The sequence below is a fragment of the Frigoribacterium sp. CF331 genome (assembly GCF_057787905.1).
Genome location: NZ_CM173545.1, coordinates 512,446 through 568,673, shown reverse-complemented (window position 1 = coordinate 568,673; position 56,228 = coordinate 512,446). Strand labels below are relative to the sequence as shown.

Annotated in this window: 51 protein-coding genes and 1 tRNA gene (2 of these 52 only partly in view); 33 read left to right on the top strand and 19 right to left on the bottom strand. The window is 72.7% G+C overall.

Translation table 11 applies throughout. From position 1 onward, the window contains the following. Together rph and AC3CCI_RS02620 are read left to right on the top strand one after the other, a co-directional pair. A protein-coding gene (gene rph / locus AC3CCI_RS02625; RefSeq protein WP_488628019.1) for a ribonuclease PH crosses the window boundary here: on the top strand, positions 1-16 show its final stretch. Its footprint begins 731 nt before the window's first position; the window shows 16 of its 747 coding nt (coding positions 732-747); the start codon falls outside the window, past its left edge; the stop codon is at positions 14-16. Next, entirely contained in the window at positions 13-639 is a 627-nt protein-coding gene (locus AC3CCI_RS02620; RefSeq protein WP_488628018.1) for a non-canonical purine NTP pyrophosphatase, read from the top strand. Before rph ends, AC3CCI_RS02620 begins: the two co-directional genes overlap by 4 nt. A 52-nt stretch (positions 640-691) precedes the next feature. Here AC3CCI_RS02620 and AC3CCI_RS02615 read toward each other — a convergent pair whose 3' ends face one another. The 3 genes from AC3CCI_RS02615 to AC3CCI_RS02605 all read right to left on the bottom strand — a co-directional run bounded on the left by AC3CCI_RS02615 (position 692) and on the right by AC3CCI_RS02605 (position 2,840). Beyond that, complete coding sequence (locus tag AC3CCI_RS02615; RefSeq protein WP_488628017.1) at positions 692-1,399, bottom strand: DedA family protein; 708 nt, start codon at positions 1,397-1,399, stop codon at positions 692-694. A gap of 52 nt (positions 1,400-1,451) precedes the next feature. Beyond that, positions 1,452-1,533 (bottom strand) — tRNA-Leu (locus tag AC3CCI_RS02610). Between the two features lie 56 nt (positions 1,534-1,589). Continuing rightward, a complete protein-coding gene (locus tag AC3CCI_RS02605; RefSeq protein WP_488628016.1) occupies positions 1,590-2,840 on the bottom strand; it encodes an MFS transporter in 1,251 nt (416 codons plus the stop codon). Positions 2,841-2,879: 39 nt separating this feature from the next. On the opposite strand from AC3CCI_RS02605, the gene mnmA reads away from it, so the two are divergent. The 10 genes from mnmA (at position 2,880) to AC3CCI_RS02555 (ending at position 14,560) form a co-directional block, all read left to right on the top strand. Then, the gene (gene mnmA, locus AC3CCI_RS02600; protein WP_488628015.1) at positions 2,880-4,025 is read left to right on the top strand and encodes a tRNA 2-thiouridine(34) synthase MnmA; all 1,146 of its coding nucleotides are present in this window, start codon (positions 2,880-2,882) and stop codon (positions 4,023-4,025) included. Positions 4,026-4,036: 11 nt separating this feature from the next. Then, complete coding sequence (ligA, locus tag AC3CCI_RS02595) at positions 4,037-6,385, top strand: NAD-dependent DNA ligase LigA (RefSeq protein WP_488628014.1); 2,349 nt, start codon at positions 4,037-4,039, stop codon at positions 6,383-6,385. 105 nt (positions 6,386-6,490) lie between these two features. Then, on the top strand, positions 6,491-7,948 hold the full coding sequence (locus AC3CCI_RS02590) for an alpha/beta hydrolase (protein ID WP_488628013.1): 1,458 nt from the start codon (positions 6,491-6,493) through the stop codon (positions 7,946-7,948). 122 nt (positions 7,949-8,070) lie between these two features. After that, positions 8,071-8,370, top strand: a complete 300-nt coding sequence (gene gatC, locus AC3CCI_RS02585; protein WP_354593490.1) for an Asp-tRNA(Asn)/Glu-tRNA(Gln) amidotransferase subunit GatC — start codon at positions 8,071-8,073, stop codon at positions 8,368-8,370. A 2-nt stretch (positions 8,371-8,372) separates the two neighbouring features. Next, entirely contained in the window at positions 8,373-9,923 is a 1,551-nt protein-coding gene (gatA, locus tag AC3CCI_RS02580; protein ID WP_354593489.1) for an Asp-tRNA(Asn)/Glu-tRNA(Gln) amidotransferase subunit GatA, read from the top strand. Beyond that, a complete protein-coding gene (gatB, locus tag AC3CCI_RS02575; protein WP_488628012.1) occupies positions 9,923-11,422 on the top strand; it encodes an Asp-tRNA(Asn)/Glu-tRNA(Gln) amidotransferase subunit GatB in 1,500 nt (499 codons plus the stop codon). The genes gatA and gatB overlap by 1 nt, the downstream gene beginning before the upstream one ends. Before the next feature lie 37 nt (positions 11,423-11,459). Beyond that, positions 11,460-12,233 carry a hypothetical protein gene (locus AC3CCI_RS02570; RefSeq protein WP_488628011.1) on the top strand — a complete coding sequence of 258 codons (774 nt, stop codon included), beginning with the start codon at positions 11,460-11,462 and terminating at the stop codon, positions 12,231-12,233. Beyond that, the gene (locus AC3CCI_RS02565) at positions 12,226-13,062 is read left to right on the top strand and encodes a DUF3097 domain-containing protein (RefSeq protein ID WP_488628010.1); all 837 of its coding nucleotides are present in this window, start codon (positions 12,226-12,228) and stop codon (positions 13,060-13,062) included. Before AC3CCI_RS02570 ends, AC3CCI_RS02565 begins: the two co-directional genes overlap by 8 nt. Positions 13,063-13,194: 132 nt before the next feature. After that, positions 13,195-14,082, top strand: coding sequence for a hypothetical protein (locus AC3CCI_RS02560; protein WP_488628009.1), 888 nt, complete (start codon positions 13,195-13,197; stop codon positions 14,080-14,082). Between the two features lie 52 nt (positions 14,083-14,134). Then, positions 14,135-14,560 (top strand): DUF3054 domain-containing protein, encoded by a 426-nt coding sequence (locus AC3CCI_RS02555; RefSeq protein ID WP_488628008.1) that lies wholly within the window; start codon positions 14,135-14,137, stop codon positions 14,558-14,560. A 22-nt stretch (positions 14,561-14,582) separates the two neighbouring features. Here AC3CCI_RS02555 and AC3CCI_RS02550 read toward each other — a convergent pair whose 3' ends face one another. The 7 genes from AC3CCI_RS02550 to AC3CCI_RS02520 all read right to left on the bottom strand — a co-directional run bounded on the left by AC3CCI_RS02550 (position 14,583) and on the right by AC3CCI_RS02520 (position 21,011). Further along, the gene (locus AC3CCI_RS02550; RefSeq protein ID WP_354593483.1) at positions 14,583-14,906 is read right to left on the bottom strand and encodes a DUF7882 family protein; all 324 of its coding nucleotides are present in this window, start codon (positions 14,904-14,906) and stop codon (positions 14,583-14,585) included. A gap of 68 nt (positions 14,907-14,974) precedes the next feature. After that, positions 14,975-16,477, bottom strand: a complete 1,503-nt coding sequence (locus AC3CCI_RS02545; RefSeq protein WP_488628007.1) for an AMP-binding protein — start codon at positions 16,475-16,477, stop codon at positions 14,975-14,977. Then, the gene (locus tag AC3CCI_RS02540) at positions 16,434-17,582 is read right to left on the bottom strand and encodes an MSMEG_0565 family glycosyltransferase (RefSeq protein ID WP_488628006.1); all 1,149 of its coding nucleotides are present in this window, start codon (positions 17,580-17,582) and stop codon (positions 16,434-16,436) included. The genes AC3CCI_RS02545 and AC3CCI_RS02540 overlap by 44 nt, the downstream gene beginning before the upstream one ends. Before the next feature lie 26 nt (positions 17,583-17,608). Next, positions 17,609-18,457: a carbon-nitrogen hydrolase family protein gene (locus AC3CCI_RS02535; RefSeq protein ID WP_354593480.1), complete on the bottom strand. Its 849-nt coding sequence runs from the start codon at positions 18,455-18,457 to the stop codon at positions 17,609-17,611. Between the two features lie 28 nt (positions 18,458-18,485). After that, entirely contained in the window at positions 18,486-19,751 is a 1,266-nt protein-coding gene (locus AC3CCI_RS02530) for an MSMEG_0569 family flavin-dependent oxidoreductase (RefSeq protein ID WP_488628005.1), read from the bottom strand. Between the two features lie 32 nt (positions 19,752-19,783). Next, on the bottom strand, positions 19,784-20,119 hold the full coding sequence (locus AC3CCI_RS02525; RefSeq protein WP_488628650.1) for an MSMEG_0570 family nitrogen starvation response protein: 336 nt from the start codon (positions 20,117-20,119) through the stop codon (positions 19,784-19,786). A 1-nt stretch (position 20,120) separates the two neighbouring features. Then, complete coding sequence (locus AC3CCI_RS02520) at positions 20,121-21,011, bottom strand: carbon-nitrogen hydrolase family protein (protein ID WP_354593478.1); 891 nt, start codon at positions 21,009-21,011, stop codon at positions 20,121-20,123. 258 nt (positions 21,012-21,269) lie between these two features. On the opposite strand from AC3CCI_RS02520, the gene AC3CCI_RS02515 reads away from it, so the two are divergent. The 8 genes from AC3CCI_RS02515 to AC3CCI_RS02480 all read left to right on the top strand — a co-directional run bounded on the left by AC3CCI_RS02515 (position 21,270) and on the right by AC3CCI_RS02480 (position 29,274). Continuing rightward, complete coding sequence (locus AC3CCI_RS02515) at positions 21,270-21,800, top strand: MSMEG_0572/Sll0783 family nitrogen starvation response protein (protein WP_354593477.1); 531 nt, start codon at positions 21,270-21,272, stop codon at positions 21,798-21,800. Positions 21,801-21,812: 12 nt separating this feature from the next. Next, on the top strand, positions 21,813-22,886 hold the full coding sequence (locus tag AC3CCI_RS02510) for an MSMEG_0568 family radical SAM protein (RefSeq protein ID WP_354593476.1): 1,074 nt from the start codon (positions 21,813-21,815) through the stop codon (positions 22,884-22,886). A gap of 1 nt (position 22,887) precedes the next feature. Then, positions 22,888-24,342 (top strand): MSMEG_0567/sll0787 family protein, encoded by a 1,455-nt coding sequence (locus tag AC3CCI_RS02505; protein ID WP_488628004.1) that lies wholly within the window; start codon positions 22,888-22,890, stop codon positions 24,340-24,342. A 142-nt stretch (positions 24,343-24,484) separates the two neighbouring features. After that, positions 24,485-25,201, top strand: a complete 717-nt coding sequence (locus tag AC3CCI_RS02500; RefSeq protein WP_488628003.1) for a DedA family protein — start codon at positions 24,485-24,487, stop codon at positions 25,199-25,201. Positions 25,202-25,310: 109 nt separating this feature from the next. Further along, positions 25,311-26,171 (top strand): hypothetical protein, encoded by an 861-nt coding sequence (locus tag AC3CCI_RS02495; protein WP_488628002.1) that lies wholly within the window; start codon positions 25,311-25,313, stop codon positions 26,169-26,171. A 124-nt stretch (positions 26,172-26,295) separates the two neighbouring features. Continuing rightward, positions 26,296-27,306, top strand: a complete 1,011-nt coding sequence (locus tag AC3CCI_RS02490; RefSeq protein ID WP_354593472.1) for an SDR family oxidoreductase — start codon at positions 26,296-26,298, stop codon at positions 27,304-27,306. Continuing rightward, positions 27,303-28,766, top strand: coding sequence for a phytoene desaturase family protein (locus AC3CCI_RS02485; RefSeq protein ID WP_488628001.1), 1,464 nt, complete (start codon positions 27,303-27,305; stop codon positions 28,764-28,766). Before AC3CCI_RS02490 ends, AC3CCI_RS02485 begins: the two co-directional genes overlap by 4 nt. Positions 28,767-28,818: 52 nt before the next feature. Further along, positions 28,819-29,274, top strand: coding sequence for an SRPBCC family protein (locus AC3CCI_RS02480; protein ID WP_488628000.1), 456 nt, complete (start codon positions 28,819-28,821; stop codon positions 29,272-29,274). A gap of 77 nt (positions 29,275-29,351) precedes the next feature. On the opposite strand, the gene AC3CCI_RS02475 is transcribed toward AC3CCI_RS02480, so the two are convergent. Then, positions 29,352-31,034: a long-chain-fatty-acid--CoA ligase gene (locus AC3CCI_RS02475; protein ID WP_488627999.1), complete on the bottom strand. Its 1,683-nt coding sequence runs from the start codon at positions 31,032-31,034 to the stop codon at positions 29,352-29,354. Positions 31,035-31,157: 123 nt separating this feature from the next. On the opposite strand from AC3CCI_RS02475, the gene AC3CCI_RS02470 reads away from it, so the two are divergent. The 3 genes from AC3CCI_RS02470 to lepB all read left to right on the top strand — a co-directional run bounded on the left by AC3CCI_RS02470 (position 31,158) and on the right by lepB (position 33,776). Then, positions 31,158-31,976 (top strand): SDR family oxidoreductase, encoded by an 819-nt coding sequence (locus AC3CCI_RS02470; protein ID WP_354593468.1) that lies wholly within the window; start codon positions 31,158-31,160, stop codon positions 31,974-31,976. A 130-nt stretch (positions 31,977-32,106) separates the two neighbouring features. After that, positions 32,107-33,024, top strand: a complete 918-nt coding sequence (locus AC3CCI_RS02465; protein WP_488627998.1) for an oxygenase MpaB family protein — start codon at positions 32,107-32,109, stop codon at positions 33,022-33,024. 116 nt (positions 33,025-33,140) lie between these two features. After that, on the top strand, positions 33,141-33,776 hold the full coding sequence (gene lepB / locus AC3CCI_RS02460; RefSeq protein WP_488627997.1) for a signal peptidase I: 636 nt from the start codon (positions 33,141-33,143) through the stop codon (positions 33,774-33,776). A gap of 79 nt (positions 33,777-33,855) precedes the next feature. Here lepB and AC3CCI_RS02455 read toward each other — a convergent pair whose 3' ends face one another. Beyond that, positions 33,856-35,550 carry a long-chain-fatty-acid--CoA ligase gene (locus AC3CCI_RS02455; RefSeq protein WP_488627996.1) on the bottom strand — a complete coding sequence of 565 codons (1,695 nt, stop codon included), beginning with the start codon at positions 35,548-35,550 and terminating at the stop codon, positions 33,856-33,858. Positions 35,551-35,637: 87 nt separating this feature from the next. Further along, complete coding sequence (locus tag AC3CCI_RS02450) at positions 35,638-36,195, bottom strand: TIGR03086 family metal-binding protein (protein WP_354593464.1); 558 nt, start codon at positions 36,193-36,195, stop codon at positions 35,638-35,640. Positions 36,196-36,341: 146 nt separating this feature from the next. On the opposite strand from AC3CCI_RS02450, the gene AC3CCI_RS02445 reads away from it, so the two are divergent. Continuing rightward, entirely contained in the window at positions 36,342-36,638 is a 297-nt protein-coding gene (locus AC3CCI_RS02445; protein ID WP_488627995.1) for a DUF6412 domain-containing protein, read from the top strand. A 77-nt stretch (positions 36,639-36,715) separates the two neighbouring features. Beyond that, positions 36,716-37,468 (top strand): membrane protein insertase YidC, encoded by a 753-nt coding sequence (gene yidC, locus AC3CCI_RS02440; protein ID WP_488627994.1) that lies wholly within the window; start codon positions 36,716-36,718, stop codon positions 37,466-37,468. Positions 37,469-37,558: 90 nt separating this feature from the next. Here the strand turns inward: yidC and AC3CCI_RS02435 are convergent, their stop codons facing one another. After that, on the bottom strand, positions 37,559-38,110 hold the full coding sequence (locus AC3CCI_RS02435) for a YceI family protein (RefSeq protein WP_354593461.1): 552 nt from the start codon (positions 38,108-38,110) through the stop codon (positions 37,559-37,561). Positions 38,111-38,245: 135 nt separating this feature from the next. Further along, complete coding sequence (locus AC3CCI_RS02430; RefSeq protein WP_488627993.1) at positions 38,246-39,250, bottom strand: aldo/keto reductase family protein; 1,005 nt, start codon at positions 39,248-39,250, stop codon at positions 38,246-38,248. Between the two features lie 184 nt (positions 39,251-39,434). Between AC3CCI_RS02430 and AC3CCI_RS02425 the strand changes: the two genes are divergently transcribed. From AC3CCI_RS02425 to AC3CCI_RS02390, 8 genes are all read left to right on the top strand, one after another. Then, a complete protein-coding gene (locus AC3CCI_RS02425; protein ID WP_488627992.1) occupies positions 39,435-40,916 on the top strand; it encodes a glycosyltransferase in 1,482 nt (493 codons plus the stop codon). 85 nt (positions 40,917-41,001) lie between these two features. Beyond that, positions 41,002-41,613, top strand: coding sequence for a GtrA family protein (locus tag AC3CCI_RS02420; protein ID WP_354593458.1), 612 nt, complete (start codon positions 41,002-41,004; stop codon positions 41,611-41,613). Positions 41,614-41,628: 15 nt separating this feature from the next. Beyond that, the gene (locus AC3CCI_RS02415; RefSeq protein WP_235491532.1) at positions 41,629-43,119 is read left to right on the top strand and encodes a glycosyltransferase; all 1,491 of its coding nucleotides are present in this window, start codon (positions 41,629-41,631) and stop codon (positions 43,117-43,119) included. Then, positions 43,116-45,122, top strand: coding sequence for a hypothetical protein (locus tag AC3CCI_RS02410; protein ID WP_488627991.1), 2,007 nt, complete (start codon positions 43,116-43,118; stop codon positions 45,120-45,122). Before AC3CCI_RS02415 ends, AC3CCI_RS02410 begins: the two co-directional genes overlap by 4 nt. A 95-nt stretch (positions 45,123-45,217) precedes the next feature. Then, positions 45,218-46,087: a DUF4397 domain-containing protein gene (locus tag AC3CCI_RS02405; protein ID WP_354593456.1), complete on the top strand. Its 870-nt coding sequence runs from the start codon at positions 45,218-45,220 to the stop codon at positions 46,085-46,087. Between the two features lie 139 nt (positions 46,088-46,226). Then, complete coding sequence (locus tag AC3CCI_RS02400; protein ID WP_354593455.1) at positions 46,227-47,402, top strand: glycosyl hydrolase family 8; 1,176 nt, start codon at positions 46,227-46,229, stop codon at positions 47,400-47,402. After that, positions 47,399-48,070: a class F sortase gene (locus AC3CCI_RS02395; RefSeq protein ID WP_488627990.1), complete on the top strand. Its 672-nt coding sequence runs from the start codon at positions 47,399-47,401 to the stop codon at positions 48,068-48,070. The genes AC3CCI_RS02400 and AC3CCI_RS02395 overlap by 4 nt, the downstream gene beginning before the upstream one ends. Before the next feature lie 100 nt (positions 48,071-48,170). Further along, entirely contained in the window at positions 48,171-48,977 is an 807-nt protein-coding gene (locus AC3CCI_RS02390) for a polyprenol monophosphomannose synthase (protein ID WP_354593453.1), read from the top strand. A 72-nt stretch (positions 48,978-49,049) separates the two neighbouring features. Here the strand turns inward: AC3CCI_RS02390 and treZ are convergent, their stop codons facing one another. The 4 genes from treZ to AC3CCI_RS02370 form a co-directional block, all read right to left on the bottom strand. Further along, complete coding sequence (treZ, locus tag AC3CCI_RS02385; RefSeq protein WP_488627989.1) at positions 49,050-50,822, bottom strand: malto-oligosyltrehalose trehalohydrolase; 1,773 nt, start codon at positions 50,820-50,822, stop codon at positions 49,050-49,052. A gap of 139 nt (positions 50,823-50,961) precedes the next feature. Next, a complete protein-coding gene (treY, locus tag AC3CCI_RS02380; RefSeq protein ID WP_488628649.1) occupies positions 50,962-53,337 on the bottom strand; it encodes a malto-oligosyltrehalose synthase in 2,376 nt (791 codons plus the stop codon). Between the two features lie 17 nt (positions 53,338-53,354). After that, the gene (glgX, locus tag AC3CCI_RS02375; protein ID WP_354593451.1) at positions 53,355-55,553 is read right to left on the bottom strand and encodes a glycogen debranching protein GlgX; all 2,199 of its coding nucleotides are present in this window, start codon (positions 55,551-55,553) and stop codon (positions 53,355-53,357) included. 118 nt (positions 55,554-55,671) lie between these two features. Then, positions 55,672-56,228 carry the end of a S8 family serine peptidase gene (locus tag AC3CCI_RS02370; protein ID WP_488627988.1) on the bottom strand. The gene runs 1,024 nt beyond the window's last position, so only the last 557 of its 1,581 coding nucleotides appear in the window; its start codon lies off the right edge, out of view; it ends in the stop codon at positions 55,672-55,674.

Below are 56,228 nucleotides of genomic sequence, written 5' to 3'. Positions count from 1 at the left end.
GGCCCTCGGCCGATGACCCGGGTCGTCATCGCGACGCACAACCAGGGCAAGGTCGCCGAGCTGCGGTCGCTGCTCGCCGAGACGGCCCCGGGCGTCGAGCTCGTCGCCTACGACGGCCCCGAGCCGGTCGAGGACGGCGAGACGTTCGCGGCCAACGCGCTGATCAAGGCCCGCGCGGCCGCACGGCACACGGGCCTGCCGGCGCTGGCGGACGACAGCGGCATCTCGGCGGCGGCCCTCGGCGGGGCCCCGGGCATCCACTCGGCCCGTTACGCCGGCACGCGCGACGCGGACGACAACATCGACAAGCTGCTCGCCGAACTCGACGGGGCCGGCGACCGGTCGGCGTGGTTCTCGTGCGTCGCGGCCCTCGTCGTGCCCCCGCCCGCCGGCGCCGAGGGCCCCGACGGTCGGCCCGAGGCGAGCGGGTGGGACGAACACGTCGAGCACGGCGAATGGCACGGCGAGATCCTGGAGGCGCGGGTCGGCTCGAACGGTCACGGGTACGACCCCGTGTTCCGGCCCGAGGGCGAGCGCCGCAGCGCGGCCGAGCTCACGACCGACGAGAAGAACGCGGTCAGCCACCGTTCGCGGGCGTTCCGGGCGATCGCGCCCCGGGTGGCCGCGCTCGCGGACTGAGGCGACCCGCGCCTCCTGCGGGCCGTGGCGTCGGGTCGACGGGGCGGGAGGGTCAGGCGTCGTGGGGGGCGGACGAGACGTGGGGCGTCTCGACCTCGCCCGACTGCTCGGCCTTCTTGGCCTGGTGCACCCCGTGGAGGTAGTGGATCGCGATCGGGATCACCGTCGCCAGGACGGCACCGAGCAGGATGAGGTCGATGTACGAGCTGACGAAGTCGGCGACGGGCGGGATGTGCCCGATGCCGAAGCCCGCCAGGGTGATGCCCATGCCCCAGACGACGGCACCGATGGCGTTGAAGAGCGAGTACCGCCGGTAGCTCATGTGCCCGACCCCGGCCATGATCGGGGCGAAGGTGCGGACGACGGGCACGAAGCGGGCGATGATGACCGCCATCGGGCCGAAGCGCTCGAAGAACGCGTTCGTGCGGTTGACGTTGGCGACGCTGAAGAGCCCGCTCTGCTTCCGTTCGAAGATGCGGGGCCCGACCTTGTGGCCGATCAGGTAGCCGAGCTCGCCACCGGCGAACGCGGCGATGCTGATGAGGATCGCGATCAGCCAGATCGGCATGCCGAGGGCACCGGGGTTCGTGGCCGCGAGGATGCCCGTGATGATCAGTAGCGTGTCGCCCGGGAACAGGAAGCCGACGAGCAGACCCGTCTCGGCGAACACGAGCAGGCAGACGCCGAGGACGGCCCAGGGGCCGAAGGCCGAGAGCAGGTACTCGGGGTTCAGCCAGGGGATGGAGACGAGGGGCAGCATCGGGTGTTCTCCGGTCGTGGTCGCCGGCGTGCCGGGGCCCTCTGATGGGTCGTGCGGGAGAAGGGACTTGAACCCTCACGCTCGAAAGCACAGGAACCTAAATCCTGCGTGTCTGCCAATTCCACCACTCCCGCGGCAGGACCGAGTGTACCGACGCCGGCCCCGGGCCGGAACGACGGACGTGGAGGCGCTAGCGCTTCGCGCGGGGGACGTGCGGTGAGTACCGCGGCACGTAGCGCACGAGGATCGCGGCACCGACGAGGCCGAGGACGCCCATCACCCCGCTGGCGATCGAGATCGACACGAGCGCCGTCACGCCCGAGATGAGCAGGGGCGCCGCCGCGCTGCCCGCGTCGCCCGTGAACCGCCAGGCGCCGAGGAAGGGGGCGGGGTCGCCCTCGTCGGCCAGGTCGGCGCCGAGCGTCATGAGGATGCCGCTGCCGACGCCGTTGGCGAGCGACATGAGGATCGCCACCGCGACGAACCAGCCGACCTTCGCGTCGAGGTCGTGCGTGACCGACAGGGCGAGGTACGACAGGCCCAGCCCGACCATGCAGGGCACGGCGCTCCAGAGGCGTCCGAAGCGGTCCATGATCTGGCCGCTCGTGTAGAACAGCGCGAAGTCGACCGCCCCCGCGATGCCGATGATGATCGCGGTCTCGGAGGCGCCGAGGCCGATGCTGACGGCCCAGAGCGGCAGCATCACCTGGCGACCGGACCGCATGGCGCCGATCAGGGCCGCGCCGCTGCCGAGCTTGACCAGGACGCCGCGGTGACGCCAGAGGGTGCCGAAGAGCCCCTGCGCCTCCTTCGCGACGAGCTCGGCGCCGTCGTCGGTGCCCCGGCCCGGTCGGACGCCGAACGCGGCCGACGGGTCGCGCAGCACCAGCAGGGCGATCGCGGCGCCGAGGCAGCCGACGATGTGGACGACGAAGGCCGACTGGACCGACCCCGTCAGCTCGATGACCCCCGCCGACAGGAACGGGCCGACGAAGTAGCCGAGCCGGAACACGCCGCCGAGGCTCGACAGGGCCCTGGCGCGGATCTCGATCGGGACGAAGCTCGTCATGAAGGCGTGCCGCGCCAGGGCGAACACGGCCGTCGCGAGGCCGATGACGAGGACGCCGACCGCGAGGACGATCTCGTTCGGCGCCAGCATGCAGGTGACGAGGCCGCCGATGCTGACCAGCGAGGCGCCGATCATCGCGGTGCGCTCGCCGATGCGGCTGACCAGCCAGCCGCTCGGGATGTCGCCGATCAGCTCGCCGACCAGGATGAGCGCGGCGACGAAGCCGGCGAACGGCAACGACGCCCCGAGCTCGCTCGCCACGACGGGGATGATCGGGATGATCGCGCCCTCGCCGATGGCGAACAGGGCGGCGGGCAGGAACGCCGCGAGGGCCACCGACCGCATGCTGAAGGCGGGGGAGGAAGAAGACATGTCGCTCGCCACCCTAGGCCCGCTGCGTACACTTGTCGGATGAAGGTCTTGGCAGCGATGAGTGGTGGCGTCGACTCGGCGGTCGCCGCAGCGAGGGCGGTCGAGGCCGGCCACGACGTGGTGGGGGTCCACCTGGCCCTCAGCCGGATGCCCGGCACGCTCCGCACGGGCAGCCGTGGCTGCTGCACCGTCGAGGACTCGATGGACGCCCAGCGCGCGGCCAACAAGATCGGCATCCCGTACTACGTGTGGGACTTCTCCGAGCGCTTCAAGCTCGACGTCGTCGACGACTTCGTCGCCGAGTACAGCGCCGGTCGCACGCCCAACCCGTGCATGCGCTGCAACGAGCGCATCAAGTTCGCGGCACTGCTCGAGAAGGCCCTCGCGCTCGGCTTCGACGCGGTGTGCACCGGGCACTACGCGACCATCGTCACGGACGACCAGGGCCACCGTGAACTGCACCGCGCCTCCGCGTGGGCCAAGGACCAGTCGTACGTGCTGGGCGTGCTCACCGCCGAGCAGCTCGCCCACTCGATGTTCCCCCTCGGGGCGACGCCGTCCAAGGCCGAGGTGCGGGCCGAGGCGGCCGAGCGCGGCTTCAGCGTGGCGTCGAAGCCCGACAGCCACGACATCTGCTTCATCCCGGACGGCGACACCCGGGGCTGGCTGGCCGAGCGCGTCGGCGCCGAGACGGGCGAGATCCTCGACCGCAGCGGCACCGTCGTCGGATCGCACGAGGGCGCCCACGCGTTCACCGTCGGCCAGCGCAAGGGGTTGAACATCGGGTTCCCGTCGGACGACGGCAAGCCGCGCTTCGTGCTCGAGGTGCGGCCCGTCGACAACACCGTCGTCGTCGGGCCGAAGGAGGCCCTCGACATCGCCGAGATCGCCGGCGGTTCGTACACCTGGGCGGGGCGGGCACCCGCCGATCCCACGACGGCGTTCGACTGCGACGTGCAGATCCGCGCCCACGCCGACCCGGTGCCCGCGGTCGCGCGGGTGTCGGTGGTCGAGGGTAGGAAAGAACTCGTGATCACACCTCGCGAACCCCTCAACGGCGTCGCCCCCGGGCAGACCGCCGTCGTCTACGTCGGCACCCGGGTGCTCGGCCAGTGCACCATCGACCGCACGGTCTCGGCCGTGCCGGTCCCCGCCGCTCCGGTTCGTGCCGGCGCGTCCGTCTGAGCCGACCGACGATGAGCGACACCGGAACCGAGGGCGCACCCGAGGCGGCGGTCGAGGTCGACGGCGTGCCCGTCGACCTGGCCGAGGCCCGCGACGAGGCCGAACGGCTGACCACCCGAATCCTCGAGCTGCGCGACCAGTACTACGAGGGCAACGGCTCGACCGTCGCCGACGCGGACTACGACGCCCTCGTCCGGCGCCTCGACGCCCTCGAGCGCACCCACCCCGAGCTGCAGAAGCCCGACAGCCCGACGCAGACCGTCGGCGGGCGGGCCGAGACGACGCAGTTCGCACCGGTCGAGCACGCCGAGCGCATGCTCAGCCTCGACAACGTGTTCAGCGACGACGAGCTCGCCGAGTGGGCCGGCAAGGTGCAGCGCGACGCGGGGGCCGAACGCGTGCGGTTCCTCACCGAGCTCAAGATCGACGGCCTGGCGATCAACCTCCGCTACGAAGACGGGGTGCTCGTCACGGCCGCCACCCGCGGCGACGGCGTCGTCGGTGAGGACGTCACCGGCAACGTGCTCGCCATGGGCACGATCCCCGAGCGGCTCGAGGGCACGGGCCACCCGCCGCTGGTCGAGGTCCGCGGTGAGATCTTCTTCCCGGTGAGCGAGTTCGACGAGCTCAACGCGCAGCAGCGCGAGGCAGGCGAACGCGTCTTCGCGAACCCCCGCAACGCCGCGGCCGGCTCGCTCCGTCAGAAGGAAGAGGGCAAGACGCCCGCCAAGCGTGACCTGATGCACGCGCGCCTCCGGCGGTTGCGCATGCTCGTGCACGGCATCGGCGCCTGGCCGGTGCGCGAGCTCGAGCGCGCCACCGAGGTGCGCTCGCAGTCCGAGGTCTACGACCTGCTGGGCCGGTGGGGCCTGCCGATCTCGACCCACCACCGCGTCTTCGACACGATCGGCGAGGTCGAGGCGTTCATCCACGACTACGGCGTCCGACGCTCGTCCGTCGAGCACCAGATCGACGGCATCGTGGTCAAGGTCGACGACCTGGCCCTGCACGAAGAACTCGGGGCCACGAGCCGGGCGCCGCGGTGGGCGACGGCGTTCAAGTACCCGCCGGAAGAGGTCAACACGACGCTGCTCGACATCGTCGTCAGCGTCGGTCGCACCGGGCGCGCCACGCCGTTCGCGGTGATGGAGAAGGTCGAGGTCGCCGGCAGCGAGGTGCGTCAGGCGACCCTGCACAACCAGCAGGTGGTCAAGGCCAAGGGCGTGCTGATCGGTGACACCGTCGTGCTGCGGAAGGCGGGCGACGTCATCCCCGAGGTCCTCGGCCCGGTCATCGAGCTGCGCGACGGTACCGAGCGCGAGTTCGTGATGCCCTCCGACTGTCCCGAGTGCGGCACTCCGCTGAAGCCCGCGAAAGAGGGCGACGTCGACCTGCGCTGCCCGAACGCCGAGAGCTGCCCCGCCCAGGTGCGCGGCCGCGTCGAACACATCGCCTCGCGAGGCTCGCTCGACGTCGAGGGGTTGGGCGAGGTCGCCGCGGCGGCCCTGACGCAACCCGTCGAGCCGGCCTCGCCGCCCCTCCGCACCGAGGCCGGCCTCTTCGGCCTCACCATGGCCGACATCTTCCCCGTGCGCGTCGTCGTGCGTGACGCCGAGACGGGCATGCAGAAGATCGAGGCCGACGGCCGGCCCAAGCTCGTGACGCCCTTCCGCCGGAAGCGTGCGAAGCGCGACGGCGACTTCGACCCGTCCTCGCCGGAGTTCTCGGGCGACGAGACCTCGGTGCCCTCGAAGACGGCGATCGAGATGCTCGCCAACCTCGAGAAGGCGAAGACCAGCCCGCTCTGGCGCATCCTCGTCGGGCTGAGCATCCGGCACGTCGGTCCGGTGGCCGCCCGGGCGCTCGCGAACCACTTCGGTTCGATCGACGCCATGCGGGCCGCCTCGCGGGACGACCTCGCGGCGGTCGACGGCGTGGGCGGCATCATCGCCGACGCCCTGCTCGCCTGGTTCGACGTCGACTGGCACGTCGAGATCATCGACCGCTGGGCGGCGGCGGGGGTCCAGTTCACGACCCCCGGCCACCCCGGCCCGGGTGCGGCCGAGGCCGCCGGCGGCGTGCTCTCGGGCGTGACCGTCGTCGCGACCGGCAGCCTCGAGGGCTTCACCCGAGAGGGCGCGCTCGAGGCGATCGTCGAGGCCGGCGGCAAGGCCGCGAGCAGCGTCAGCAAGAAGACCGACTTCGTGGCGGCCGGACCGGGCGCGGGGTCGAAGCTGACGAAAGCCGAACAACTCGGGGTACGGATCATCGACGCGGGTCAGTTCGCTGTCCTCCTTAAGGAGGGCCCGGCTGCTCTGGCTGACCCCCAGATGGGGGACGCCGACTCGTCGGATTCGTGATTTCCCTGGTCAGAGGGCACTTCTCCTTCCTAAGATGTGAGGACGTGTCGTTCTCGGGCTGTAGGGGGCCGGGGTACAGGCACGTGACGAGGGGGAAGACCCGACGTGCTGTTGCTCGCCGCAGCCATGCTCTCTGCCTCGGTGCACCTCGCCGGGGTGGCCGAGGCTCCGACCGTGCCCGCCGCACCGGTCTCGACGGACGTCCGTGTCGCGTCGGCGGTGCTCGTCGAGGCGCCCGTGCGGGTCGTCCCCGGGCCGGCGCCGGTGCGGGACGCGCCGGCCGAGCCCGAACTCGACGGGTGCCGGGCGCCCGAGGCGACCACCTTCTCGGCCGCGGCTTGCCTCGACCAGCTGGCCGGCGCCTCCTCGGCCGGGGTCGAACGGTACGCGTCGTCCCTCGACGACGACGGTGACGACGCGGCGTCGCTCGTGGCGGCCGTCGGCCGGCAGGTCTCGGCCCGGACCACGGCGACCTGGTGGGCCGGTCTCGACGACGGGCGGCGGACGCTGCTCGCGCAGGCCGCTCCCGGCGTCGTCGGCAACCTCGAGGGCGTGCCCTACGCGGTCCGCGACACCGCCAACCGCCAGTTCTTGCGTCACGCGACCGTCGCCGTCACGGCACGCCTCGGTTCCGACGTCGAGGAGCCGGACGACGCGCGCCGCCTCGCGATGCTGCAGCAGGTGCGGGCGACGCTCGACGGCGCCACGCACGACGTGCCCTTCGCCGGGACGTCCGACCGGCACCTGGTGGCCCTCGACACGGCGCTGCCGGGACGGGCGGCCGTCACCGTCGGCGACCTCGACACCGCCGACGACGTGAGCGTCCTCGTCCCGGGCATGCTCTTCACCGTGTCGGACCAGCTCGTGGACTGGACCAACACGGCGGGGGCCCTGCACGACGAGCAGGCCACCTGGGCGACGTTGCTCGGACGCGACGGCCCCGGGCCGGTGCCGACCGTGGCGGTCGTGGCGTGGATGGGCTACCAGACGCCCGACCTGACGAACTTCTACGACCTGCGCCTCGCCCAGCGGGGCGCGGCGCACCTCGAGGACGCCCTCGCCGGCTTGGACGCGACGCGTGCGGGCCATGCGCCGCGCGTGTCGGTGATGGCGCACTCGTACGGCTCGACGACGGCGACGATCGCCCTGTCGTCGGGACGGGTCTCGGTCGACTCGCTCGTGCTGCTGGGCTCGCCCGGCAGCGTCGTGCCCGACGCGGGGGGCCTCGCGGTGCGCGGCGACGACGTGTACGCCGCGGCCGGCAGCTTCGACCCCGTGGCCGGCAGCGGCTTCTTCGGCGCCGACCCGGCGACCGCGGCCTTCGGGGCGGTGGTGCTGCACCTGGGCGGCGGGGCCGACACCGTCACGGGACGCGCCCTCGCCGCGGCTCTCGGCCACAACGACTACTTCCGCGCCGGGACCGAGTCGATGCGCAGCCTCGCCCTGATCGGGTTGGGGCACGGCGACCTCGTCGACGGCCGTGCGGGCGACCCCGGCCAGGGTGGCCCCGAGGCGCCGACCCTGGCGTTGGTCCGGCCGCAGGACGTCTACTTCAGGGACTGACGGACCACGGGGCCGACGGCGCCGACGAGCGGTGCGCGCTGGCCCCGGGCACCGGTGCCGCCCCGTAGAATCGTCCGGTACCCCCGCCGCGGCACCCCCGCACGAGCACGTGAGAGAGAAGCATGTCCGAAATCACGCGTGAGCAGGTGCAGCACCTCGCCGGTCTCGCCCGCATCGCCCTCACCGAGGCCGAGATCGACACGATGACGAGCGAGCTCGGCCACATCGTCGACAGCGTCGCGAAGGTCCGAGAGGTCGCGACCGACGACGTCCCGGCGACCAGCCACCCGATCCCGCTCGTGAACGTGTTCCGGCCCGACGTCGTGGGCGAGACGCTCACGGCCGAACAGGCGCTGTCCGGCGCCCCCGACCACGACGGCTCGCGCTTCCGGGTGAGCGCGATCCTGGGAGAAGAGCAGTAGCCATGACCGACACCACCTCGCTCGTCCACCTGTCCGCCGCCGACCTGTCGACGCGCCTCGCGGCCGGCGACGTGTCGTCGGTCGACGTCACGCGCGCCCACCTCGACCGCATCGAGGCGGTCGACGGCGACGTCCACGCCTTCCTCCACGTCAGCGCCGCCGCCCTCGACACCGCCGCCGACGTCGACCGTCGACGCGCCGCGGGCGAGCCGCTGGGGCCGCTCGCCGGCGTCCCGATCGCCATCAAGGACGTCCTGTGCACGATCGACATGCCGTCGACCTCGGGCAGCAAGATCCTCGAGGGGTGGGTGCCGCCCTACGACGCGACCGTCGTCGCGAAGCTGCGCGCGGCCGATCTCGTGCCGCTCGGCAAGACCAACATGGACGAGTTCGCGATGGGCTCGTCGACCGAGTTCTCGGCGTACGGGCCGACGCACAACCCGTGGTCGCTCGACCGCATCCCCGGCGGGTCGGGCGGTGGGTCCGCGGCCGCCGTCGCCGCCTTCGAGGCACCCCTAGCGCTCGGCAGCGACACCGGTGGCTCGATCCGGCAGCCGGGTGCGGTCACGGGCACGGTGGGGGTCAAGCCGACCTACGGCTCGGTCAGCCGCTACGGCGCGATCGCGCTGGCGAGCTCGCTCGACCAGGTCGGCCCGGTCAGCCGCACCGTGCTCGACAGCGCGATGCTGCACGACGTCATCACGGGGCACGACCCCCGCGACTCGACCTCGCTGCGCGACGCCTGGCCGTCGTTCACCGAGGCGGCTCGGACGGGCCTGGCCGGCGGTGCCCTGCAGGGCGTCCGGGTGGGCGTCGTCCGCGAACTGAACGGCGAGGGCTTCCAGGCCGGCGTCAAGACCCGCTTCGCCGAGGCGCTCGAGCTGATGAGCGCCGCCGGCGCCGAGATCGTCGACATCTCGGCCCCGAGCTTCGAGCACGCGATCAGCGCCTACTACCTGATCCTCCCGGCCGAGGCCTCGAGCAACCTCGCCAAGTTCGACTCGGTGCGCTTCGGCCTGCGGGTCGTCCCCGAGGGCGGCGGCACCGTCGAGGACGTCATGGCCGCGACGCGCGAGGCCGGGTTCGGCCCCGAGGTCAAGCGCCGCATCATCCTCGGCACCTACGCCCTCAGCGCGGGGTACTACGACGCCTACTACGGCAGCGCCCAGAAGGTGCGGACCCTCGTGCAGCGCGACTTCGCGGCCGCCTTCGAGCAGGTCGACGTGCTGGTCTCGCCGTCCGCCCCCACGACGGCGTTCCCGCTCGGCGAGAAGATCGACGACCCGCTCGCGATGTACCTCAACGACATCACGACGATCCCCGCCAACCTCGCCGGCATCCCCGGCATCACCGTGCCGATGGGCCTCGCCGACGAAGACGGCCTGCCGACGGGCCTGCAGTTCATGGCGCCCGCCCGCGGCGACGCCCGCCTGTACACCTACGGCGCCGCCCTCGAGCAGCTGCTCGAGCAGGGCTGGGGCCACACGCTCATCTCGCGGGCGCCCGACCTGAGCGCCTCCGAGCAGACCGCCGCCACCGAGGGAGTCATCTGATGGCCAAGGCAGACCTGATGGACTACGACGAGGCCCTCGAGAAGTACGAGGTCGTCCTCGGCTTCGAGGTGCACGTCGAACTCGCGACCAAGACCAAGATGTTCTCGGACGCCCCGAACTTCTTCGGCGGCGAGCCCAACACCAACGTCACGCCGGTCGACCTGGGCCTGCCCGGCTCCCTGCCGGTGGTCAACGAACAGGCCGTGCGCTACTCGATCAGCCTCGGGCTGGCCCTGGGCTGCTCGATCGCCGAGAGCTCGCGGTTCGCACGCAAGAACTACTTCTACCCCGACAACCCCAAGAACTACCAGGTCAGCCAGTTCGACGAGCCGATCGCGTTCGAGGGCGAGGTCGAGGTCGAACTGCCGGACGGGACGATCTTCGCGATCCCGATCGAGCGTGCCCACATGGAAGAGGACGCGGGCAAGCTGACGCACGTCGGCGGGTCGACCGGGCGCATCCAGGGCGCCGACCACTCGCTCGTCGACTACAACCGTGCGGGCATCCCGCTCGTCGAGATCGTCACCAAGCCGATCATCGGCGCCGGCGCCAAGGGCCCCGAGCTCGGCGCGGCCTACGTGTCGACCATCCGCGACATCGTGCGGGCCCTGGGCGTCAGCGAGGCCCGCATGGAGCGCGGCAACCTGCGTTGCGACGCGAACGTCTCCCTGCGCCCGCACGGGCAAGAGAAGCTCGGCACCCGCACCGAGACCAAGAACGTCAACTCGTTCCGCTCGGTCGAGCGGGCGGTCCGCCACGAGATCCAGCGTCAGGCCGCCATCCTCGCGGCGGGCGGCACCATCACGCAAGAGACGCGCCACTGGCACGAGGACACCGGCCGGACCTCGGCGGGTCGGCCCAAGAGCGACGCGGACGACTACCGGTACTTCCCCGAGCCCGACCTGCTGCCCGTCGTCCCGCCCCGCGAGCTCGTCGAAGAACTGCGCCTGGCCCTGCCCGAGGCGCCGGTCGCCCAGCGCCGCCGGCTCAAGGCCGAGTGGGGCTTCGCCGACCTCGAGTTCCAGGACGTCGTCAACTCGGGGCTGCTGACCGAACTCGTCGAGACCGTCGGCGCCGGTGCCTCACCCCAGGCGGCGCGCAAGTGGTGGACCGGCGAGATCGCTCGCCTCGCCAACGCGCAGGGCGTCGAGGCGTCCAGCCTCGTGTCGCCGCTGCACGTGAGCGAGCTCATCGCCCTGGTCGAGGGCGGCGAGCTGACCGACCGGCTGGCCCGTCAGGTGCTCGAGGGCGTCGTCGCGGGCGAGGGCAGCCCGTCCGAGGTCGTCGAGGCCCGCGGCCTGAAGGTCGTCTCCGACGACGATGCGCTGATCGCCGCCATCGACGAGGCCCTGGCCGGCCAACCCGACGTGCTCGCGAAGATCCGTGACGGCAAGGTGCAGGCCGCCGGTGCCGTCATCGGTGCCGTGATGAAGGCCATGAAGGGCCAGGCGGACGCCGCACGCGTCCGCGAGCTGGTCCTCGAGCGGGCGCAGGCCTGACCGAGGTGACCACGGCCGCGGCAGGGCGTGGCGCACGATGAACCTCGTCGCGCGCCTCCGCCCCGCCCTGCCCGTGGCCGTCGCCCTGGCGGGCGTCCTCGCGGCCCTCGCCGTCGCCTCGCGCCTGCTGCCGCGCCGGGTGGTCCTGGTCCACCTCAGCGAGACGGGTGGGACGGCGTTCGCCGCGAGTCGCAGCGACCTCGGCCTGCTGGGACTGCTGCTCGTGGTCGGCATCGTGCTCGTCTGGCTCGTCGCGGCGGCCTTCCTCGCCGTGACGCCGGCCCGCCACCTGCTCGTGCCGCACGCCGCCTTCTGGAAGCAGCCCGCGAACCGGGCCGAGATGAGGCGCCGGTACGCGCGGTACCTCGCCGTGGCGACCAGCGCCTCTTTGTGGTTCGTGGCGGTGCTGTTCGTGCTGGCGATCGTGTCCCAAGAGGGCCCGCTCGCCGTGTGGTGGCTGCCCGCGGTGATCTCGACGGCCTACGTGCTGTTCGTCCTGGTCGGCCTGGTCTGGGTCCCCACGGCCGGGTTCACGCCGTCGTCGTCGGCGGGGGCCACCGCGCAGGCGCCTGCTCGCACGTCGGGCGGGACCGCCACGACGCCCGGCCCGCGGTCGAGGCCCGGTCCGGGGACGACGCCCGGTGCTCGTCCGGCGTCCGGGGCCTCACGACCGGCAGCCGTGCCCCCGGTGGCGAGCTCCACCCCGCGTCGAGGGCCCGGCGGGCCGACCGCGCCGTCCGGCGACGGTCCCCGCCAGGGTCCGCCCCGCCCCTACCAACCCCGACCCCGCTCAGGAGGCCCCCGTGGATGACGACCGGTACGGTGCCGACGTGCTCGCCGGTGACTGGAAGCGTTCGTCCAAGCCGGCTCCGACGCCGACCGACGCCGTGCGCGACCTCGTGGTCGAGGAGGCGCGGTCGGGCTTCACGGGCGCCATCGTGCGGGTCGAGGCCGGCACGGTCGAGCTCGAGGACTGGAAGGGCCGTGTCCGGGCCTTCCCGCTGACCGGTTCGTTCCTCATCGACGGTGCCGCCGTCGCCCTGCGGGTGCCGAGGGCGGCGCCGCAGGGGCGGGCGCGGACCGCGTCGGGGTCGTTCGCCGTCGAGGGTGCGAAGGCCCGGGTCGCCCGACAGAGCCGCATCTTCGTCGAGGGCCGTCACGACGCCGAGCTCGTCGAGAAGGTCTGGGGCTCCGACCTGCGCGTCGAGGGCGTCGTCGTCGAGTACCTCGAGGGCGTCGACCACCTGGCCGACGTGCTGCGCGACTTCCGGCCGGGGCCCGAGCGGCGCGTCGGCGTGCTCGTCGACCACCTCGTGCCGGGCTCGAAGGAGAGCCGCGTGGCGGAGGGCATCGCCCGCAGTCCGCTCGGGCCTCACGTGCTCGTGGTCGGGCACCCGTTCGTCGACGTCTGGCAGGCCGTCAAGCCGGCCCGTCTCGGCGTCGACGCCTGGCCCGTCGTGCCCCGCACGGTCGAGTGGAAGCACGGCGTCTGCGAGGCGATGGGCTGGCCGCACGACGACCAGGCCGACATCGCGCGGGCCTGGCAGCACATCCTGTCGCGGGTGCGCAGCTACGCCGACCTCGAGCCGTCGGTGCTGGGGCGGGTCGAAGAACTGATCGACTTCGTCACGTCGGGCTGACCCGGGTCTCGCCGGGGCGTCGTCCGCGGCGAGGACGACCCGTGCGCCCTCGGGCCCCGAGAACGCCTCCGTCGCCGCGAATCGCCCGGGCGTGTCGGCACGGCGGCCCGGTTTCGCCCTAGATTCGACCTCATGGCCGAGCAGATCGAGGGACGTGTCAGCTCGGCCGTGGACGCGTGGCTGCGGTGGCTGCCGCGGTGGCACGTCGGCACCGCCCGCGGGCGGACCCGACCGTGCCGGGTGTGCCTCGGCTCGCCCGTCGCCACCGCCGCCGGCTTCGACCACGACGTGCCGCACGCGGTCCAGCACGCGCTGCTGAACCGCCTGCGGCAGATCGTCGACGACGACGTCGACGAGTACACGGCCCGCAACCTGCCGCTGGTCACCCGCGAGCTGCGGCTCGCCGAGGCCCAGGAGGCGCGGGGCTACCGACCCGACCAGGGTCTCGATCCCGAGTTCCAGGGTCTCGACCTCGACCCCGAGCCCGAACCGGGCCAGCCGTTCCTCTTCACGCTCGCCGGCCTCGCGGGGGCACCCTCGGACGACGGCGTGGTCCCGCCCGACCCGATCGTCGCCGGCGCGGAGGGCCCTCGGGCGACGTCCCGGTCCGACCACGCCGACGCCGAGGCGCCGTTCGACCCGGACGACCTGGACGGCTGGCTCCTGCCCCCGGACTCTCCGGCGTCGCCCGTGACGCCCGAGTCGGGTTCGATCGCACCCGGACCGGCCGCCGACGAGCCCTCGGGGCGTCCGGGGGAGCGGGCCGACGCCGGGTCCGACGCACGGCCGAAGGCCGAGCCCGCGGCCGAGACCGAGTACTCGGACGAGGCCAAGGCCGCCCTGCGACGCGAGCTGACCCTGGCCGGCGACCACGCCGAAGCCGTCGGCACCAGTCTGTGCCTGGCCCTCGTCGAGCACCGTCCGCGCATCGCCGAGGCCATCGACCGTCTGGTGGTCCCACAGGTCGACGAACTCCTGGCAGAGTTGTCGCGCGCACTCGAGCAGCCGCGGTCCCGCTGAGGCGGGCGTCCGCCGGGCGGCCCCGGGTGCCGACGCCCCGAGAGGACCCGACATGACCCGCCAGACCCCGAGCCCCGCTCCGAGCCCTGGTCCGGCCCGCCGAGCGCCGGCCGCCCCGGCCTGGTGGCCGGTCGTCGTCGACCTCGTCGTCGTGCTGGCCTTCGTCGTGATCGGGCGTCGCAGTCACGCGGAGGGGCTCGACCTGCCCGGCCTGCTCGGCACGCTGTGGCCGTTCGTCGTCGGCGCGGTCGTCGGCTGGGCGAGCGTGACCGGCGTCCGCTGGCCGCTGGCCGACCTGCGCTCGGGTGCGGTCGTCTGGGTGTCGACCGCGGTGATCGGGGTGCTGCTGCGGGTGGTCGCAGGTCAAGGGGTGCAGCTCAGCTTCGTGATCGTCACGATCGTGGTGCTCGGTGTCTTCGTCGTGGGCTGGCGGGCCGTCGTCGCCCTGGTGCGACGGATGCGGGCACGTCGGGGCTGAGCCCGCCCCGGACCCGGGCGGATCAGCGGCGCTTGGCGCTGTTGTCGAGGCTGGGTTCGTCGGTCAGCACGAGGCCGGACGAGCTGTTCGACGAGGCCGTCAGCTCGGTGAGCCAGTCCCGGTTGATCGAGGGCACGCGTCCGCCCGAGTACTTGAAGTAGAGCGGGATGCCCGCGTCGAGCCAGATGCTGCTGCGGCCGTCACCGACCTTCTGCGTGTCGCGCCACGAGAAGAAGAACGACTCACGACGACGCAGCTTGGTGGCGATGACGATCTGGAGGTGTTCGAGCACGCGGTCCTCGAACTCGACCTCGATGCCCGACGTGCCGTAGATGAGCGATCCCATGGGGGTCCTGTTTCGTGTGGGTGTCCGATGCCGACGACGAGGCCGACTCAGGTCAATGTACCGTGCGATCAGGCATTCCCCGACCCGGGGTGTGGCGACGGGTCCTCGCCGGGTGGGACGGCCGTCGCCAGGGCGGCCCACGCCCGGCGTCGAGTCTTGCCGGTGTCGCCGCGCACGGGGTCGTGGACCACGCGCACCGAGGCCGGCCGTCGCGACGCGTCGAGTCGGTCGCGGGCCCAGGCCACGACGTCGTCGGGGTCGACGGCGGCCCCGTCGACGTCGACCACGGCCTCGATGCGCTGTCCGAGGTCGTCGTCCGCGACCCCGAACGCGACGGCGCTGCGGACGGCCGGATGCGACTCCAGCACCCGCTCCACCTCGGCCGGGTGCACGTTGACGCCTCCGCGGAGGATGACGTCGTCGGCCCGGTCCACGACGACGAGGTACCCGTCGGCGTCCAGGTGGCCGAGGTCGCCGAGGGTGTCCCACCCGTCCGCCGTGCGCGCCGAGCGGCCCCCGAGGTAGCGGTAGGTGGGGTCGCCCCCGCGGTGCAGCCAGACGTGGCCGACCTCACCCGGCGGCAGGTCGACGCCCGCGGGCGACCGCACGGCCACCCGCGTGCCGTCGGTCGGCCGACCGACGCTGCCCGGGTGCTCGAGCCAGTCGTCGCCGCGGATGGTCAGCACGCCGTTCGACTCGCTGCCGGCGTAGACCTCGACCACCCGTTCGGGCCCGACCCACTCGAGGAAGCGCCGCTTGAGCCCGGGGGCGCACGGGGCGCCGAGGTGGACGACGGTCTCGAGGGACGACAGGTCGGCCGCGGACCGTTCCGCCTCGGGCAGGCGAAGCAGTCGGTGCATCATGGTCGGCACGAGCATCGTCCAGGTGACGCGGTGGTCGGCGATCGCCCGGAGCACGCGCCGCTCGTCGAAGCGGGGCAGCAGCACGAGCTCGTGACCCGTCAGCAGGCCGCGGAAGGCGTACGTGAAGACGGCCGAATGGGTCAGGGGCCCGGTGACGAGCTGCACCTGCTCGCGGGGCAGGAACGACGTCACGGGCAGGTCGGGATCGAGCAGGGCCGGCGCGGTGGCCAGGACGATCTTGGGGCGGCCGGTCGAGCCCGACGAGGCCGGCGCCTTCCAGCTCGTGGCCCAGGCGTCGGGCAGGGGCGCCGCCGGGTCGGCGTCGACGACCGGCGGGGGCGTCCAGGCCTCCGGCAGCCAAGGGACGTCGGCCGACGCCGACCGGACGCCGACCACGAGGGCCGGGCGTGCCAGCGACTCCAGCTCGGCCCGTTCGTCGTCGTCGAGCCCGCCGGGGACCGGGTGCGGCGTGGCGCCGCACTTCCAGACGGCCGCGCAGACGACGATCATCTCGAGCGTGTTCGGCAACGAGACCGTCACGAGCGAGTCCCGTCGCACGCCGAGGTCCAGGTAGGCGCGGGCCAGGACCCGGGAGGCGCGGTCCAGTTCGCCCGCCGTCAGCGTCCCCGTGTCGTCGCGGGCCACCACGCGGTCCGGGTCGGCGTCAGCGAGACCCGTGACGATGCGCGAGATCGACTGCCTGACCATGGTCGCCCTCCTCTCCGACGGCGGCGTAGAAGCGTTCGTGCAGCCGGGCGACGTCGTCCCAGTCGTGCGACGCGGCGAGGGTGCGACCGGCACCGGCCGGGGGACCGGAGCCGTCCAGGGCCGCGACCAGCGCCTCCTCGATCGACGGGACGTCGGTCGCGTAGGCGACCGTGCCGCCGAAGACCTCGCGCAGGACGGGCAGGTCGCGGGCGACGACGGGCACGCCCGCCGCGAGGGCCTCCATCGCGGCGAGTCCGAAGCCCTCCTTCGTCGACACGAAGGCGAGCGCCCCGGCCGCCGCGACGAGCGAGGGCAGCTCGTCGTCGTCGACCACCCCGAGCAGCACCGGGTCGAGGCCGAGCTCGGCGACGCGGGCGTCGACGGCGGCCCGGTACTCCCGGTAGTCGAACAGGGTCTCGCCGCCACCGAAGACGAGGCGGACGTCGGGCCGGCCACGTCGCAACCGGGCGTACGCCTCGACGAGGTCGAGGCTGCCCTTGCGGGGTTCGATGCCCCCGAGGGCCAGCACGTACCGGCCGAGTCGTCCGTGCCACCGTTCGCGGGCGGCTGCTCCCGCGGGCCCCGAGGCGGCGGCGAAGCGGGCCGAGTCGACGCCGTTGGGGATCACCGTGGGAGTCAGCCCCCACCCGGCCTCGACGTCGGCGGCGACGGCGGTCGAGACGCAGAGGCGGGCGAGGGGCCGGCGGACGGCCTCGTCGTGGCAACGCACGAGCTGGGGTGTCGTGAACTCGTCGAGGTGGTGGATCGTCCGGACGCACGGGCCGACGGCGTTCGCCGAGATGCAGTCCTGGGCGTGCACCACGTCGTACGGCTCGTCCTCGCGAGCGCGGGCGAAGGCGGCACGCATGGTCTCGATCGACCGCTGGATGCGGTCGCCGACCGACTCGTCGTCGCGTGCCTCGAACGGCACGACCCTGATCGAGACCGCGGCGTCGACCCGGCGGAAGAACGCCTGGTCACCGCCTCGCCCGAGGGTCCACACCGTCACGTCGTGGCCCCGTCGGGCGAGGGCCTCGGACAGCGCGAGCGCGTGCACGACGCCGCCCCGCGGTTTCGTCGAGTAGGTGACCTGGGCGATGCGCACGGAGCTCCTCGGGGTCGTGGGCCGGATCAGCGGGGGTCGACGGCGTACGTGCTCGGTGCGCGCTGCCGCAGGTGGTCCATCGTCCGGCGGGCCCGGGAGACGTCGCCGGTCACGTCGGCCGTGGCGACGGCGAGACCGCCCTTCGCCCACGTCTTGGCGACGATCTCGCCGGCCGGGTCGACGACCTTGGCCTGGCCGAGGAACCGCAGGCCGCCCAGCACCCCCGTCTGGTTCGACGAGACGAGGTAGAGCTGGTTCTCGGCTGCCCGGGCGCAGTCGTACAGGTCGAACAGGTGGGCCTGCCGGTCGTTGCGCAGGCGGTCGGAGCGATCGGTGACGCTGGCCGGCCACGCGCTGAGGCAGGCGAGGATCTCGGCACCGCCGAGGGCGAGGGTCCGCGACGACTCGGGGAAGGTCTTGTCGAAGTCGATCATCATGCCCAGCCGACCGACGGGGGTGTCGAAGGGCTCGAAGGAGGACCCCGCGCGGTAGGCCTCCGACTCGCCGAGCGGCAGGTGCACCTTGCGGTGCGTGCCGAGGACGCGGCCACCCTGGACGCACACGGCGCTGTTGTAGCGCACCTCCGCGCCGTCGGCGAGCTCCCGTTCCGCGACGCCGAAGCAGACGGTCATGTCCCCGGCCAGTTCGGCCACGGCACGGACCTCGGGCCCGTCCATCTCGACCGCGGGCGGCAACGCCTCGGGCCCGGGGTGCACGAGGTCGAGCAGGTACCCGCCGACGGTCGCGTCGGGCAGCACGAGCAGGTCGACGCCGCGCTCGCGGGCCTGTCCGATCATGCCGGGCAGCTTCGCGAGGGTGCGCTCGACGTCGCGACCGAAGTGGGCGGCGACGGCACCCATCGTGATCTCGGCCATGGGCACAGGCTAGCCCGGCACCGCCGGGTCACCGGACGACGGCGTCCTCGGGCACCGCACCGTCGAGCACGGGTGGGTGTCCCGCCCGTGCGGCGATGCCGTCGGCCACGTGCTCGGCGTCCCGGGCGATCGCCTCGAACCGGCCGGAACCCCAGGTGTGGAGCCAGGGCAGCCCGAGGAAGTACAACCCCGGCGACGTGGTCGTCCCCCGCTGGTGGGTGGGGTGACCGGCTCCGTCGAAGACCCCGACCTGCACCCACGAGTAGTCGCTGCGGAACCCTGCCGACCACACGATGCTCGTGATGCCCGACCCGCGCAGGTCGAGTTCGGTGACCTCGGCCTCGGGCCGCCAGACGGGCACGTACCGCGGTTCCGTCGGAGCGTCGACGCCGGTCCGGTCGATGTGGCGGTCGATGTCGTCCTTGATGGACTCCATCACCGAGTCGGCGTGGTCGAGCGAGGCCTCGGCCGTGGGGCTGAAGGTCAGGCTCGTGCCGTCCGCCCCGGTGAGCCGGCCGTAGAGCCGCATGCCCTGGAGGGCGAAGGCGCGCAGGTCGATGTCGCGGCCGCCGTCACGGCCGGTCATGTAGTGGTTCGTCGACTCGCGCTTCGTCAGCCCGCCGACCTGGGCGTGCACCGGCACGTCGTAGACGCCCATGTCGCTCAGCCAGGCGATGCAGTCGCGGCCGCGGTAGGACCGGGCGCAGCGCGGGGCCGAGCCCAGGGCGAGGTGGACGCGACGGCCGGCGAGGTGCAGGTCCTCGGCGATCTGGGCGCCCGACTGGCCGGAGCCCACCACGAGCACGTCGCCGTCGGGCAGGGCGTCGGGTGACCGGTAGTCGGCGGAGTGCAGCTGGACGACGTCCGCCGAGACCCCGGCGGCCACGGCGGGCAGCACGGGGCGGTGGTACCCGCCGGTGGCGACGACGACCTGGTCGGCGAACAGGGTGCCCTGGTCGGTCACCACCTCGTAGCCGCCCGAGACCGCGTCGCGCAACCGCGTCACGAGCACGCCCTCGACGACGGGGGCGTGGGACTCGTCGGCGTACCGACGGAGCCAGGCGTGCACCTCGTCGCGGCGCATGAACCCGTGCGGGTCGTCGCCGTCGTACGCCTGGCCGGGCAGCACGCACTGCCAGTTCGGCGTCACCAGGGTGAAGGCGTCCCAACGGCGGTCGAGCCAGTCGTGCGCGACCGTGTCGCGCTCGAGCACGACGTGGTCGACGCCCCGCCGGGTGAGGTGCCAGCTGACCGACAGGCCCGCCTGTCCGCCGCCGACGACGGCCACGGACACGTGCGTCCCGTCGACGACGCGGCGCGGCGCCGTCACGAGGCGGCCCCCGTCGAGGCGTCGGACGCAGGAGGCGCGGGCGCGGTCGCGAGCGTCGGCAGCGGTGGGTGCATCTCGAGGACCCGCACCGCGCCTCCTCGGTGCGTCGCCGCCGTGGCGACGATCTCGGCCTCCTGCTGCATCGCGGACGTGCAGGCGAAGCCGTAGGCGGCGGAGACCCGCTCGCTCGCGAGCCGGAGGGCCGTCGTCGAGCGGTCGACGAACTCGGCGAGCGGGTACTCGGCGCCGGTGACGAGGTGGTCGTGCACCACGAGGCTGGGCGAGTAGCACGAGGTCTCGCTGCCGTCGGGCCAGCGCACCCGGAACGTCATCTCAGGCACGGGTCAGGCTCCTCTCGGGTGCGGCTTCGGCCTCGCCGGTGCGGTAGGCGTCGGGACGGCGGTCGCGCAGGTGGAACATGCCGCCGCGCATCGCCCGGAAGGTGCCCTCGACGTCGATCTCGGCGACGGCGAGGCCCGCGTCGAGCAGGGTCGTGGCCAGCACGTTGCCCCCGGGGTCGACGACCTTGGCGTTGCCGACGTAGCGGAGCGAGCCGAAGGTGCCGGCCTGGTTCGAGGCGATCCAGAAGACCTGGTTGTCGAGGGCGCGGGCCTGGTCGAACAGGTTGAACCGGTACGTCCAGCGGTCGTCCTGGAGGTTCTCGGCGGTGGCCGTGCGCGCGACCGGCCAGGCCGACATGCTGACGATGATCTCGGCGCCGTCCATCGCCGACGAACGGGCTGCCTCGGGGAAGGCCTTGTCGTAGCAGATTTGCAGGCCGAGGCGGCCGACCGGGGTGTCGAAGGCCTCGTAGACGTCACCCGCCGAGTACGACATGGCCTCGCCCAGCGGCTGGTGCACCTTGCGGTACGAGCCGTAGATGCGTGAGCCGTCGAGGCAGACGGCGGCGTTGTAGCGCGTCTCGCCGTCGTCGGCCAGCTCGCAGAAGCCGATGCAGACGACCATGTCGCCGACGATCTGCTGCACGCGGCGCAGCTCGGGGCCGTCGAGGGCGATCGCCGGGGGCAGCGACCGCGAGGTGGTCTTCAGGGTGTCGCCGTGGTTGCCGAGCGACGAGAGGTACCCGCCGATCGCGGCCTCGGGGAAGGCGAGCAGCTGGACGCCGGCCTCACGGGCCTCGCGGACGAGGCTCTCGATGAGCGCGAAGTTCTGGTCGAGGTCTCGGGTGAAGTTCGCCGAGACGGCCGCGACGGTCGTTGCCATCGTGTCTCCTTGCGGTGCGTCGGTGGGACGGGGTGCGCAGGGGCCTGCGGTGCATCAAGTGAACGTCAGGACGTGTTTCGGATTGGTTACCGCCGGAATAAGAGATCGTTTCGCCGACCGGGGTCGCAATAGAGAGGTGCGCCGAGCCGCGCCGAAACAAAACGACGATCTTTCGTAATCCATCGGCAACACGACGACCGAAGACTCGTGCCAGATCGACCGGCAGTTCCTCATCCGACCCCGCAAGGAGCCCGCACCATGAGCGACATCGACTTCGACCAACAGATCCTCGACAACATCGAGACCAGCCGCGACGAGATCGCGCACCCGTCGCTGCCGAAGGGCAGCACCCTCTACGGATCGACGAAGATCTTCCCCGACTACACCGCCACGAAGGACGAGTACTACTTCCAGCTCGTCCACGGCATCGCCCACGAGTCGTCGGTGAGCTTCGTCGCCGTGCTCCAGGCGACCAGGGCCCTGCGGAAGGGCTTCACGAGCGTGCTGTACTTCTACGGCCCCGGCTCGATGAACTGCATCGCGAACCGGGGGTTCCCCACGACCGGCGCGGACGGGTTCCCCGGCGAGAACAACATCAACAACGCCCTCGAGACCTTCATCGCCGAGGGGGGCACCGTCTTCTGCTGCCGCTTCGGCCTGGCCCTGCACGGCAACCGCGAAGAGGACCTCATCGCCGGGGTCATCCCCTGTCACCCGCTCGACGTGCAGGACGCCGTGATCCACTACGCCCGCAAGGGCGCCATCATCAACAGCACCTACATGGTCTGAGCCGGTGCGCCCGTGACCATCACCAACGCCGGCGCCCTCTCGACCCGGGTCGACGTCGCCATCCGCGGCATCCGCGTCGCCGCGCCGGTGAACCGACAGGGAGGCGCGGGGCCGAGCGACGACGGACACGTCCTGTTCCAGGGGCTGCAGTCCGCGATCCCGCAGAACCAGGACAGCCCGTACCTCGTCGACGACGGCAGGCTGCTGCTGGACGGCGAGGACACCGGCATCGAGGTGTCCCCGGTCGACCGACCGCGGTTCTACGACCTCGCGACCGCCGACGGGGTGTCGTACGAGAAGATCGCGCGCCTCCACGGGGCCAAGGTGCTGGCGACCACCGTGGTGCAGACCTGCGTGCGGTACGACGAGGCCGAGCGCTGCCGCTTCTGCTCGATCGAGGAGTCGCTGAACTCGGGGTCGACCGTCGCCGTCAAGACCCCGGCGATGATCGCCGAGGTGGCCGAGGCCGCCTGGCGGCTCGACGGCGTCGAGCAGATGGTGATGACCACGGGCACGTCGAAGGGTCGCGACCGGGGGGCCACGCACCTCGCCCGCTGCGTCCGGGCGATCAAGGCCGCCGTGCCCGGGCTCGAGATCCAGGTGCAGTGCGAACCGCCCGGGAACCTCTCGACGATCACCGACCTGTACGAGGCCGGTGCCCGCTCGATCGGCATCCACGTCGAGTCGATGGACGACGCGGTGCGGCAGCGCTGGATGCCCGGCAAGTCGCGGGTGTCGCTCGACGAGTACCGTGCCGCCTGGCGCGAAGCCGTCCGCGTGTTCGGACGCAACCAGGTGTCGACGTACCTGCTCGTCGGCCTCGGCGAGGACCCCGACGAGATGGTCGCCGGGGCGCAGGAGCTGATCGAGATGGGCGTCTACCCGTTCGTCGTGCCGTTCCGCCCGTTGCGCGGCACGCTCGCGACCGACGTCGACGGGGCCACGGCACCGCACGGCTCCGTGCTGCACGACGTCACGTTCCGCGTCTCGCAGGCCCTCATCGCCGCCGGCATGAAGGGCTCGGACCAGACCGCCGGCTGCGCGGCGTGCGGAGCCTGCTCGGCGTTGCAGACGGCGGGCGGCTGACGTGGCGCTGCTCGACGTGCCCGCCCTGATGGGACCCCGGGTCGTGGCCCCGGCCGCGGAGTTCCTCGTGGTGCAGGCCGACGTGCGCGACCTCGACGCCTACCGGGCGCTGCGCCGCGCCGCGTTCGTCGACGAACAGGGCCTCTTCCCCGGCACCGACCGCGACGACCTCGACGACGATCCACGAACCGTCGTGCTCGTCGCCCGGGCGGGCACCGAGGTCGTCGGCGGCGTCCGCCTGGCGCCGGTGGGCGCCCGTGACATCGGATGGTGGACGGGTTCGCGACTCGTCGTGGCGCCCGCGGCCCGCAGCGGACCCGGCGTCGGGTCGGCCCTCGTCCGGGCCGCGTCGGCACTCGCCGAGCAGCTCGGCGTCATCCGCTTCGACGCCACCGTCCAGGAGCGGTCGTCGGTGCTGTTCCGCCGACTCGGGTGGCAGGTGACGGGTCGGTGCGTGACGGGCGGGGTCGACCACCTGCGCATGCGCTGGCCGATCGACCGGTACCGACGCCTCGTCGACGCGACGAAGTCGATGCTCGAGACGGTGCTCGAACCGCAGACCGCCTGGGCCTCGTCACCCACCGGTGCCCTCGGGGGGAGCGGCTGGGTCGGCGACGACGGGGCACCCGTCCCCGGCACCGACGTCATCGCCGCCTGCGACGCGATCCTCCCGTCGATGGTCGAACGCGATCCCGAGTGGGCCGGCTGGTGCGGCGTGCTCGTCAACGTCAACGACCTCAGCGCGATGGGCGCGACCCCCGTCGGCCTGCTGGACGCGGTCGGCGGCCGTGACGCGGCGTTCGTCCGTCGCGTGCTGGCCGGACTGCGCCGCGGGGCCGAGGCCTGGGGCGTCCCGCTGCTCGGCGGCCACACGCAGGTGGGGGTGCCGGCCGCGCTCGGCGTGACCGCGCTCGGGCGGACCGACCACCCCGTGCCGGGTGGCGGGGGCCGCTACGGCGACGCCCTGAGCCTCACGGTCGACGTGTCCGGTTCGTGGCGCGACGGGCACCACGGCACCCAGTGGAATTCCACCGAGGGGCGTCGTGGCCCCGAGCTCCGCGACCTCGCCGGCACCGTCGCCCGGGCGAGGCCCGCCGCGGCCAAGGACGTCAGCATGGCGGGCATCGTGGGCACGGTCGGCATGCTCGCCGAGGCGAGCGGCTACGGGGCGGTCGTCGACGTCGCCTCGGTGCCGACACCGGGAGGCGCGGGTGGGGAGGCCGCCGACGTCACCATGGGTGACTGGCTGGGTTGCTTCCCGGGGTTCGGCATGCTCACCGCCGACCGGCCGGGCACCTCGCGTATGCACTCGCCGCACGCGGTGACGGCGGAGGTCGGCTCCCTCTCGCTCGAACGCGGAGTCCGGCTGCGCTGGCCCGACGGGGTCACCACGACCGCCGTGGGAGGTGCGGTCACGGGGCTCGGTCCGGCCGGTCCCGCCGTCCCCGCCGACTGACGTCGGGCCGACCCGTCCAGGCTGCGGGGGAGGAGTGTCCGGCGCCGGCGGGGCGTTGTGGGCGGACGTGCAGGCTGCCGAGCCATACTCGGCACTGCCGATCCGCTGCGCCCCCGAGCGCCCGACCGACCACCTGGGACCCATGACCTCGACAGCCCCCGTCCTCCGCGCCTCCTCGTCCTCGAGCCAGGACGTCGTCGCCGACCTCGACGGCCTCGTCGGGTTCGCCGCCCGCGTCATCGACGCCCTGGGCGAGTGGGGCGTCGCCCTGCTGACGTTCGTCGAGACGGTGTTCCCCCCGATCCCGAGCGAGGTCATCCTGCCGTTGGCCGGGTTCCTCGCGGGGGCCGGGTCGATGGACATCGTGCTGCTCGTCGTGCTGAGCACCCTCGGCGCGTACCTCGGCGCCCTCGTGCTCTACGGCCTCGGCGCGGGGCTCGGCCTCGACCGCAGCATCCGATGGCTGGCCAAGCTGCCGCTCGTCGACCGTCACGACTTCGAGAAGGCGGCCGGCTGGTTCGAGCGGCACGGGCGGTCGGCGGTGTTCTTCGGCCGGTTCATCCCGGGGGTGCGCAGCCTCATCTCGCTGCCCGCGGGCGCCGAGCGCATGCCCCTGCTCGTCTTCTCCCTGTTCACGATCATCGGCAGCGGCATCTGGAACGGCCTGCTGATCGGCCTGGGTGCGGCACTTGGCACCCAGTACGAGCTCATCGACCGGTACGCGAAGTACCTCGACTACGCGGTCTACGCGGCGATCGCGGGCGTCGTGGTGTTCCTCGTCGTGCGGTCGGTGCGTCGCCGACGGGCCGGCGTCGACGACGCGTCCCGTGACGCGGTCGATCAGGACGTTCGCGGCTGACGCCCCGGCCGCGTCCAGGCGGCGGGTCGGGTCGGTCCGTAGCGTGGGCCCCAGACCGACGTCGCACCACGCGTGCGTCCCCGAGCACACGAACCGACAGGACACCGCCATGGGATTCCTCGACCGACTCCTCGGCCGCGAGCCGAAGCAGGGCCAGCCGCAGCAAGGCCAGCAGCAGGCCTACCCGCAGGGCTACCAGTACGGGCAGCAGAGCTACGAGCAGCCCGCCGCCCCGCAGCAGGGTCAGGCACCGCAGGGCTACGCCCAGCAGCAGGGCTACGGCCAGGCCCAGGGCTACGCCCAGCAGCAGGGCTACGGCCAGCAGCCCACGGGAGCGCCCGCCGGCGGGCCCGCTCGCAGCGACGACGAGATCGCCGTCGAGCGCTACCGCTACCTGCTCAAGACCGCCCCGCCCGAGACGATCGAGCAGGTGCACGCCGAGGCGTTCGCGAAGCTCAGCCCCGAGCAACGCCGCCTCGTCTTCGACCAGCTGACGGCCGAGTCGAGCCCCGGCGAGGCGCCACGCGGCGACGACGCCGGCTCGCTCGCCCAGGCCGCGACCCGGTCCGAGCTGCGCCGACCGGGCAGCCTCGAGCGCACCCTCGGCGGAGGCCCGAACGGCCAGCAGCAGGCGGGCCAGAACGGTCAGCCGATGCGTCAGGGCCCCGGCATGGGGTCGATCATCGGCGGGTCGATCCTCGGCACCGTCGCCGGCTACGTCATCGGGTCCACCCTGATGAGCGCGTTCCTGCCCGACGCCGGCGCGACGGCCGACGGAGGCGCGGGTGACGACGCCGGCGCCGACCAGGGTGCCGACGGCGACGGGGGAGCGGACGGCGGTGCCGACGCCGGCACCGAGACGGCGAGCGACGGCGGCGGCGACTTCGGCGCCGACACCGGCGGCGACTTCGGCGGCGGCGACTTCGGTGGGGGCTTCGGCGACTTCGGCGGCGGCGACTTCGACATCTGAGACCCACCGTCCCCCGCGGTGACGGCGGCGTCCCCGACCTGGACGTCGGCCCGGGCCGGGCCCCTCGTCGCGGACTAGCGTCGAGGGTCCGCCCACCACCCGCCGTCAGGCCCCAGGGAGCACCATGACCAGCACCAGAGTCGCCGTCGTCACCGGAGGATCGGCCGGCCTCGGCCGGGCCACCGTCCGAGAGCTCGCCTCGCGGGGTTGGGACGTCGCGGTCCTGGCGCGGGGCCAGGACGGCCTCGACGGTGCCGTCCGCGACGTCGAGGCCGCCGGGCGCCGTGCCCTGGGCATCTCGACCGACGTGGCCGACCGGGCACAGGTCGAGTCGGCCGCCGACCGGGTCGAGGCCGAGCTCGGCCCCATCGACCTGTGGGTCAACGACGCCATGGTCGGCGTGTTCGGGGAGTTCCTCGAGACCGACCCCGACGACTTCGAGCGCGCCACGGCCGTCAACTACTTCGGTTTCGTCAACGGCACGCGTGCGGCCCTCTCGCGCATGGTGCCCCGCGACCGCGGCCACGTGATCCAGGTCGGCTCGGCCCTCGCGCACCGTGGCATCCCGCTGCAGGCGTCGTACTGCGGGGCGAAGCACGCCGTGCAGGGCTTCACCGAGTCGGTGACCACCGAGCTGATCCACGCGAAGAGCGCGGTGCGCATCAGCACGGTGGACATGCCGGCCCTCAACACGATCCAGTTCAACTGGGTGCGGTCGCGTCTGCCCGAGCACCCCCAGCCCGTCCCGCCGATCTTCGAGCCCGAGGTCGGGGCGCACGCCATCGCCGACGTGGCCGACAAGCCGCGTCGTCGCACCTGGCTCGGCGAGCCCACCGTCATGACGGTGCTCGGCAACCGGTTCGTCGCGAACGTCCTCGACGTCTACCTCGCGAAGAGCGGGTACTCGGGTCAGCAGGCGCCCGACAAGACCGAGCCCATGCTGCCCGACAACCTCTACGAACCCACGGCCGGCGACCAGGGGGCCCGCGGCATCTTCAGCGACCGCGCCCGCAGCATGAGCCCCCAGGTCTGGTACACCCGTCACCGTGCCCTCACCGTGGGCGCCGGGCTCGGCGCCGCCGTGGCTGCCACCGCCGCCGTCGTGGGCCGGGTGACACGGGGCGGTCGCGCGTGAGCGCCGCGCCCGAGGTCGACGCCGTCGTCGTCGGCGCGGGCCCGAACGGGCTCGCGGCGGCCGTCGTGCTCGCCCGGGCGGGCCTGCGCGTCGAGGTCGTCGAGCGGGCCGACACCATCGGCGGCGGCGCCCGCACCCAGGAGGCCACGCTGCCGGGCTTCCGTCACGACATCTGCTCGGCGGTGCACCCCATGGCGCTCGCGTCGGGCTTCTTCCAGCGCTTCCAGCTCGACCGGCGCATCGAGCTGAGGGTGCCCGAGATCTCGTACGCGCACCCGCTCGACGGCGGTCGGGCCGGCATCGCCTACCGTGACCTCGAGCGGACGGCCGACGGGCTCGGCGCCGACGGGGCCGCGTGGACGCGCCTCCTGAGGGGGCTCGTCGAGCGTGAGCCGCGCATGGCGAAGTTCACGATGCGCGAGCTCGTCCGCGTGCCCGACGACCCGGTGACCCTCGCCCGCTTCGGGCTCGCCGCGCTGTCGCAGAGCGGGCCGTGGTGGAACGCGGACTTCTCGGGCGACGAGGCCCCCGCCATGCTCGCCGGGGTCATGGCCCACGCCATCCGCCCGATGCCCAGCCTGTCGACCGCGGCCGCCGGGCTCGTCCTGGCCGTGCACGCCCACGCACGCGGCTGGCCGGTGCCCACGGGTGGCAGCCAGGCGATCGTCGACGCGATGGCGGACGACGTCCGAGCCCACGGAGGCACGATCACGACGGGCGTGGACGTCACGTCGATCGACGAGCTGCCCCGTGCCCGTGCCACGATCTTCGACACGAGCGCCCGGGCCCTGGCCGACATCGCCGGCAGCCGTCTGCCCGCCGGGTACGAACGGGCGCTGCGGCGCTTCCGGTACGGCAACGCCGCGGCCAAGGTCGACTTCGCCCTGTCGGGTCCCGTGCCCTGGGCGAACGACGAGGCCCGCCGCAGCCCCACCCTGCACCTCGGGGGCACGAGGGCCGAGATCGCCTCGGGCGAGCACGACGTCGCGTCGGGCCGTCACGCCCGCACGCCCTACGTCCTCGTGGCCCAGGCCGGCGTGGTCGACGGCACGAGGGCACCCGAGGGGCAGCAGGCCCTCTGGGCCTACACCCACGTGCCCCGTGGTTCGACGGTCGACCAGACCGAGACCGTCATCGCGGGCATCGAGCGCTTCGCCCCGGGGTTCCGCGACACCATCCTCGCGACGCACAGCCGGACGGCCGTCGAGCTCGAACGGCACGACCCGAACTACGTCGGCGGCGACATCGCCTCGGGGGCGCCGAGCGTGTGGCAGCTCGCCGCCCGGCCGACGCTGTCCCGCGAGCCGTGGCGGACGCCCACCCCCGGCATCTACCTGTGCTCGTCGTCGACGCCCCCCGGTCCGTCGGTGCACGGCCTCGGCGGGGCCTACGCCGCGCGCAGTGCGCTGAAGCACGAGTTCGGCATCGACCGTCTGCCCCACCTGGGCGTCGACGCCTGATCGTGGGCGCGCGCTGCGCGCGGATCGACCCGTTCACTGCCAGGATCGACGGATGAGCACGACGCACCGATTCATCGAGGCTTCTCCCCACGACGTCTTCGACGTGCTGAGCGACGGCTGGCTGTTCCCGAGCTGGGTCGTCGGTTCCGCGCGCATCCGCGAGGTCGACCTGACCTGGCCGAGCGTCGAGGCGACCATCCACCACTCCTTCGGCGTCTGGCCGCTCGTCATCGACGACGTGACGACGATCCTCGAGTGGGACCCCCCGGTCCGTGCCGTGTTCCACGCGAAGGGCTGGCCGATGGGCGAGGCCCGGGTCGAGATCGACGTCCGCAACCGCATGGGCGGGTGCTTCGTCACGATGGTCGAGTACGCCGTCGCCGGCCCCGGCCGCCTCGTCCCGAAGCCCCTGCTCGATCCTCCGTTGCACTGGCGCAACAAGGAGGCGCTGCAACGCCTGGCCTGGTTGGCCGAGGGGCGCGTGACCGACCGCGTCTCGCCCAGCTGACCCGCGCCTCCCGGACCTTCGTCCGCCGGCCGCACCCGCGCCTCGGCCCGCACGGCGGGGGAGGCGCGGGTGCGGTGTCAGCGCTCGGCGAGCGAGTCGCGCACCTTGCGCCGCAGCACCTTGCCGATCAGCGACTTGGGCAGGTCGTCGACCACGACGATGCGGCGCGGCACCTTGTAGGGCGTGAGGTGCCCGCGCGCGAAGGTGCGGAGGGCCGCGACGTCGACGTGGGCGCCGGGCTTGGTGACGATCGCGGCGGCCACCTGCTCGCCGCCCGGGGTCGGCAGCCCGACGACGGCCGCCTCGGCGACGCCCTCGAACCGGGTCAGCACCTCTTCGACCTCGGAGGGCGAGACGTTGAACCCGCCGGTGATGATGAGCTCCTTGATGCGGTCGACGATGCGCACGAAGCCGTCGTCGTCGATCGTCACGATGTCGCCGGTGCGGAACCAGTCGCCGTCGACGAAGACCTCGCCCGACTCCTTCGGCTTGCGGTAGTAGCCGCTGAAGACCTGCGGGCCCCGCACGATCAGCTCACCGCGGTCGCCCGCGGGCACGTCGACCGTGGGGTTCTCGGGGTCGACGACGCGGACCTCGGTGCCCGGCAGGGGCAGGCCGACCGTGCCGGCGCGTCGCGTGGGCCCCACGGGGTTGGCCATCAGCACGGGCGAGCACTCGGAGAGCCCGTAGCCCTCGACGAGCCACCCACCGGACTCGGCCTCCCACGGCTCGACGACGTCGGCCGAGAGCGGCATCGCGCCCGAGATCGCGACGTCGACGCCCTTCAGCGAGACGCCGGCGTCGTCCGCGGCCTTCTGGAGGCGGGCGTAGATCGGCGGCACGGCGGGCAGGAAGGTCGGGGGGTGCTTCTTCATCACCTTGAGCACGAGGGCCGGGTCGAAGGCCGGGAACAGCACGAGGCGCGCGCCCATGCTCATCGCGAAGGTCAGACAGAGCGTCAGGCCGTAGGCGTGGAACATCGGCAGCACCGCGTAGACCACGCAGGTGCCGCGCTCGATGGTGGGCACCCAGGCCTGTGCCTGGGCGGCGTTGGAGAGCAGGTTGTGGTGCGTCAGCTGGGCGCCCTTCGGCGTGCCGGTCGTGCCGCTCGTGTACTGGATGACCGCGAGGTCGTCGGTGGTCGGTCGCGGGTGCTTCGCCTTGATGCGGGACGAGCCCACGACCTTCTCCCACGGGGTGGTGCCCGACACCGTGGTCGTCAGGCGCTCGCGCGATTCGCGGGCCTTCTTGACCGGCAGGGCGAGGGCGACCCGCGTGGTGAGGGGCATGGCCCGGGTGACGTCGACCGAGACGAGGTGCTCGACGGCGACGTCGGCCGGGAACGCCTGGATCGTCTCGACCACCTTGTTCCAGGCGATGGCGACCTTCGCGCCGTGGTCCTCGAACTGGTGGCGCAGCTCGCGGGGCGTGTAGAGCGGGTTGTGCTCGACGACGATCGCGCCGAGACGGAGCACCGCGTAGAAGGCGACGACGTGCTGCGGGCCGTTCGGCAGCACGATGGCGACGGTGTCGCCGTGCCCGACGCCGAGCTTGCGCAGGCCCTCGGCGGCCCGGGCGATCTGGTCCACGAGCTCGGAGTAGGTCGTGGTCGACCCGAAGAACTCGAGCGCCACCGCCTTCGGGTAGCGCGCCGCCGAGGCCTCGACCAGGTCGAGCAGCGAGCCGTCGACCGGTTCGAGGTCGTGCGGCACGCCGGGTGCGTAGGAGTCGAGCCAGGGACGAGCGCTGTCGGTGGTCACCGGCCCACTCTATCGACCCGCCGGGCGTACCCCGTCGGCTCGGTGCGCGCTGGCAACCTGACCCAGGCCGGGAGGCGCGGCGCAGCATGGTCATCGACATCACGAAGAGAGGAACGACACATCGTGAGCAAGGTCTGGTTCATCACCGGTGCATCCAAGGGCTTCGGCCGCGAGTGGGCCGAGGCGGCCCTCGAACGCGGCGACAAGGTCGCGGGCACCGCACGCAAGATCGACGACGTCACCCCGCTGGTGGAGGCGTACGGCGACGCCTTCCTGCCCGTCCAGCTCGACGTGAACGACCGCGAGGCCGACGTCGCGGCCGTCCAGCAGGCTGCCGAGCACTTCGGTCGCCTCGACGTCGTCGTCAACAACGCGGGCTTCGGCCACTTCGGCATGATCGAGGAGATCACCGAGGACGAGGCCCGCGCCCAGCTCGAGACGAACCTGTTCGGCGCCCTCTGGGTGTCGCAGGCCGCGCTGCCGATCATGCGCGAGCAGGGTTCGGGGCACATCGTCCAGGTCTCGAGCATCGGCGGCATCAGCGCCTTCCCGACGGTCGGCATCTACCACGCGTCGAAGTGGGCCCTCGAGGGCTTCAGCCAGTCGATGGCGCAAGAGGTCGCCGGCTTCGGCATCAAGGTGACCCTGGTCGAGCCCGGTGGGTTCTCGACCGACTGGTCGGGGCCGTCCGCCTCTCGCAGCGACGAGCTCGAGGCCTACGCCGAGGTGCGCGAGGCCGCGTCGAAGCGTCCGTCGGCCGCCGACCCGGGAGACCCGAAGGCCACCCGCGCGGCGATCCTCAAGGTCGTCGACGCCGACGAGCCGCCGCTGCGCATCTTCTTCGGCAAGGCTCCGCTCGAGATCGCGACGAAGGACTACGAGTCGCGTCTGAAGACGTGGAACGAGTGGCAGCCCGTCTCGGTCGAGGCGCACGGGAACTGACGCCCGTCGTCGCCACGCACGCCGCGCCTCCTGCCCCCGCTCCGGGGTGCGGGAGGCGCGGCGTCCGTCTGCCGGGACGGCCCGCCCCGCCTGCCGCGAGCGTCCAGCTTCGGCGGCGCATGATCGAGGCATGCCCGCACTGACCGAACCGCTCCGCGCCCGCCTGCAGTACACCTTCAACGGGCAGTACACGGGCACGCCCGCGTGGGTCACCGACCTCGAGAAGGGCGACGATGAGGGGTTCTTCCTGCCCGGCTCGGCGGTCTGGGCCGTGCACGGCGCCATGTCGACGATCCCGGCCGGCGTCCGCGCCCTGCTCGTGCAGGCCCTGCACCCGGGGGCGCTCGCCGGCGTGCACGACCACTCGCGCTTCCGCGAGGACCCGCTCGGGCGCCTGGCCGGCACGATCCGCTGGATCTACACCGTCTCGTACGGCAGCCGTGAGGCCGCCACCCACGCGTCGAACTGGGTCTCGCGCCTGCACACGAAGGTGGTCGGCAGCTACGAGGACCGGAACGGCGTGAGCCACGACTACGCGGCGAACGACCCCGAGCTGCTCAGCTGGGTGCACATGGCGTTCGCCGACTCGTTCCTGGCCGCCTACCTCGAGTGGGGTCGCGAGCCCGTCCCCGGCGGGCCCGACGCGTACGTCCGCGAGTGGGCGACGGCGGGCGAGTTGATGGGCGTGCCGAACCCGCCGCGCACCGTCGCAGAGATGCAGCAGCAGCTGATGGACTTCGACCGCCGGGGCGTGCTCGAACGGACGGCCCGCACCGACGACGTCGTGAGGTTCATCAAGCGGCCGCCGCTCTTCCCCGCCCTGAAGGTCGGCTACCCGGTGCTGTTCAACGGCGCGGTCGGCACGCTGCAGCCGCGCTTCCGCGAGCTGCTCGGCCTGCGGACACCGCACGTCGGGCCGGTCGACCTGCCGACCCGGGCGCCCGCCCAGGCCATGCTCGCGGGCGTCGGGGGAGTCCTCGGCAAGCGCCCGGTCGCCGAGGAGCACGCCCTCGCCCGACTCGACCGCATCGGCTGGTCGGCCTCCTGAGCCCGGCCCGGCGGGCCGTGCGTCCCTGGGCGCCGACCGGCGGGGTCGCGTGGCGGTGTCGCACGGCCCCCTGACCGGGGAGGGCGGGGGCGGACGGCCGCTGGCAGGATGAGCCGGTGACCGGAGCCCACCCCCTCGCCGACGCGACCGACGCCGGTGACTCGACCCGCGCCTCCTCGGCCCGCGCGACGAGACGGTGGCTGCTCGAGCTGCTGGCGATCGTGCTCGTGGGGCTGCTGCTGTCGTGGGGCGTCCGGTCGTTCCTGGTGCGCAGCTTCTCGATCCCCTCGGGGTCGATGGAACGGACGCTGATGATCGGCGACCGCATCCTCGTGAACGAGCTCGCCCCGCGCTTCCTGCCGCTGCACCGGGGCGACGTGGTCGTCTTCGAGGACCCGGGCGGGTGGCTCGGCTACGGCGACGCCGCCGGGCAGGACCTCGTCAAGCGCGTCGTCGGGCTGCCGGGCGACCACGTCAGCTGCTGCGACGCCGACGGGCACGTGCTGGTGAACGGCGAACCGCTCGACGAGCCCTACCTCACGCTCGTCGACGGCGGCCCGCGGGCCTCGGCCACCGACTTCGACGTGACCGTGCCCGAGGGGGCGCTGTGGGTGCTCGGCGACAACCGCGACCGGTCGGCCGACTCGCGTGCGCACCAGACCGGGCCCTACGAGGGGTTCGTCCCCGTGGACGACGTCATCGGCCGCGCCTTCGTCGTCGCGTGGCCGGTCGACCGGTGGCAGCGGCTCTGACGCGGCCGACCCACCCGCCCCGCCGAGCAGCCCGCCCGACCAGCCCGCACCGCCGACCGTCCGGCCCGCCGGAGCGGGCTCAGCCGGCAGCGATGAGACGGTCGCGCACCTCGCGGCGCAGCACCTTGCCGATCAGCGACTTCGGCAACTCGTCGAGCCGCACGACCCGACGCGGCACCTTGTAGGCGGCGAGCTGGCCGCGGGAGGCGTCGCGGATCGCCTCGGCGTCGAACGTCGCCCCCGGTTCGAGGACGACGGCCGCCACGACGTCCTCGCCACCGCCCGGGCGGGGCAGGCCGACCACGGCGACCTCGGCCACGCCGGGTGCGTTCCGGACGGCCTCCTCGACCTCGGACGGTGCGACGTTGAAGCCTCCGGTGACGATGAGCTCCTTGATGCGGTCGACGATCGTGACGTAGCCGTCGGTGCTCATGGTGACGATGTCGCCGGTGCGGAACCAGCCCCCCTCGAGGAAGGCCTCGGCGGTCTCGTCGGGACGGTTCCAGTAGCCGCGGAAGACCTGGGGCCCCCGCAGCAGGAGCTCGCCCGCGGCTCCGGCGACGACCGGGCGGCTCGGGTCGGGGTCGTCGCGGTCGACGACCATCGCCTCGGTCGAGGGGAACGGCACGCCCACCGTGCCGACGCGTCGGGTCGGGCCGATCGGGTTGCCGAGGGCGACGGGCGAGGTCTCGGTCAGCCCGAAGCCCTCGACGAGCAGACCGCCCGTGACGCCCTCCCAGGCCTGGACGACCGCGGTGGGCAGGTTCATGGCACCCGAGATGGCGAACCGGGCGCTCGACAGGTCGACGCCGCGCTCGCGCGCCGCGTCGGCCAGGCGCTGGTAGATGGGCGGCACGGCCGGCAGGAAGGTCGGCGGGTGCTTCTTCGCCGCCTTGAGCACGAGGTCGACGTCGAACTTCGGGAACAGCACCAGGCGCGCCCCGATGCTCATCGCGAAGGTGAGGCAGAGGGTCAGGCCGTAGGCGTGGAAGAACGGCAGGACGCCGTAGACGGTCTCGTCGCCGTCCACCAGGCCGGGCACCCAGGCCCGCCCCTGGGCGGCGTTGCTGCGCAGGTTGCGGTGCGTCAGGATCGCCCCCTTGGGCGAGCCGGTCGTCCCGCTCGTGTACTGCAGCAGGGCGATGTCGTCGACGTCGGGCCGGGGGTGCTTCTTGCGCAACGGGCGGTTCGACAGCAGGCCCTGCCACGTGACGTCGCCCTCTGCGCCGTCGGTGAGGGCGGCCCGGCTCTTCTTCGCCGCGGGCACCGGCAGCTTGAGGGCCAGGCGCGTGCCGAGCGGCATGCCCTTCGTCACGTCGACCGACACGACGGTCGAGAACCCGATGTCGGCGGGCAGGGCGCGCAGGCGGTCGACCAGCTTGTCCCACGCGATGGCGATCGTGGCGCCGTGGTCCTCGAAGAGGTGCCGCAGCTCACGGTCGGTGTAGAGCGGGTTGTGCTCGACCACGACGGCGCCGAGGCGCAGCACCGCGTAGAACGCCACGACGTGCTGCGGGCTGTTGGGCAGGATCAAGGCGACCCGGTCGCCGCGACCCACGCCGAGCCTCCTGAGGCCCTCGGCCGCCCGGGCGACCTGGTCGCCCAGGTCGCGGTAGCTGGTCTCGCGTCCGAAGAACTCGAGCGCCGGCTTCTGCCGGTACGTCGACACGGCGTCGTCGATCAGGTCGACGAGGCTGCCCGTGACGGGCTCGATGTCGGCGGGGACGTCGGGGGCGTAGCTGTGCAGCCACGGGCGGGCGATCGGGTCGGTCATGGCACCACTGTGGCAGGGCCGGGTGATGAACCCCCGGGAGGCGCGGGTGGCGTGGTCGACGGGACGCGCGCCGGGGTGCCGGTCGGCTCAGCGGGCGTCGCGCCCGGTGAGCGCGAGCAACCGGACGCGCAGCGGGGCGTCGTCGTCGACGGGGACCGGCGACGCGAACAGCCCGGAGGCCTCGAGGGCGTCCTTCTGCGGTGCGAAGACGCCCCAGACGGCCTCGACGAGGTCGTCGTCGAGCTCTTCGTCGGTGCCGACGGCGCGCGCGAGGTCCCACGTGTGGATGGTCACGTCGGCGACCTGCTCGGCGAGGTACTCGTGGGCCGGCACGACGTCGGCGCTCAGCCGGACCTCGGCGTCGGGGTCGGCCCCACGCCAGGCGGCGGTGGCGGCACCCGACCAGCGGTGCCACGCCTCGACGAGGTCGTCGCCGAGCGGCTCGATCGAGTTCTCGGCCTCGGCGGGGTCGCCGCCCTCGAGCAGCAGGGGCACCCACTGCTGCCCGCGCGTGACGTGGCGCACGAGGTCGCGCACCGTCCACTCGGTGTCGGGCGTGGGGGCGTCCCAGTCGGCCACGGCCTCGACCCGGCGGGCGAACTCGTCGTGGGCGGTCTTCTGCAGGGTGATCCAGTCGACGGTCATCGGGGGTCCTCTCGGGTGGGGCGGTGTCATCGGGCGACAACCACGGGCCGCGCCGGGTTGTTCCTCGGGCCGGTGCGCTCGCCGTGGTCGTCCCGAGGCGCCCCGCCGCCCTCGTGGAGGGGGGTGACGCGGGGTAGTGTCAGGACATGACCCTCGGCCTCTCGATGCTCGCACCGCTCGTGGCGTTCGTCGAGGCCGTCCTTTCGTCCGGCGGGGCCCCGCTGTCCGCGGTCGTGCTCGTCGGCCTGCTCGGCGCCGCGACCGCCGTGGTCGCGCTGGGCGTCGCCCGTGTCGTGTCGACCCTCTGCGGGCTGGCGGCGGCGGTGCCCGAGGTGACGCTCCGCGAAGGGGCCGACACGCGCCTCCTCGTCTGGCGCCGCGACCCCGACGCCCGCGGGCACGTGCGGTCACGAGCGCCGGGGCGGGCCGTCCCGGCCGCCTGAGCGCCTCCGCGCCCGCGTCGTCCCGACGCCCTCGGCGGCCAGAAGACACCCACCGTCTCTCTGACCGAGGAGTCCGCATGGACCTGTCCACCCTCCACCCGATCGCCGTCGTCCTCGACGGCCTGCAGTCGCTCGTCACCACCCTCGGCGTTCTCGTCGAGCCCGTCGCAGGGGCGTCCGCCGCCGCCCTCGGCGTCGTGCTGTTCACCCTGCTCGTGCGTCTCGTGCTCGTGCCGGTCGGCGTCTCTCAGGTGCGCGCCGAGATCGCCCGACGCCGCCTGGCCCCGGCGATCGCCGACCTGAACCGGCGCATCGCCGACCCCGAGGCGCGGTCCAGGGCGCTCATGGCGCTCTACGCCTCCGAGAAGGTCTCGCCGTTGGCCGGGTGCCTGCCGACGCTCGCGCAGGCGCCCGTCCTCACTGCGGTGTACTCGCTCTTCGCGCACTCCGAGATCGCCGGTCACGCGAACGCCCTGCTGTCGCACACCCTCGGGGGCGCGGCCCTCGGCGCCAACCTCGTCGTCACCCTCGGGACGGGCCTCACGGCGATCTGGCCGTACCTCGTCCTGCTCGTGCTGCTCGCGATCGTCGTCGAGCTGAGCCGGCGCGCCACCCTGCGCTTCACGGGCGCCGGGGCGAGCCCGTCGGCGGGTCGGGGGCGAGGGCAGGAGGCGCCGGCCGGCACGGCGGGCATGGTGCGCTGGTTGCCGTTCGTCAGCGTGGCCTTCGCCGCGTTCGCGCCGCTGGCCGCCGGCCTCTACCTCGTGACGAGCGCGGCGTGGACGCTGGGGGAGCGGGCCGTGCTGCGCCGGGTGCTCGCGACGGACTGATCGGCGGGCGGGCCCGGCCCGTGACCCGCCGCACGCGGAAGGGCCCGCCCTCGCCGTGCGAGAGCGGGCCCTTCCCGGTGCCGTGGCTGCCTACGCGGCGAGCGTGAACTGGATCTCGAGCGTGACGGTGACGTCGTTGCCGAGGGTGAACCCGCCGGCCTCGAGGGCGGCGTTCCAGGTGACGCCGAACTCGGTGCGGTCGATCTTGGTGGTGGCCGAGAAGCCGAGCTTGGTCTGGCCGTAGCCGTCGACGACGAGGCCGCCGAACTCGCTCTTCAGGGTGACCGGCTTGGTGACGCCGCGGAGGGTCAGGTCGCCGTGCACGAGGAACGAGTCGTCGCCCTTCTCCTCGATGCTGGTCGACACGAAGGTCATCTTGGGGTGCTCTTCGGCGAGGAAGAAGTCGCCGGTCTGCAGGTGACCGTCGCGGTCTTTCTGGTTGGTGTTGACCGACGCCACGTCGATCGACGCGGTGACCTTCGAGGCGGTGTGGTCCTCGGCGGTGACGAGCGAGGCGTCGAACGACTCGAACGAGCCCTTGACCTTGCTGATGGCCAGGTGACGGACGCTGAACGAGACCTCGCTGTGGGTGGGGTCGAGGTTCCAGGTGCCGGCGGGGATCTTCTCTGCGGTGATGCTCATGGTGTTCTCCTGAGGGTGTGAGGTCGAGGTCGATGACGTGTCATCGAAGCTGGTACGAGTATATGCAAGCGCATCCAGTAGGACAACATTCCCGTCGTGTCGGGAGGTGTCCGACCGGGGTCGGAGGTGCCGTGCTCAGGCCGGGCGACGTTCGGGCGAGACGGTCTTCGAGGGGTCCTTCTCCGCCAGGTCGCCGAGGGCGTCGTCGATCCGGGCCATGACGTCGGCGGGCAGGGTGACGCCCGCCGCCTTGACGTTGTCGGCGACCTGCTCGGGGCGGGACGCCCCGATGATGGCCGAGGCCACGTTGTCGTTCTGCAGCACCCAGGCGATGGCGAGCTGCGCCATCGACAGCCCCAGGTCGGCCGCGACGGGTTCGAGCTTCGCGACCCCGGTGAGGACCTCGTCCGTGAGGAAGCGCTTGATGGAGTCCGCGCCTCCCTTGTCGTCGGTGGCCCGGCTGCCCGCGGGCAGCTCGGCGCCCGGCTTGTACTTGCCGGTCAGGACGCCCTGCGCGACGGGCGACCAGACGATCTGCCCCACGCCGTGGCGCTTGCTCGCGGGCACGACGTCGGCTTCGATGACGCGCCAGAGCATCGAGTACTGCGGCTGGTTCGAGATGAGCTGGATGCCGTGCTCCACCGCGAGCTCGTGCCCGGCGCGGATCTGCTCGGCCGTCCACTCGCTGACCCCGACGTAGAGCGCCTTGCCGGCCCGGACCACGTCGGCGAACGCCTGCATGGTCTCTTCGAGCGGGGTCTCGTGGTCGTACCGGTGGGCCTGGTAGAGGTCGACGTAGTCGGTGCCGAGCCGACGGAGCGACCCGTCGATCGACTCGAGGACGTGCTTGCGGCTGAGGCCGACGTCGTTGTGGCCGCGGGGCCCGGTCGGCCAGTAGACCTTCGTGAAGATCTCGAGGCTCTCGCGACGCTCGCCCTTGAGCGCGTCGCCGAGCACCTGCTCCGCCGCCGTGTTCGCGTACGCGTCGGCGGTGTCGAAGGTCGAGATGCCGGCGTCGAGGGCGGCACGGACGCACTGCGTCGCCACGTCGTTCTCGACCTGGGACGCGTGCGTCAGCCAGTTGCCGTAGGTGATCTCCGAGATCTTGAGTCCGCTGTCGCCGAGGTGTCTGAATTCCATGGCCCCACGCTACGCGCCCCGGTGGTCGGGGTGAGGGGGTGTGCGGTCGACTCTCGTGGCGTACAGTGACGATTCATCAGGTCGTGTCCCCCGCCTGGGGGACACGACCAGTCGGACGCCGCCGTCCCACCCCGGGGCAGGCATCCGAGGCTCCTGCAGACCCGACCCCGACTGGAGCACCACCGTGACCTCCGACCCGACCCTGGCGGCGCCCGGCCCCGTGCTGACGCCGACGCTGCCGGCGACCCCGACGCCCTTCGCGCCGAACCGCGGCGGCTCGCCCACGGGCTCGGTCGACGGCGTGGCGGCGACCCTGCCGTGGGCGGACTGGTCGAGCGTGCAATGGGTCGGCGTCGTCGTGCTCGCCGTCCTCGTCGCCCTCGCGGTCGTGCTGTCGCTCCGCCGCACGGCCCGACGGCTGTACCTCGTCCGCGAGCAGGAGGAGCTCGGCCACCGTGACCTCGACGGGCCCGTGCTGCCCGCCGCCCACTCGTTCACGGCCCTCGTGCCCGCGCTCGGGCCGGCCGGCCTGGCCGTGACCCTCGACCTGCTGGCGCGGCAGCAGCACCCCGACGTGCACGTCCTCGTGGCGGTCGACCCCGACGACCGCCTGACGCACGACGTCGCCACGTCGGCCGTCCGTCGTCACCCGGGACGGGTCCGGATCGTCGCCGCGCGACGCTCGGCCGGCCCGTCCCCGACCGTGGCGTCGTCGCTGGCCGACGCACTCGCCGCGGTGGGTGACGGGGTCGTGGGCGTCTTCTCGCCCGGGGACCGCCCGCACCCCCGACTCTTTGCCCTCGTCGACTCGGTCCTGACCCGCACCGACGCCGACGCGGTGCAGCACGCCAGCCGCCCGGCCCTCGAACCGTCGCCGTGGTGGTCGCCCCGGTCGGCGGTCGACCGCTGGTGGTGGGCCCGGTCGGTCGTCCGCTCCCACGGACGCGCCGGTTTCGTCCCGTTGTCGGACAGCACGCTCTTCGTCCGCCACTCGTGGCTCGCCTGGGCGGGTGGGTGGGATGCGTCCTGCGTCGAGGCGGGGCTCGACCTCGGCGTCCGCATGACCGTCGCCGGAGCCCGCGTCGTCGTCGCCACGTCGCCAGGCACGACCACCGTCGAGCGGGCGCCCGGGGGTCTCGGCGACCTGTTCCGTGCCCGGACGAGAGCGGTCAGGGGGTGTCTGCAGGTGCTCGGCAAGGGTGACTGGCGACGGCTGCGGCCCAAGGCGAGGCGCCGGGCCCTCGGCGTGCTCACCGACCCCCTGCTGGACGCCGCCACGACCGTCGTGGGCGCGGCGGTCCTCGCGTCGACCGTCGCGGTCGGGGCGCCGGCCCTCGTCGTCGCCCTCGCCCTCGTGCCCGTGCTGCCGGCCGCCCTGGCCCAGCTGCTGGACGTGGGCGCGACCACCGAGGTGGCCGCCGAGCAGGGGAGGCGCGCGACGGCCCGGGAGCGCCTCCTCGTGGTCGTCGGCACCGTGCCCGGCCGACTGGTGACCCTGGCCGCCGTCGTCGCGGCGATCGCGGCCGAACTCGGGGGCACGGGTGCGCGGGCGACCGAGGCGGCACCCCTGCCGGCGCCCGGACCGGAGCCGGCGACGGCCCCGGCGGCGACGGCCGCGGCGCTGGGCGTCCGGCCCGGCCGGGTCGACGAGCCCGTGACGAGATGAACGGCAGATGTCGCCCACCTGGCAGTTGACCCAGACGGGCGTACCCCGACCAAACCGATCTGCCGACGCCCCCCGAACCGGTGACATGCCCGAAACCGAGTACCCCGTCCGGGGGGCGCGTCCCGACCGTGCCGCCTCGACGAACCCGACACCACCCCTGCGCCTCGTCGCCCGGGTGAAGGAGCTCGCGACCTTCGGCGCCGTGGGCGGCATCGCCTTCGTCGTCGACGTCGGCGTCTACAACCTGTTGCGCTCGACCCTGCTCGACGACAAGCCGATCGGGGCCAAGGTCCTGTCGGTGGTCGTCGCGACGGTCGTCGCCTGGTTGGGCAACCGGTACCTCACCTTCCGCGGGGGCCGCAACCAGGCCGTCGTCCGCGAGGCGATCACCTTCGGCCTCGTCAACGTGGGCGGCCTGCTGGTCGCCTCGGCCTGCCTGTTCGTCTCGCACTACGTGCTGGGCTTCACGAGCCAGCTCGCGGACAACGTCGCGGCGAACGGCGTCGGGCTCGTGCTCGGCACCGTGTTCCGGTACCTCGCGTACCGCCACCTCGTCTTCCGCGGCTCGCCCGCGGTCGCCTCCTCGACCGACGCCCCCGAAGCGTCGGCCGCGCTCGCCACCGTCGTCGGCCCCGTGCCGATCGACGACCCCACCCGACAGAACACCCCGCAGGGCCACCTGCACCCGACCCACTGACTGGAGAGTGATCCTGTGTCGACTGACCCGACCCAGATCCCGACATCACATCTCGCAGCGGGCGAACCCGCCCCGTTGCTCACCCCGCAAGCCCCCTCCGACCCGTCGCAGTTCGTGCCGAACCGTGGCACGACCGGCGCGACCGAGTCGATGATCGGCTTCCAGCTGCCCGACTGGTCGCCGCTCGAATGGATCGGCTACTCGTCGCTCATCGTCGTCACGATCCTGCTGACCGCGGTCGCCGTGTCGACCCTGTGGTGGATGCTGCACGCCTGGCGCTCGAAGGACAACCTCGAGGACAGCCAGTTCAGCGCGAACCCCCTCGACCCCGCCCACTCGTTCACCCTCCTGGTGCCCGGGCGGCACGAGGAGGAGGTCATGGGCCAGACCCTCGACCGCCTCGCGATGCAGGACCACCCCGACTTCGAGATCATCGCGATCGTCGGCCACGACGACCCCGGCACCGAGCGGGTCGCCCGCGAGGCCGCCGCTCGTCACCCCGAGCTGATCCGCGTGATCGTCGACTCGAGCGTGCCGAAGAACAAGCCCAAGGCGCTCAACCTCGCCCTGCAGACCTCGCGCGGCGAGATCGTCGGCGTGTTCGACGCCGAGGACGAGGTGCACCCCCGCCTGCTGACCCTGGTCGACTCGCGGTTCACCGAGACCGACGCCGACGTGGTGCAGGGCGGCGTGCAGCTCATGAACTTCCAGTCGAGCTGGTGGAGCCTCCGCAACGTGCTCGAGTACTACTTCTGGTTCCGCTCGCGCCTGCACTTCCACGCCAAGGAGAAGTTCATCCCGCTCGGCGGCAACACGGTCTTCGTCCGCAAGGACTGGCTCGACTGGTCGCAGGGCTGGGACGCCGAGTGCCTCGCCGAGGACTGCGAGCTCGGGGTCCGCCTCTCGAGCGCCGGCGCCAAGGTCGTCGTGGCCTACAGCCCCGAGGTCGTCACCCGCGAGGAGACCCCCGGCACCTTCGTCTCGCTGCTCAAGCAGCGCACGCGCTGGAACCAGGGCTTCATGCAGGTCTACGGCAAGGGCGAGTGGAAGAAGCTGCCCCGCCTGCGTCAGCGCCTGATGGCCCGCTACCTGCTCACGATGCCGTTCATCCAGGCGGCCACGGGCCTGCTCATCCCCATCTCGGTGATCCTCATCCTGACCACCAAGGTGCCGACGGCCATCGCGCTCGTCTCGTTCGTGCCCCTGGCGCCGACCCTGGTGCTGCTGGCCGTCGAGTTCACGGGCCTCCGCGAGTTCGGCCGGGTCTACGGCCAGAAGGTCCGTGCCCGCGACTACTTCCGCCTCGTCTGGGGTCTGCTGCCCTACCAGATCTTCCTCGCGCTCGCCGCGGTCCGGGCGGTCTTCCGCCAGCTGCGCGGCCTCAACGCCTGGGAGAAGACCGAGCACACCGGTGCCCACCGCGACGAGGTCGCGACCGAACCGCAGGAGGCGCCCCGCGCCTCCCAGCAGGAGCCCGCCATGGCCATGACCGGAGGTGACCGATGACGTCGACGCTGAACCGCCCCCGCGCGGCCGACACCACCGTGTCGAACAGCCCGGGTGCCCCCGTGGTGCCCACGAAGGACCTCCGTGGCGCCAAGCCCGCCTCGTGGCTCCGCCGGCACGGCGCGAGCCTCGCCTGGCTGCTGCCCGTCCTCGCGATCGCCGCGGTCGTCCAGGCCTTCAACATGGACGGCTCGCCGCAGCGCATCGACGACGAGGGCACCTACACCGCCCAGGCGTGGGCCATCCAGAACCTCGGCGAGATCGCCCACTACACCTACTGGTACGACCACCCGCCCGTCGGCTGGCTGCAGATCTCGGCCTACACGGCCTTGACCGGAGCCTTCTCGCGGTACGACGTGGCCGTGCTGGCGGCCCGTGAGGCGATGCTGTTCTTCACGATCGTCTCGGTCGTCCTCGTCTGGCTGCTCGGACGCAAGCTCGGCCTGAGCCGCCCCGCGGCCGCCGTCGCGGGCCTCGTGTTCGCCGTGTCGCCGCTGGCCCTGCAGTTCCACCGCACGGTGTACCTCGACAACGTCGCCACCCCCTGGCTGCTCGCCGCGTTCGTCTTCGCCCTGAGCCGTCGCTACCAGCTCGCCGAATTCGCAGCCGCCTCGCTGTCGTTCGGCATCGCGGTGCTCTCGAAGGAGACGTACCTGCTGGCGCTGCCCTTCCTGGCCTGGATGATGTGGCGCGGTGCCGACAAGGCGACGCGTCGCTACACCCTGTCGATCGCGGCCAGCCTGCTCGTGCTCGTCGGCCTCGGCTACGTCGCGCTCGCCGCGGTCAAGGGCGAGCTGCTGCCGGGTGCCGGCCGGGTGAGCCTGCTCGAGGGCATCCAGTTCCAGCTCGCGACCCGTGAGGCCAGCGGTTCGGTGTTCGACACCGGCAGCCTGTTCTTCGCGACCGTGTCGCAGTGGTGGCAGCTCGACCAGGTGCTCATCGTGCTGGGCACCATCGCCTCGATCGTCGCGGTGTTCGTGAAGAAGCTGCGTCCGCTCGGCGTGATGATGGTGTTCCTGATCGCGTTCATGTTCCGCCCCGGCGGGTACCTGCCGGTGCCCTACGTGATCATGCTGCTGCCCTTCGCGGCGCTGCTCGTCGCGGCGGTCACCGACCACGCGGTGAAGGCGTTCCGGGCCCGTCGGTCCGGCGCCCTCTCGACCGCGGCCACCCGCACCGGTTCGGTCGCGTGGCTGGCCCTCACCCTGGCCGCGATCGTCGCCGTCGTGCCGCTCTGGGCCGTCCAGCTGCGCGGGTTCCTCGACAGCGACCTCGACGCGCCGATGCGCAACGCCGAGACCTGGGTCGAGACCAACGTGCCGAAGGACAGCCGCCTGCTGGTCGACGACGCCGTGTGGGTCGACCTGGTCAAGGCCGGCTTCTCCCGCGAGAACGTCATCTGGTTCTACAAGATCGACACCGACGGTGCCGTCCAGGCGCAGTCGCCGAACGGCTGGCGCGACTCGGACTACCTGTTCGAGACCGAGTCGGTGCGCACCTCGGGGGCGGCCTCGGCCGACATCCGCGACGCGCTCGCCAACTCGACGGTCGTCGCCACCTTCGGCGAGGGCGACCAGCAGGTGAACGTCCGCCAGATCGACAGCCAGGGCGAGGCCCAGGCGCAGACCGAGGCGGACGACGCCGCGTCGGCCCGGTCGCAGGCCGGTGCCGAGCTCGCGCAGAACCCGAACCTGCAGATCTCGTCGACGCTCCGCACCGCGCTCTCGGACGGCCGCCTCGACCCGCGGGCCATCATCGTGCTCGGGCAGCTGGCCGCCATGGGTCCGATCTCGGTCGCCGACCCGCAGGCGCTGCCGGGCGAGCAAGAAGCGCTGTTCCGTCGGTTCGACGTCACCCCGCAGGGCGGCCAGTCCGTCGACCAGCTCCGGTCGACGCTCGAAGGGCTGGGCAGCGTCTACGTGCCCGAGTCGGTCGTCCCCTCGGGCGACGGGCTCCAGGTCACCTTCTCGGCCGTCGCGCCGAGTGGAGTGCTCAGCAACTGATCGCCACGCCGGTGCCCGCCCCCGCGGCGGGCACCGGCATCTCCTCACCGCGTCCCACCCCCGGGTGGGACACCCGACCGGAAAGGACCAGCCACATGGCTTCCCTCTCACGCACCACCGGCGCCCTCGCCGCCACCGCTCCCGGACAGCCCGTCCGGCGTCGTCGCCTCGCGACGGTGCTCGCCCTCACCGCCGCGGCGGGCGTCGCCCTCGCCGGCTCGCTCGTCGGCGTCTCGCCGGCGAACGCCGCCGACGGCGACGGCTGGGTGCGCGTCGGCCACCTGTCGCCCGACACCAAGGCCGTCGACGTCACCCTGACCTCGCTCAAGGGCGGGCAGGTCGTCATGGACCTCGACGACGTCACCTACGGTCAGGTCAGCCCGTACCAGGCGCTGGCCGCCGGGACGTACGTCGTCTCGATGACCGCCGCGGACGCGCCCACCGACGCCAAGCCGGTCATCACGTCGAACATCACGGTCGACAGCGGCCAGCCGATCACCGCCGTCGCCTACGGACCGAACGACGACCTCAAGACGCAGGTCTTCAAGGACGACCTGACGGCACCGGCCGAGGGCCAGGCGAAGGTCCGTCTCGTGCAGGCGGCCAACGTCAGCAAGACCGTGACCGTCGCCACCAGCACGGGCACCACCATCGCCGAGGACGCGCCCTTCGGCAGCGCCAGCGGCTACGCCCAGGTGGCCGCCGGTCCGTGGACCCTCGACCTCACCGGCCAGAAGGTCACGGGCACCAGCGACGTCGACCTCGCCGCGGGCAGCATCAACACGCTGTTCGTGCTCGACAACTCGACCGGTGGCATCACCATCGTCCCCGTGGTCGACAGCGCCGCCACGGCGCAGGCACCCGTCGGCGGCGTCCAGACGGGTGGCGGCTACCTCGCCGAGCACCCCCAGAAGAGCGAGTCGAAGGGCCTCTGGGCCACCGTGCTCGGCTGGTTCGGCATCTGACGCCGAGCACGCTCCCGGCCGGACGGGGAGGCGCGGTGGACGACCGCGTGCACCGCGCCTCCCCGGCCCCCACGGCCCCGCACGACGGCCCGCCCCGGCGGTCCGCCCACGGCATCGAGACGAAGAAGAAGAGAACGACATGACGAAGAAGACGAAGGCGCTGCTCGCAGCGGCCGTCGTGGTGGCCCTCGCCGTCACGGCCGGCATCGCCTCCCTCGTCGTCGGAGGGTCTGGCGGCCCGTCGACGGACCAGGCAGGCGCCGGCGCGGACGCGACCGGCACCCCCGGCACGGGCACCCCGACCCCGCAGGCCCGCACCGCCACCGAGATCGGCCAGGACTTCCTCGACGACTACGTCGACGACGACGGTCGGGTCGTCCGACGCGACCAGGGCGACGACACGGTCAGCGAGGGGCAGGCCTACGGCATGCTCGTCGCGGTCGCCGTGGGCGACGAGAAGCGCTTCGACGCCATCTGGACCTGGACGCAGGACGAGCTCGTCCGCCCCGACGGCCTGCTCGCCTGGCAGTGGAAGGACGGCGCGGTCGTCGACGACATGCCCGCCAGCGACGCCGACGTCGACGCCGCCCGGGCCCTCGTGCTCGCCGGCTCGACCTTCGACCGCCCCGACCTCACCACCTCGGGCGTCGACCTCGGCACCGACGTGCTCGACGAGATGACCGTCTCGACCGACGTCGGCCGCATCCTGCTGCCGGGCCCCTGGGCCATGGGCCCCGGCCCCTGGTCGTACAACCCCTCGTACGCGTCGCCCGCCACCTTCGCCCAGCTCGGCGAGGCCAGCGGCGACCCCCGCTGGGCCGAGCTCGAGGCCGGGTCACGAGCCGTGACCACGAACATCCTCGCCTCGACCGCGCTGCCGAGCGACTGGGCGCAGGTGCGGCAGGACGGCACGACCGTGCCGCTGCCGAGCGCCGACGGGTCGTCGGGCAGCGTGCAGTACAGCTACGACGCCGGCCGTCTCGCCCTGCGCTACGCCGAGTCGTGCCAGCCCGAGGACGTGGCCCTGGCCGCGTCGATGGCCGGCGTGCTGCAGCGGTACGACGAACTGCCCATGCAGCTCGACCTCGGCGGGCAGTCGGTCGGCTCGGATCAGAGCCCGCTCGCCTACGCCGCCCGCGCGGCGGCCGAGGCCAGCGCCGGCCAGGACGACCGTGCGTCCGCCGACCTGCGGACCGCCGACGACCTCTCGCAGTCGACCCCCACCTATTACGGCTCCGCCTGGGCGGCGCTCGCCGCCCTGCAACTCGAGGGCACGAGCCTCGGTGCCTGCTCACCCCTGGCGGTGGCCCGATGAGCCTCGCGACCTTCGTGGCGGGCCACCGTGCGGCCGTCCTCGCGGCCGGAGCGGCCGTGGTGCTCGTGGCCGGCGGCGTGACCGTGGCAGCCGTGGCCGCACAGCCCGACGGCACCTCGACCTCGGCCACGCCCTCGCCCACCTCGACGCCGGACGCCGCCCGCGGGTCGGCCGGTGCGTTCCAGGACCCGGCGGCACCGTCGTACACGGCGCCCCCGGCGGACGCCACCCCCGTCCGCGTCCAGATCCCGTCGATCGGCGTGGACTCGGGCCTCGAAGACCTCGGCCTCGGCGCCCAGGGCGAGCTCGACCCGCCGAAGGCGTGGCAGTCGGCGGGCTGGTACCAGGACGGCGTCGTGCCCGGCGCCGTCGGCCCCGCCGTCATCGCCGGCCACGTCGACTCGGGCAGCGGCCCGGCCGTCTTCGTCGACCTGGCGAAGCTCACGACGGGCGACGAGGTCATGGTGACGCTCTCGACCGGCTCGGTCGAGACCTTCCGCGTCACCGGCAGCGAGCGCACCCCGAAGGCGACGTTCCCGACGAGCGACGTCTACGGGGCGAGCCCGACGCCCGGCCTCCGGTTGATCACCTGCGACGGCACCTTCGACCGGTCGACCGGGCACTACGTCGACAACCTCATCGTGTTCGCCGACCTGGTCACCTCGTGACCCGGCGCCGCCCCGCCGGCCCCCGCCGCGCCTCCTGAACCCGACGCACCCACCGACACCCGACACCTCCGACTCCCACCCGACGGGAAAGGACCCCACCATGAACGACGCACTCGTCATCATCCCGACCTTCAACGAGCGCGAGAACCTCGACTGGATCGTGGGGCGCACCCTGGCCTCCGGCGCCTCGGTCGACGTCCTCGTCGTCGACGACGGCTCGCCCGACGGCACCGGCGAGCTCGCCGACGCCTACGCCGCCCGCGACCCGCGCGTGCACGTGATGCACCGCACCGAGAAGGCCGGCCTCGGCGCCGCCTACCTGGCGGGCTTCGCCTGGGGCCTCGAGCGCGGCTACGACGCCCTCGTCGAGATGGACGCCGACGGCTCGCACCACCCCGAGTACCTGCCCGGCATGCTCGAGCTGCTGCGCGAGAACGACCTGGTGCTCGGCTCGCGCTGGGTGCCCGGCGGGGCCGTCGAGAACTGGCCGCTGCGGCGCGAGCTGCTCAGCCGCGGCGGCAGCTGGTACACCCGCGGCGCCCTCGGCATCCGGGTGGCCGACACGACCGGCGGGTTCCGGGTGTTCCGGTCGTCGGCGCTGCGTCGCATCGACCTCGACCGGGTCGAGTCACGCGGGTACTGCTTCCAGGTCGACCTGCTCTGGCGCGCGCTGCAAGCGGGCCTGCGGGTCGTCGAGACTCCGATCACGTTCACCGAGCGCATCCACGGTGCCTCGAAGATGAGCGGCTCGATCGTCAGGGAGTCGCTGACCAAGGTGACCCTCTGGGGTCTGCGACGACGGACCCGTGCCGTCGTCGAGTTGGTCGTGCGACACCGTCGCCTGCCGAGCGTCCGCGCCACCTCGCACCGGGTCGGGCCCGTGCGGGGCGGCGTGTCGACGCGCTAGCAGGGAGGCGGCACACAGCGCGCGCGCCCGGGGTGGTCAGCCCCGGGCGCGCGCGTCGTGCGTGGTGCGGCGTCAGCGGACGATCGCGACCGAGTGCGCCGGCAGCAGCAGGCTCGACCCGGGGGTGATCGACCCGTCGCTGGCGAACAGGACGGTCTCGGCGCTCACCGCGACCCGCGCCTCCTGGTCGGCGAGGTTGATCGCGATCTTGAGGTCACCGCGCGTCAGCACGAGCCAGCGGGCGTCGCCGTCGTACTCGACGCTCGTCTCGCCGAAGCGCGGGTCGGTGAGCGCGGGCTCGCTGCGACGCAGGGCGCCCAGGCGTCGGTAGGCGTCGAGCAGGACCGCGTGCCGACCCGTCTCGAGCTCGGACCAGTCGAGCTTGCTGTTATCGAAGGTCGAGGGGTCCTGCGGGTCGGGCACCGACGACTCGTCCCAGCCCATCTTGGCGAACTCCTCGATCCGGCCCTTCGCCGTGGCCTCGCCGAGGTCGTGCTCGGGGTGCGAGGTGAAGAACTGCCACGGGGTCGAGGCGGCCCACTCCTCACCCATGAAGAGCATCGGCGTGTAGGGTCCCGCGAGGGTCAGGGTCGCGGCGATGACGAGCTGGCCGTCGTCGAGCGTCGCCGCGAGGCGGTCGCCGATCGCCCGGTTGCCGATCTGGTCGTGGTTCTGGTTCGCCACGACGAGCCGCCAGGTCGGCATGTGCTCGGTGTCGACCGGGTACCCGTGCTCGGCCTCGCGGAAAGACGACCACGTGCCGTCGTGGAAGAACCCCCTGGTCAGCACCTTGGCGAGGGCGCCGAGCGGTTCGAAGTCGGCGTAGTAGCCGGTCGTCTCGCCGGTCAGCGCGACGTGCACGGCGTGGTGGAAGTCGTCGCTCCACTGCGCGTCGAGGCCGTAGCCCTGACGGTGGTCGGGGCCGAAGCCGCCGCCGTCGCGCGGGGTGATCAGCCGGGGGTCGTTGAGGTCGCTCTCGGCGATGAGCGAGAGCGGGCGGCGGAGGTGGCTGCTCAGGGCGGCGGTCCGCTCGGCCAGCTCCTGCAGCAGGTGCACTTCGCTGTCGTCCTTGAGCGCGTGCACGGCGTCCAAGCGCAGGCCGTCGACGTGGTAGTCGTCGAGCCACATCGCCGTGTTGTCGAGGATGAACTCGCGCACCTCGTGGGCGCCGTCGTCGTCGAGGTTGACGTTGTCGCCCCAGGTGTTGGCGTGCTTGCTCGACAGGTAGGGGCCGAACAGCGGCAAGTAATTGCCCGAGGGGCCGAGGTGGTTGTAGACGACGTCCTGCACGACGCCCAGGCCGGCCGAGTGAGCGGCGTCGACGAAGCGCTGGTAGGCCTCCGGTCCGCCGTAGTTGTCGGTGACCGTGAACCAGTCGACGCCGTCGTAGCCCCAGTTCCAGCGGCCGTTCACGCCGTTCACCGGCAGCAGCTCGACGAGGTCGACGCCCAGGTCGACGAGGTGCGGCAGCTTCTCGATCGCCGAGTCGAGCGTGCCGTCGGGCGTGAACGTGCCGACGTGCAGCTCGTAGACGACCGACCCGGCCAGCTGACGCCCGGTCCAGGCGTCGTCGGTCCAGGCGAAGGCCGACGGGTCGTAGGTCTCGCTGAGGCCGTGCACGCCGTCGGGCTGGCGGCGCGATCGCGGGTCGGGCAGCGGCGTCTCGCCCTCGGGGGAGTCGCCGCCGTCGAGCACGAAGCCGTAGCGGTGGCCCGGCCCGCGGTCGAGGTCGGCAGGGGCCCGCCACCAGCCGGTCTCGGGTTCGGCCGTCAGCGGCAGCAGCTCGCCGTCGACGTGCAGGTGCACGGTGGTCGCTTCAGGGGCCCAGACGTCGTAGACGCTCATCGGTCTCCTCGGGTTCGGAACGGGTGGGGGAGGGGGCGAGGAGCCACGACGTGCCGCCCACGTCGGGACGTGGGCGGCACGGTGATCGCTCGACTGGGGCCGACGCTAGTCGGGCGCGACGCGGAGCGACCCGGCGGGGTCAGTCCTCTGCGGGGATCAGCAGGGCGACGGGGTACGTCTCGAGCACGTCGGCCAGGCGGAGGCGACCGCCCTCGTGCCGTCGGCCGGTGAAGACGTCGCGGTACGCGCCTCCCGCGGTCAGCACGACGGTGTCGTCCCAGCCGCCGGCCTGCTCGAGGGCGACGGGCAGGCGGGTCGCGATCGCGAGCGCGCCGCCACGGTCGACGGCGACCGCCGACGCGGCCTGCTCGCCGAACACCGGCAGCGCGGCGTACCGCGTGAAGAGGTCGGGACGGTCGCGGCGCAGCGTCAGCGCGTGGTGCGTGACGACGAGCTTGGCCGCACCGGTGTCGTCGACCGCGGGCGTCGCGCCGCCACGGACCTCGTCCAGGAGGCGCCGGCGCAGTCCGAAGTCGACCTCGCGTCGGTTGTCGGGGTCGACGAGCGAGAAGTCCCACAGCTCGCCGCCCTGGTAGACGTCGGGGCTGCCCGGCCCGGTCAGCTGCATCAACGCGACGCCGAGCGAGTTGCTGTAGCCCGGGGCGCGCAGGACGTCGACGATGCGCTCGACCTCGTGGCGCACCTCGTCGTCGTCGAAGGCCGCGTCGACCGCCGCGTGCATGCGCTCCTCGAAGGCCTCGGCCTCGTCGGTGCGGTCGGTCCACGTGGTGGACGTGCTCGCCTCACGGGACGCCTTCTCGGCGTAGTCGTGCAGGCGTTCGCGAGACGTCGGCCACGAGCCGACGATCGTCTGCCAGAGGATGTTCTCGAACGGGCCGTCGCCGACCGGGGCGAGTTCGCGCAGGCGTTCGAGGGTCGCGGCCCATTCGGTGGCCACCTCGGCCAGCACCGAGATGCGCGCCCGGACGTCCGCGCTGCGCTTGGTGTCGTGGGTCGACAGGGTGGTCATGCCGAACGGGCGCTCGGCCAGGCGCACCTGCTGACGGGCGTGGAACTCGTCGGGGGTGAGGGCGAACTCGCTCGGGTCGGCTCCGACCTCGGTCAGCGTCGCGAGACGGCTGTAGCGGTAGAAGGCCGTGTCCTCGACGCCCTTCGCCATCACCATGCCGCTCGTCTGCTGGAACCGCACGGACGCCGGGTGCGTCTCGTCCCGCAGCACGGCGACGACCTCGTCGATCGCGTCGGTCAGCTCGGGCCGGTGCGACATCGCGACCTCGGCGGCCTCGGTGAGCCAGGCGGCACCCTGCGGCAGGTAGCTGCGGTACACCGGGAACGCCGCGGCGAGTTCGGCCAGGGCGTCGACCACGGCGGGGTCGACGGTGCCGCCGCCCGCGACCAGGCGGGCGAGGCGGTTGATCTCGCTGCCGAGGATGCCGTCCGCGATGCCGCGCTTCGTGCCGAGGATCATCTCGTGCCAGTCGGCGGGCTCGTCGCCGGTGGTCTCGTCGGCCCCTGCGGCCTGCTCGTCGGCGTCGACGCCGCGTGCCCGACGGAGGCGGGCGTCGAGGGCGTCGAGGGCCGGCGCCCCGTGGGGGTCGACGAAGAGGCGGTCGAGGTCGGCGAGGGCGTCGTAGCCCGTGGTGCCGGCGGTCGCCCAGTCCTCCGGGAGGCGCTCGTCGCCCTCGAGGATCTTCTCGACGAGGACGTGGGCGTCACCCGTGAGGGTCGCGAGCCGGTCGAGGTAGCCCTTCGGGTCGGCGAGTCCGTCCGGGTGGTCGACGCGCAGGCCGTCGACGAGCCCCTCGGCGAACCAGCGGCCGATCTCGGCGTGCGACTCGTCGAAGACCCGCTCGTCTTCGACGCGGATGCCCGCGAGCGTGTTGACGGCAAAGAAGCGGCGGTAGTTCAGGTCGGTGTCGGCGCGCTTCCAGTGCACGAGCTCGTAGGCCTGTCGCGCGTGCACCGCGGTCGCGTCGTCGCCGGGCGCGCTCGTGCCCGGGGCGATCGGGTAGACGTTGTCGTAGTAGTGCAGTTCGTCGCCGTCGACGCTCAGGCCCTCGATCGAGCCGTCGGCCGCGGCGGGCTCGCCGAGCACGGGCAGCAGCACCTTGCCGCCGCCGGCCGCCCAGTCCACGTCGAACGCGTCGGCGTACTGCGACTCGCGACCGTGGGTCAGCAGGTCCCACCACCAGACGCTCGCCTTCGGCGTGGCGACGCCGACGTGGTTCGGGACGATGTCGACCAGCACGCCGAGTCCCGCGGCGTGGGCCCGGGTCGACAGCTCGTCGAGCCCCTCGGCGCCGCCGCGCTCGGGGTCGACCAGGCTGTGGTCGACGACGTCGTAGCCGTGGTCGCTGCCCGGCTCGGCGGCGAGGATCGGCGAGAGGTAGACCCAGTCCGCGCCGAGGTCGTGCAGGTACGGCACCAGCTCGGCGGCGGCCTCCAGGTCGAAGGAGGCGCGCACCTGCAGGCGGTACGTCGAGCGCGGGTGCATGGTCGGTTCGTGTCGGGTCACAGTTCTTCCTCGGCCGTGGCACGCAGGACGACGAGCGAGCGACCCACCACGGGGAGTCGGTCACCGGCCCGCAGGGCCGCGGGGGCCTGCGGTGTCGAGGGCGGTTGGGGGGTGGTGGCGGCCCGGGTGGCCGTCGGGGTGCGGGGGGCGGCGTTCGCCGGCGGCGGGGGAGCGGTCACGGTGCTGTCGACGACGACCTCCCAGCCCTGGGCGTACTCGTCGGGCGGCAGGACGAACGTGACCGTCTCGGCGCTGGCGTTGAAGTAGAGCACGAAATTGACGTCGGTGATCCGGCCGCCACGGGCGTCGCGCCCCCGGATGCCGTTGCCGTTCAAGAACATGCCGATCGCCTTGGCGTACGACTCGTTCCACTCGCCCTCGTGCATGGCGTCGCCCTCGGTGGTCAACCACACGATGTCGGGCAGGGGCTCGCCTTCTCCCCGCGTGACGGGTCGGCCGTTGAAGTAGCGCTGACGACGGAAGGTCGGGTGGTCGTGGCGCAGCTTGATGACCTCGGCGACGAACTCGATCAGTTCGCGGTCGGCGTTCGGCCAGTCGATCCAGCTGATCGAGTTGTCCTGCGCGTAGGTGTTGTTGTTGCCGCCCTGGGTGCGGCCCAGTTCGTCGCCGTGCAGCAGCATCGGGACGCCCTGGCTGAGCAACAGGGTGGCCAGGAAGCTGCGCTGACGCTGTTCGCGCAGCGCACGGATCTCGCCGTCGTCGGTCTCGCCCTCGACGCCGGAGTTCCACGAACGGTTGTGGCTCTCGCCGTCGTTGCCGTTCTCGCCGTTGGCGTCGTTGCGCTTGTCGTTATAGCTGACCAGGTCGCGCATCGTGAAGCCGTCGTGGGCCGTGACGAAGTTGATGCTCGCCACAGGGCGACGCCCGTCGCGTTCGTACAGGTCGGCCGAGCCCGTGATGCGGCTGGCGAACTCGCCGAGGGTCGAGGGCTCGCCGCGCCAGAAGTCGCGCACGGTGTCGCGGTACTTGCCGTTCCACTCGGTCCACTGCGGCGGGAAGTTGCCGACCTGGTAGCCGCCGGGCCCGACGTCCCACGGCTCGGCGATCAGCTTGACCTGCGAGACGATCGGGTCCTGCTGCACGAGTTCGAAGAAGGTCGAGAGGCGGTCGACCTCGTAGAACTCGCGGGCGAGCGAGGCGGCGAGGTCGAAGCGGAACCCGTCGACGTGCATCTCGGTGACCCAGTAGCGCAGGCTGTCCATGATCAGCTGCAACGAGTGCGGGTGCCGCACGTTCAGGCTGTTGCCGGTGCCCGTGTAGTCCATGTAGTGCTGCTGGTCGCCGTCCATCAGCCGGTAGTACGCGGCGTTGTCGATGCCCTTGAACGACAGCGTGGGCCCCAGGTGGTTGCCCTCGGCGGTGTGGTTGTAGACGACGTCGATGATGACCTCGATGCCGGCCTCGTGCAGCACGCGCACCATCGTCTTGAACTCCTGCACCTGCTGGCCGATGTCGCCGGTCGCCGAGTAGGCGGCGTGCGGGGCGAAGAAGCCGATGGTGTTGTAGCCCCAGTAGTTGCTGAGGCCCTTCTCGAGCAGGGTGTTGTCCTGCACGAACTGGTGCACCGGCATGAGCTCGAGCGTGGTGATGCCGAGCTTCTTGAGGTGCTCGATGATCGCCGGGTTCGCGACGCCGGCGTAGGTGCCGCGCTCTTCTTCGGGGATGTCGGGGTGCGTCTCGGTGAGGCCCTTGACGTGGGCCTCGTAGATGACGGTCTCGTCGTAGCTGTACTTGGGGGCGCGGTCGCCCTGCCAGTCGAAGAACGGGTTGATGACGACGCCCAGCATCATGTGCGGGCCGCTGTCCTTGTCGTTGCGCGAGTCGGGGTCGCCGAAGGTGTAGGCGAACAGCGCCTCGTCCCAGTCGATCTCGCCGCAGGTCGCCTTGGCGTAGGGGTCGAGCAGCAGCTTGTTCGGGTTGGCCCGGACGCCGTTCGCGGGGTCGTAGTCGCCGTGCACCCGGTAGCCGTACCGCTGGCCGGGCTGGACGGTGGGCAGGTAGGCGTGCCAGACGTAGGCGTCGACCTCGGTGAACTCGACCCTCGTCTCGGTTCCGTGGTCGTCGAACAGGCACAACTCGACCTTGCTGGCTGCTTCGCTGAAGATCGCGAAGTTGGTGCCGCTGCCGTCGTAGGTCGCGCCGAGGGGGTAGGGGTTGCCGGGCCAGGTGTGCATCGAACCTCCGATTGGGACTCGTTCAGCCTAGGGGCGAACGGGCGCGCCGTCCGCGCGAGGACGGGGCGCCCGACCGGCCGCTCGGGCCGGACGGACGCCCCGTCGTGGGCGGTGCCCGCTACTTCGTGACGGCCGCCAGGGCGTCGACGATCCCCTCGCCGAACCAGCCGTTGTCCGCGGCCGAGCCCGTGCAGGTCGTCGTGCCGGTCGGGCACGGGGTGTCGGTCGCCTGCCGCTCGAGCAGGCCGGTGAGGGCGGCGCCGCTCAGGCGCGGGTGGGTGGACTTCAGCAGGGCCAGCACGCCGGCGACGTGCGGCGAGGCCATCGAGGTGCCCGACTTGGTGCCGTAGCCCCCACCGGTCACGGTCGACAGGATCGCCGAGCCGGGGGCCGCGACGTCGATCACGCCGTCGCCGTAGTTCGAGAAGCTCGACTTCGCCCCGGCCGACGTGGTCGACGACACGGTGACGACGCCGTCGAGTTCGGTCGGGATGTCCAGGCAGCGCGAGTCGATCGGCCGGGTGACCGGCGTGGTGTCGTTCGGGCTGTCGGTGTCGACGGTCTTGTTCGCGAGGTCGATGGACGAGTTGCCGGCCGCCGCCACGTTGACGATGCCCTTCTTCTGCGTGAACTGGACGGCCCGGTCGACCGCGGTCAGCACGGCCGCCTGGTCGA

Excerpts from the sequence above, each read along its gene's own strand:
- AC3CCI_RS02550 (WP_354593483.1), bottom strand. The coding sequence starts at position 14,906 with ATGGGATCGCTCATCTACGGCACGTCGGGCATCGAGGTCGAGTTCGAG.
- AC3CCI_RS02435 (WP_354593461.1), bottom strand. The coding sequence starts at position 38,110 with ATGAGCATCACCGCAGAGAAGATCCCCGCCGGCACCTGGAACCTCGAC.
- AC3CCI_RS02495 (WP_488628002.1), top strand. The coding sequence starts at position 25,311 with ATGGGATTCCTCGACCGACTCCTCGGCCGCGAGCCGAAGCAGGGCCAG.
- AC3CCI_RS02395 (WP_488627990.1), top strand. The coding sequence starts at position 47,399 with ATGAGCCTCGCGACCTTCGTGGCGGGCCACCGTGCGGCCGTCCTCGCG.
- AC3CCI_RS02405 (WP_354593456.1), top strand. The coding sequence starts at position 45,218 with ATGGCTTCCCTCTCACGCACCACCGGCGCCCTCGCCGCCACCGCTCCC.
- treZ (WP_488627989.1), bottom strand. The coding sequence starts at position 50,822 with ATGAGCGTCTACGACGTCTGGGCCCCTGAAGCGACCACCGTGCACCTG.
- AC3CCI_RS02450 (WP_354593464.1), bottom strand. The coding sequence starts at position 36,195 with ATGACCGTCGACTGGATCACCCTGCAGAAGACCGCCCACGACGAGTTC.
- AC3CCI_RS02620 (WP_488628018.1), top strand. The coding sequence starts at position 13 with ATGACCCGGGTCGTCATCGCGACGCACAACCAGGGCAAGGTCGCCGAG.
- gatC (WP_354593490.1), top strand. The coding sequence starts at position 8,071 with ATGTCCGAAATCACGCGTGAGCAGGTGCAGCACCTCGCCGGTCTCGCC.
- AC3CCI_RS02570 (WP_488628011.1), top strand. The coding sequence starts at position 11,460 with ATGAACCTCGTCGCGCGCCTCCGCCCCGCCCTGCCCGTGGCCGTCGCC.
- AC3CCI_RS02520 (WP_354593478.1), bottom strand. The coding sequence starts at position 21,011 with ATGGCAACGACCGTCGCGGCCGTCTCGGCGAACTTCACCCGAGACCTC.
- AC3CCI_RS02390 (WP_354593453.1), top strand. The coding sequence starts at position 48,171 with ATGAACGACGCACTCGTCATCATCCCGACCTTCAACGAGCGCGAGAAC.
- AC3CCI_RS02545 (WP_488628007.1), bottom strand. The coding sequence starts at position 16,477 with ATGGTCAGGCAGTCGATCTCGCGCATCGTCACGGGTCTCGCTGACGCC.
- mnmA (WP_488628015.1), top strand. The coding sequence starts at position 2,880 with ATGAAGGTCTTGGCAGCGATGAGTGGTGGCGTCGACTCGGCGGTCGCC.
- AC3CCI_RS02605 (WP_488628016.1), bottom strand. The coding sequence starts at position 2,840 with ATGTCTTCTTCCTCCCCCGCCTTCAGCATGCGGTCGGTGGCCCTCGCG.
- AC3CCI_RS02455 (WP_488627996.1), bottom strand. The coding sequence starts at position 35,550 with ATGACCGACCCGATCGCCCGCCCGTGGCTGCACAGCTACGCCCCCGAC.
- AC3CCI_RS02465 (WP_488627998.1), top strand. The coding sequence starts at position 32,107 with ATGCCCGCACTGACCGAACCGCTCCGCGCCCGCCTGCAGTACACCTTC.
- AC3CCI_RS02420 (WP_354593458.1), top strand. The coding sequence starts at position 41,002 with ATGCCCGAAACCGAGTACCCCGTCCGGGGGGCGCGTCCCGACCGTGCC.
- AC3CCI_RS02525 (WP_488628650.1), bottom strand. The coding sequence starts at position 20,119 with ATGACGTTCCGGGTGCGCTGGCCCGACGGCAGCGAGACCTCGTGCTAC.
- AC3CCI_RS02410 (WP_488627991.1), top strand. The coding sequence starts at position 43,116 with ATGACGTCGACGCTGAACCGCCCCCGCGCGGCCGACACCACCGTGTCG.
- AC3CCI_RS02555 (WP_488628008.1), top strand. The coding sequence starts at position 14,135 with ATGACCCGCCAGACCCCGAGCCCCGCTCCGAGCCCTGGTCCGGCCCGC.
- gatB (WP_488628012.1), top strand. The coding sequence starts at position 9,923 with ATGGCCAAGGCAGACCTGATGGACTACGACGAGGCCCTCGAGAAGTAC.
- AC3CCI_RS02535 (WP_354593480.1), bottom strand. The coding sequence starts at position 18,457 with ATGGCCGAGATCACGATGGGTGCCGTCGCCGCCCACTTCGGTCGCGAC.
- AC3CCI_RS02400 (WP_354593455.1), top strand. The coding sequence starts at position 46,227 with ATGACGAAGAAGACGAAGGCGCTGCTCGCAGCGGCCGTCGTGGTGGCC.
- AC3CCI_RS02500 (WP_488628003.1), top strand. The coding sequence starts at position 24,485 with ATGACCTCGACAGCCCCCGTCCTCCGCGCCTCCTCGTCCTCGAGCCAG.
- AC3CCI_RS02480 (WP_488628000.1), top strand. The coding sequence starts at position 28,819 with ATGAGCACGACGCACCGATTCATCGAGGCTTCTCCCCACGACGTCTTC.
- AC3CCI_RS02445 (WP_488627995.1), top strand. The coding sequence starts at position 36,342 with ATGACCCTCGGCCTCTCGATGCTCGCACCGCTCGTGGCGTTCGTCGAG.
- AC3CCI_RS02430 (WP_488627993.1), bottom strand. The coding sequence starts at position 39,250 with ATGGAATTCAGACACCTCGGCGACAGCGGACTCAAGATCTCGGAGATC.
- gatA (WP_354593489.1), top strand. The coding sequence starts at position 8,373 with ATGACCGACACCACCTCGCTCGTCCACCTGTCCGCCGCCGACCTGTCG.
- AC3CCI_RS02560 (WP_488628009.1), top strand. The coding sequence starts at position 13,195 with ATGGCCGAGCAGATCGAGGGACGTGTCAGCTCGGCCGTGGACGCGTGG.
- AC3CCI_RS02615 (WP_488628017.1), bottom strand. The coding sequence starts at position 1,399 with ATGCTGCCCCTCGTCTCCATCCCCTGGCTGAACCCCGAGTACCTGCTC.
- AC3CCI_RS02490 (WP_354593472.1), top strand. The coding sequence starts at position 26,296 with ATGACCAGCACCAGAGTCGCCGTCGTCACCGGAGGATCGGCCGGCCTC.
- glgX (WP_354593451.1), bottom strand. The coding sequence starts at position 55,553 with ATGCACACCTGGCCCGGCAACCCCTACCCCCTCGGCGCGACCTACGAC.
- AC3CCI_RS02515 (WP_354593477.1), top strand. The coding sequence starts at position 21,270 with ATGAGCGACATCGACTTCGACCAACAGATCCTCGACAACATCGAGACC.
- ligA (WP_488628014.1), top strand. The coding sequence starts at position 4,037 with ATGAGCGACACCGGAACCGAGGGCGCACCCGAGGCGGCGGTCGAGGTC.
- yidC (WP_488627994.1), top strand. The coding sequence starts at position 36,716 with ATGGACCTGTCCACCCTCCACCCGATCGCCGTCGTCCTCGACGGCCTG.
- treY (WP_488628649.1), bottom strand. The coding sequence starts at position 53,337 with ATGCACCCGCGCTCGACGTACCGCCTGCAGGTGCGCGCCTCCTTCGAC.